Below are 49,202 nucleotides of genomic sequence, written 5' to 3' on the forward strand. Positions count from 1 at the left end.
GGTTTTCGGCCGAGGTAAGACCCCGTCGGGCTGTCGGCCGCGTCAAGTGATTGAGGGTCACTCGAAAACCAGCATCAAGTGAAAGAGCGTCACCCGAAAACCCGCATCAGGTGATAGAGCGTTACTCGAAAAGGCGCATCAAGTGAGAGAGCGTCCGGGGGAGGGCTGCGGGAAGTGCGCCATGGCCGCCCGCGGCAGCATAGAGGGCTCCAAATCCCCAAGAATCGGGTGATTAACCTCAAAAAGTCGCGGAAACACGCGGAATTTGCGGACCTGAAGGGCCCAAGCTGGTAAGTTTTCGAACAGTGGCTTGTGCGCATGCCGCGTGCAGGCTCCAGAATCATGACCGTCCAGGAGGACATAAATGGCTAAGAACCGTAGTGAACTTGTTGCAGAGGTAGCGGGCAAGGCCGGCACCAGCCAGGCAGCCGTCAACTCCGTCCTCGACGCACTGTTCGAGGTTTTCGAGACTTCTGTCGCCGCGGGCGAGAAGATCACCATCCCGGGCTGGCTCGCCGTCGAGCGCACTGACCGTGCAGCACGCACGGGCCGCAACCCCCAGACGGGCGAGACCATCCAGATCGCCGCCGGCCACAGCGTCAAGCTGACCGCAGGCTCCAAGCTCAAGGCTGCTGTCTCCAGCAAGAAGTAAGCTTCTTCCTCCCGGCATCAAAACCCGGCTGGACAAGGGGCGGCAACCATGTGGTTGCCGCCCCTTTTGCTTTTAAGGCCGATTCGCGGCCCGGGCAGTGGTGACGGACAATGGATAGGTGCCTTCTGCCGCAAACCCCCCATCCACAACAACCCCGCCAGTTCCCGGTAAGGGAGCACCGGGGCAGGGCAGCGGTGCGCTCGGCGTCTCCAAGGGATGGCAGCTGGCCGGCCTGGGAGCGCTCCTCCTGGCCCTTGTGGCGGCTCTACTTTTTTCCGGCGCGGCGGCCGCCCGTGAGGTCTCGGATCCCGGTGCCCTGGTGCGCTGGGGCCTGCCCGTCACCAAAGCCATCCACAACGTCTCAGTGGCCGCGGTCATCGGCGGCCTCATCTTCGCCATTGGCATCCTCCCCAGGAGCCTGACCCGGCGCAACCGGGGCCAGGAGAACGGCGCCGAGGGCGCTGAACATCCAGCCTTCACCCGAGCCCTGGCCATCGCTGCTGCCGCGGGTGCAGCGTGGACGCTGTCCGCCATTGCCGTCCTGGTGCTCACCTACGCTGACGTGGCAGGACAGGCAGTCTCCGGCGACGCCGAGTTCACGCAGGCCCTGGTCTACTTCATGACGGACATCGAGACGGGCCGGGCCTGGCTCGCCGTCACCATCATCGCCGCCGTGGTGACAACAGCCCTGTTCGGCGTCAGATCCCAGGGCGGGCTGGCACTGACCCTGGTCCTGGCCCTCATCGGCCTGGTCCCGACGGCCCTGATCGGACACTCCTCCAGTTCGTCGGACCACGAGGGTGCCATCAACTCCCTCGGCCTGCACCTGGTAGGCGTGAGCACCTGGGTGGGCGGCATCATTATGCTGGCGCTGCTGTCCGGTATCCTCACCGGCTCCAAGGCCGGCGCTTCCACGGACACCACAGAAGCCACACTCCGCAGATTCTCCTCGTTGGCCGGGTTCGCCTTCGTGCTCGTCTTCGCCTCTGGCATCATCAACGCCAGCATCCGCATCACCAACTGGGGTGACCTCGTTGGTTCCCCGTACGGCCAGCTGATCCTCGCCAAGTCCGCCGCGACCGTGGTGCTGGGCGGGATCGGGTTTATGCACCGGCAGTGGGTCATCCCGCAGCTGGGTGCCAAGGGTTCCACCATGTCCTCGCGCCGGGTCCTATGGCAGCTGGTCCTGGCCGAGTTCCTGGTGATGGGCGCAACGTCCGGCATCGCCGTGGCCCTGGGCCGCTCCGCACCGCCGCAGCCCACCACCTTTGCCCCCGACGCTTCACCGGCGTTCATCCTCAGCGGCTACGAGCTTCCCCCCGAACTGACGCCCGTGCGCTGGCTGACAGAGTGGCGGCTGGACTGGCTGTGGATCGCCGTGGCGCTGTTCGGGCTGGTGTCCTACTTCCTCGGTGTCGCGAAAATCTACCGCCGCGGTGACAAGTGGCAGTGGTTCCGCTCCGTGAACTGGGTGATTGGCCTCCTGGTGCTCACCTACATCACGTCCGGGCCGCCGTCGGTCTATGGCCGCGTCCTGTTCTCTGCGCACATGGTGGACCACATGGCGCTGACCATGGTGGCGCCCATCTTCCTGGTCCTCGGAGCACCCGTGACCCTGGCACTAAGGGCACTGCCTCCGCGCGGAGACGGTTCACGAGGCCCGCGCGAGTGGCTGCTGGTGTTTGTCCACTCCAGGTTCTCGCAGGTAGTCACGCACCCGATCTTCGCCGCCGCCAACTTCGCCGGCTCGATCGTGCTGTTCTATTACTCGGACCTGTTTGGGTACGCCATGCGCGAGCACGTGGGGCACGAGCTGATGATCCTGCACTTCCTGCTCACCGGATACATCTTCATCCTGAGCATGATCGGCACGGACCCGCTGCCCCGCCGTGCGCCGTACCCCATGCGGCTGCTGCTGCTCCTGGCCACCATGGGCTTCCACGCCTTCTTCGGCGTGGCCATCATGGGCGGGACCAACCTCCTGGCCGCGGACTACTTCGGCAACCTGGGCCGGGCCTGGGGCCAGTCCGCGCTGCTGGACCAGCAGACCGGCGGCGCTGTGGCTTGGGGGATCGGCGAGGTACCCACGCTCCTGGTGGCCATCGGCGTGGCCATTATGTGGTCGCGCTCGGACCAGCGGGAGACCAAACGCGTGGACCGGGCGGCGGACAGGAATAACGACGCCGATCTCACCGCTTACAACGATATGTTTGCCAAATTGGCCGAACGCGACGCCAGGCTGGCCGAACGAAACAAGACGGAAGGACGCTGATGAGCGAAACCGTACGCACCCACCTCCGGGTCCGAGCCTCCGAACTGGTGGGCCGTAACTGGTTGAACACCGGCGGCAAATCTTTGGACCTCGAAGCCCTCCGCGGCAAGATTGTGCTGCTGGACTTCTGGACGTTCTGCTGCATCAACTGCCTGCACGTCCTGGACGAACTGCGGCCCCTCGAGGAGCAGTACTCCGACGTCCTGGTCACCGTGGGCGTCCACTCGCCCAAGTTCGAACACGAAGCGGACCCTGTAGCGCTGGCTGCCGCCGTGGAGCGCTACGAGATCCACCACCCCGTCCTGGATGACCCGGAGTTGGACACGTGGAAGGCCTACACCGCCCGCGCCTGGCCCACTCTCGTGGTCATCGACCCCGAGGGCTACATCGTGGCGCACCTGTCCGGTGAAGGCCATGCGGACGGGCTCGCGGTACTGATCCCCGAGCTCATCGCGGAGCACGAGGCCAAGGGCACGCTGCACCGCGGCTCCGGCCCGTACGTGGCGCCGGAGCCCACCGCCGGCACCCTGCGCTTCCCCGGCAAGGCGCTGTTCCTTCCCGCCGGCCGCGGTTCAGTATCAGAGGGAACGTCCGACGACGGCAGCGCGGCAGGTGCCGCAGTTTCCAACGGTGCCGCAAAGGGATCGTGGCTGGTCACCGACACCGGCCACCACCGCCTGGTGGAACTGGACACCGACTTCCAAACCGTCCTGGGAACCTACGGCGCCGGCACCAAAGGGCACGTTGACGGCCCCGCCGCCGGCGACGACGCCACCGCCCGCTTCAACGAGCCGCAGGGCCTGGTCCTCCTGCCGGAAGACGTGGCTGCCAGGGCGGGCTACGACGTCGTGATTGCAGACTCCGTCAACCACCGGCTCCGGGGCCTGTCACTCACTGACGGCAAGGCCTCCACGGTGGCCGGCAACGGCGTGCAGCGCCTGCTGGAAACCGGGCCGGCGCGGGTTGACGAGGACGCTGCCGGATTCACCGGGCGCCTCAGTGAACACCCGCTGGAGGTCTCACTCAGCTCGCCATGGGACCTCGTCTGGTCCAGGAAGCTCAACGCCGTGGTGATCGCCATGGCCGGCACACACCAGATCTTCAGCTTCGACCCGCTGACCGGTACGGTGGCGATCGTTGCAGGCAACGGCCTGGAGGGGCTGCTGGACGGTCCCGCCCACGAGGCCTGGTTCGCGCAGCCCTCCGGCCTGGCCGAGGACGCCGAGGGCAACATCTGGGTGGCAGATTCCGAGACGTCCGCGCTGCGCAAGCTGGTAGTTGGCGACGACGGGGCCATCACCGTGGAGTCCGCGGTAGGCAAGGGCCTGTTCGACTTTGGCTTCCGGGACGGCCCCGCCGACGAAGCCCGGCTCCAGCACCCACTGGGCGTGACCGTCCTGCCCGATGGTTCCGTGGCCATCGCGGACACCTACAACGGTGCTGTCCGGCGCTATGACCCGTCCAGCGGTACGGTCTCCACCCTTGCCCGCGGGCTGCTTGAGCCGTCCGACGTGATCGTGGACCACACGCAGTCGGCCGGCTCGGAGCCGCTGCTGGTGGTGGTGGAAGCCAACCAGCACCAGCTCGTGTACGTGCCGATCCCCAAGGAAGCACAGCAGGTGGACGAGGGCGCGTCGCAGACCCACCGGCCCAAGAGCCCGGTTGCGCCCGGCCCGCTGGAGCTGACGGTCCGGTTCACGGCCCCCACCGGGCAGAAGCTGGATGACCGCTGGGGTGATCCCACCCAGCTGAAGATCTCCTCCACACCGCCCGAGCTGCTGGTGTCCGGCGGCGGCACCTCAGTGGGACTGCTCCGTACCCTCGAGCTGTCCTCGGACGTGCCCGAGGGTATCCTGCACATCACGGCCCGCGCGGCAGCGTGCGACAGCCCGGAAACCGAGGACGGCGAGATCCCGGACCACGCGGCCTGCCACCTCTACCAGCAGGACTGGGGCATCCCGGTGCTGCTCCAGGCCGACGGCGATACCGAGCTGGTGCTGGACCTGCGCGGCATGGACTGACCCGCCGTACTTTGTGTGCCCAAAGTGGCCCGGTTTCCCAGCCCTACAGGCGGAAACCGGGCCACTTTTCTTGCTGCCAGCCTCAAAAAGCGGGCCAGCGTGGGCGCCATCTTGTCCACATAGCGCCGCTCTGGGCTGCCGCCAGGCTGGCAGGGCAGACATCGTGGCCTGATGGACCTAATGGAGATCCTCACATCAGCTGGGGGAGTATTGCTGCGGCGCGATGTCCTGGCCGCAGGTGCCACGGATACTGAACTTCGCCGGGCGGTCCGCAGCGGCCAGATCCTACGACTGGAGCGAGGACTCCTGGCCGTGGCGGATGCAGATCCGGAACTGGTGGCTGCAGGACGAGCCCACGGTCTGGTTACGTGTGCTTCCGCCGCCCGGGCTTATGGCCTCTGGCAGCTCAGCCCCCCTGTCACGCCCCACTACTGGCAAAGCAACGGCCGGAGCGCGATGCGATGTGTCAGCCACCGTACTGACCTGACGCAGCCACCCCGGCATCGCACTCTCGTAGCCCTCCCCGATGTCCTGCTTCATGCCTTGTTGTGCCTGCCGGAACTCGAGTCTCTGGTGATGGTGGAGTGCGCCTACAACCGCGGAGACATCGAACTGTCGTATCTGCTCCGCCACCTTGACGGCCGCCGCTGCGGGAAGGCGCGGAACGTGGTGTCCAAAGTTGACCGTGGTGCAGACTCCCTCCTCGAAACCTTGGCCCGAGTTCTGTTTCGGGATGCCGGCATCCTGACGAAGACACAGGTGTGGATCGACGGCATCGGCCGCGTGGACTTCCTGTTGGAGGGTTTCCTCATAGTGGAGATTGACGGGCTTGCCTTCCACCTTGAGGTGCGCCAGTTCAAGAAGGACCGGCGCAGGGACAACTCGGCGACGTTGCAGGGCCTGCCCGTTCTCAGGTTCTTCTACGATGACGTCGTTCACGCGCCCGAATCCGTCCTGGTCCAGGTCCGGGAGGTGCTGGCCAGGGGTTCCTCGCGGTGGCCGCAGCCAAACCGGCCCGGTTATTCGCGCAATTGGCAAGAAAATGGCTGGTAATCCTGCCTGCAGACCGCAATAACCGGGCCAGTGTGGCGCGAAAAGCCTAGAAGCTGAGGAGCGGCGTGACCTTGATGGCGTCCCCGGAGACGTCCAGCCGGGTGGTGAAGCTGAAGTCCACCTCTTCGTCCAGGGGGTACCAGGCGCCGGTGAACAGGTTCTGCTGGAGGGCCTCCACCTTGGCCTTGCCATCCAGCGGCGCCACCACCCACCGCCCGTCGAACGGTTCGATGGACACATTGGGGTACTCCGTCACAGACCACTTGATGGTGCCGTCCTGCACCCGGTTGTTGCTGGCGTAGTAGAACGGGCAGTCCGGCTGGAGCTTCTGCTCCTTGACCGCCTGGGCAGCGCAGCCGTCCAGGAATTCCTTGACCTTCGCCGTCACATCCTTCTTCAGGTTGTCCGTGGCCTGGGTCAGCAGGTTGAGCGGGGCCACAGGTGCGTCGCGGCCGGTGACAGTGGCGCGGGTGGCAGGAGCCGAGAAGTACTCACCATTGACAGTGGCCTCGTACTCGCCTGGATAGAAGACCGCGAAAGAGTTCCGGCCATTGGGCATATTGACGTCCACACCGTTGACCGTTGCCTCGGGGGAATTGACCACCGACACGTCAACAGTCGGCAGCCGGGACGGCACAAACGCCCAGGTGTTGAAGAAGATCCACTCGGTTCCGGTCTTCTGCAGCAGGAACTCGGTGCGGAGGCGGCTGCCGTCAATGGTGTACTCCATGGGCACCATCACCTGGCCGCCCGGCCGTTCCTCGGCCTCGCCAATGTTGACGTTAGCGAGCCGGGACACGGCCGTTTGCAGGGCGGTGCCGTCCAACATTGCGGCGTTGCTGGGCGGGACCGTAGCTCTCAAGAGTCCCAGCGCCTTGCCGCCATCCCCGCCCTGCAGCGCGTCCAGATACTCGCGCACCGGCTGCTGCGGACTGGCCACGGTATTGTTCACCACATTAACCGCAACCACGGCAGCGGCCACGGCAAGCATGAGGCCCAGCAGCCATCCGGCCGCTATCCTCACCAACGCTTGACTCATCTGCACTTTCAATACGTTACCTGCCAAGCGCACGACGACGGCAGTTGAGTCAGCTGCGCGCGGTACCTCTCAGCGGCGCCGGCGCCGGGACGATGTGCCGAAAACACCCCGCAGCAGCTCGCGTCCCAGCTGCGTTCCGATGGACCTGGCCATGCTCTTCAGCCCGCCTCCCAGTGCTCCGCCGAGGACACCGCCCAGGTCGCCCATCATCCCGCCGCCCGCGTCCTGGGGCGGTGACGGCGGCCGTGGGGCGCGCGGTGCCTCGTCTCGGATGCGGGGTGCACTGGTCCTGGCGGAAGGCGCCGGCCTGCTGCTGGGACGGCCGAGGATCTCCTCCTCAATGCGCCGGGCCTCGGCATCAACGTCCGGACTGCCGCCGGCACCGGAATCAGGAACACCGCCGCCGGGAGCACCCGAACCGGGAACCGGCGGCTGGCCGGGAGCGGCAGGCCCGGTGGGAGCCGCGGCCTTTCCGGTGAGCTTCTCGTAGGCCGAGGGGTTATCCACGGACGTACCGTATTTGCCCAGCAGGGCCGAACCCGCCACGGTGCTCCGGACCAGGTCCTCCGCGCTGGGCCCCATCAGGGATTCGGGGGCCCGCAGCCTGGTGAGGGCCACCGGGGTGGGAGCGCCCTTCTCGTTCATGACCGTAATAACGGCTTCACCAATGCCTGCAGAAGTGAGCGTCTCTTCGAGGTCGTAGTCGCTGACCGGGAACGTGGAGACGGTTGCCTTGAGTGCTTTGGCGTCCTCCGGGGTGAAGGCACGCAGGGCGTGCTGCACCCGGTTGGCCAGCTGGCCGAGGACATCAGCGGGGACGTCCTTGGGCGTCTGGGTGACAAAGAAGATCCCCACGCCCTTGGACCGGATGAGCCGGACAGTGGTGGTGATCGCCTCGAGGAATGCCTTGGACGCGCCGTTGAACAGCAGGTGGGCTTCATCGAGGAAGAACACCAGCTTGGGTTTGTCCAGGTCGCCCGCCTCGGGCAGGTCCTCAAACAAGTCGGCGAGCAGCCACATCAGGAAGGTGGAGAACAGCATGGGTTTGGTCTGCAGGGTGGGCAGCTCCAGGCACGTGACCACGCCGCGGCCGTCCGGGGCGGTGCGCAGCAGCTCGGCCGTATCGAACTCCGGTTCGCCGAAGAACTTTTCCAGCCCCTGGGCCTCGAGGTTCACCAGTTCACGCAGGATCACACCGGCGGTGGCCTTCGACAGGCCGCCGAGCTCTTCCAGCTGGTCCTTGCCCTCATCTGAGGTGAGGAACTGGATGACCGCGCGGAGGTCCTTCAGGTCGATCAGTTCCAGGCCGTTTTTGTCCGCAAAGTAGAACACCAGCTGCAGGCTTGATTCCTGGGTGTCGTTGAGCTCCATGATGCGGGAGAGCAGGATGGGTCCGAAGGAGGACACCGTGGCCCGGACCGGAATGCCATTGCCGTCCCCGCCCAGCGCCAGGAATTCCACCGGGTAGGTCCTGCCCTGCCACGCCTGCCCGATGCTTTCCGTGCGGGCCTTGAGTTTGTCGCTGCCGACGGCGGCCGTCGCCAGCCCGGACAGGTCGCCTTTGATATCCGCGAGGAAGACCGGAACCCCGGCCATGGACAACTGTTCGGCCATCATGTGCAGTGTGACGGTCTTGCCGGTGCCGGTTGCACCGGCCACCAGGCCGTGCCGGTTCATCATGGACAGCGGCAGGCGGACCTGCGCCTCCTTGTGGAGTTCGCCGTCCACGATGGCGGCGCCCAGTTCGATCGCGGCCCCCTCCAGCGTGTAGCCCTTCTGGATGGTGGCGAGCTTCTCTGCTGTGCTTTTGTTGGCCATGCGGTTAGCTTAGCCGCGGCTCCACGCAACGTGTGGGCGGGACCACGGTCAGTTCTGCGGGTGTCCGGAAAGTTCCTTTGTGAAGGCGAGAAACTTGATGGTCTCCGGGTCGGCGTCCAGGTCGAACTGCGGCTGGTAGCCGGTGGCCAGATACAGGTACTTGGCCTCAGGCTGGCGCGGTCCGGTGGTGAGGTAGAGCCGGCTGTACCCCCGGCGGGCCGCCAAAGCTTCCAACTCGGCCAGTACCACCCGGGCGAGGCCGCGGCGGCGGTGGGCGGAGTGGGTCCAGATCCGCTTCAGCTCGGCGGTGACGCCGTCGTGCCGGCGGAAGGCCCCGCCGGCGATGGATTCGCCGTTCTCCTGGATCACCAGCAATGCCCCGTCCGGCCCCGCGAACTCTTCGGCGGGGTACCGGTTCAGTTCCTCTGCTGCTCCCTCCCGTCCGAACAGGTCGCCATAGCGCGTGTCGTATTCGACGGCGAGTTCGTCCAGCAGCGGCCGGACCCGGGGATCATGCATGGGGAGGCTAAGGACCGTCAGCGCGGCCGGGTCCACCGGCCGGGGCGACGCATCCAGCGGTCCGGTGCCGAGCGGCGGCCGGACAGCTTCAAAGGGCTGGTGCCCGGTATCCAGGGGCTGGGGCCTGAGATGAGGTTCTGGGGTCACGGTTCAATTCTTTCCGACGGCGGCTGGTCCTGTGGACAGTGTTGCGGAGGATTCTGCGGCGACGCCGCGTGCAACGGCAAGGATGCTGCGGGCCAGGGCATCATTCTCCCGGAACGGCGCGGCGTTGGTGCCGGGCCGGGCAAAGGCCCCCGCGCCCCAGCCTGACGTGCCCGGACCGACGCCTAACAGTCCGGGCTGCGGCACCCCTTCGGCGTTCACGAGCTGGTGCCCGGCCGAGATCAGCAGCTTGCCGGTGGAATGGATCCCGTCCGCCGTCAGCAGCTGCTGCTCGGCGCAAAAGCCCGTCTTGTGCAGGGACTCCAGCAGCGGATTACGGGACCGCGTCACGGTGGGCGAGGGCAGGCGGGCTTCGATCAGGGCCTTCGCTGCCACCAAGGTCCCGGAGTGGGGCGAGCCCGCATGGAACAGGCCCGTGGACTCATCCGCGGCCACCTCGAGGTCCGGGCCGAGGAAGTGCAGCAGCCCCGCACGGTGCAGCGCCAGCATCTGGCGCAGGCGGTGCGGCGGTGGGCCGGAGTCCACAAAGCTGAAGAATCCGTGCCACCAGCCGTGGACGGTCTGCTGGGACCTGGCGTTAAGGCGCTCCGGCGGGACCACCCGGCCCACCTCCATGTAGACCTGGAGCAAAGCCAGGAACAGGGCCAGGGTTTCGGGGTGGTCCGGGCTGTCCCGGAGGGCAAGATCGTGCTCGATGTACCCCACCACTGCATCCTGCACCTCCTGGTGGTTGGCGAAGCGGCGGCCGCTGAAGGGCCGGTCGAGCCGCTCAAGGTCAAGGTGAAGGGCAGCGTCCGGAACGGCAGCGGCCACGAGTTCCTCCCGCGCGGGGCTGTACCACTCGAGCTCCGAGTACCGGGCGGCGAATTCGTCCCAGCCCATGGCGGCCCGTGCGGGACTGCCGGTCAGCAGCTCGCGGTAGTAGCCGTACCCGGCCTCCTTGGCGATCAGCGGCCACAGGTCCCGGTGGAAATCCAGTTCCCCGTGCCGCGCCAGCAGGGCATCGACGGCGGCCACGGTGAAGAACCGCAGCGGCTCCGGCGCCTCGCCCCGCAGCGTTGCCGAAATCTTAGAGTGGTACGGCACTCCCCGGCGCGACCCGGCCCACAGCCTTGGTTCCCGGCCTGAGGGATGGTAGCGAAGCCCGCCGTCGTCGGTTTCAACGAACCGCCCTCCGCGTCCCTCCATCAGGAGGACAAGGAGGTCGACGAAGGCCAGGCCCATGCCGGCAACAATGACGTCCTGGCCGGGAGCGATGGGGGAGTAGTCGACGTCGGTGGTGTAGCTGGGTGCCGCGTGGTACCCGCCGTGCCGCGCGGCGAAGCCGGCCCAGGCGGCAGAGGCGGCGTCCGGGCGGGAGTCAGTATGCCCCAGGGCAGTGACCACGACGTCGGCCCGCAGGGTCCGACCGTTGGCCAGCTCCACGAGGTAGCCGGCGGAGCTGCGGAGGGCATGTGCGGGGCTGCCGGCTGCGGGTGTAACTGCCACGGCCGTGGTCCGGTGGACCGTGACGTTGCGGCCCAGCGACCGGGCTGCCCGCCGGAAGAACCACTCCAGGTACTGGCTTTGCAGCTGGCGGGTGGGGAAGGTGGCGCCGGTGAGGGAGCGGAGCTGTTCGCGCAGGCTGCGCGGGAAGTCCGGAACGTCCGTGATGGACCCGTCCAGTACGCCCGCAGCCCATTCGGCCAGGTTCGGTCCTTCGCCGGCCGGGCCATCGCAGGCCACGGAGGCATCGGTGAACATGGTGATGTCCGCCGCCATGGAATTGAGCAGGAGGCCAGGGTGCTGGTCGTAGCGCCAGATGCGGCCGGAGCCCGGTACGTGCGGCTCAACAACGTGGATTTCCAGTGGTCCGCTGAACAGTTCCGGGCGGTTGGCAGCGAGCCGCTCCAGCACTCCGGCCGTGCGGGGTCCGCCGCCGACGAAGACGACGGCCGGGATGTTCGCTGGCATGGGGGGGCTCCTGGTAGCGGCGGTAGGGGGCGGCTTGGAGTGCCCATGCTAGGCAGCGGTTCCGACGGCGGTCGAGCGGCCGGTCATGGCCGTTAACTCCGCGTCATATCCCGTCAACAGACGCAAAAAACGGACTCATGACGCTGTGCGAACTCCGGTGAAGTTATGCAACCTGCCGCCTTGCTGCCCCATTCCGGCCGGTCCTAGATTTGCAGCCAGCAACCGGGTCAAACAGTCCCGGCCCAAACCACAGAAGCGAGGTGGCGCATGAGTTCAGCAGCAACTACCGCGGCGCAGTCAACAACGTCAGCACAGTCGGCTGCCGGCGCGGCGCCGGACGCCGACGCTGGCGGGCACGCGACTTTAGGCGGCCCTACTCCACAGGCTGCCACTGCGGAAACAGCCCCTTCCGGCTCCGGCGGTAACCCGCCGAAAGGCGGAAGCGCCCGTGTAGCCACGGATTACTCGGCCTTCCGCGTGGTGGCCGCAAAGCATCCGTGGCGCTGGGTGGGCACGGCATTTGTGGCCCTGGGCGTCCTGGCCGTCGCCTGGTCCCTTGCCACGAATCCCCGCTGGGAATGGGGTGTTGTGGCGCAGTGGTTCACGGCCCAGTCCGTCATCGCCGGGTTGCTGGAGACCCTGAAACTGACCGCGATCTCAGGCATCCTCGGCTTTGTGCTGGGGTTCATCCTGGCGCTGATGCGGCTGTCCGCGTCGCCGCTGCTGGTCTCCGTTTCCTGGACGTTCTCCTGGATCTTCCGGTCCACGCCGCTGCTGGTCCAGATGCTCCTTTGGTACAACCTGGGCTACCTGTACGAGAAGATCAGCCTGGGAATCCCGTTCACCGATGTCCGGTTCTTCGAGGTGCAGACCACCACACTGATCAGCCAGTTTGCGGCAGCAGTGCTGGGACTGACCCTGAACCAGGCCGCCTACTCGGCCGAGATCATCCGCGGCGGCATCCTTTCCGTGGACCAGGGCCAGCTGGAGGCCGCGGCCGCGCTGGGCATCCCGGCCTGGCGCCGGTCAACGCGGATCGTCCTGCCTCAGGCCATGCGGGCCATCCTGCCCACCGCGTTCAACGAGATCATCGGCCTGGTCAAGGGCACGTCCATCGTCTATGTCCTGGCTTACTCCGAGCTGTTCTACACCGTGCAGGTCATCTACAACCGCACCCAGCAAGTCCTGCCGCTGCTGCTAGTGGCCACGCTCTGGTACGTGGTGATCACGTCCGTGCTGAGCGTGTTCCAGTACTACATCGAACGGCACTACTCCAAGGGCGCGGTGCGGAACCTGCCGTTGACGCCCCTGCAGAAGGCCCGCAAATTCTTCGCCACCCACGCCGTGGCCAACAACGCAAGGAATGCACGATGAGCACCGCAACCGCAACTGCCGAAGCGCCGGCAAGCACTGCTGCCACCCGCGGCCTGGTGGAAATCACCAAGGTCCACAAATCCTTCGGCGCCACAGAAGTCCTCAAGGGCGTCAGCCTCACCGTGGAGCCGGGCGGCGTGGCCGTCATTGTGGGTCCGTCCGGATCCGGCAAGTCCACCCTGCTGCGCACCATCAACCACCTGGAAAAGGTGGACGGCGGCTACATCTCCATTGACGGGAAACTGGTGGGCTACGAAGTCCGGGGCCAGAAGCTGCACGAGCTGCGGGAGAAGGAGATTCTGAAGCAGCGCACCGAAATCGGCATGGTGTTCCAGAACTTCAACCTGTTCCCGCACCTGACCGCGCTGGAAAACGTGGCCGAAGCCCCTGTCGTCGCACAGGGTCGCTCTAAGGAGGAGGCCCGGCGCCGCGGCCTGGAACTCCTGGACCGGGTGGGCCTCAAGGACCGGGCGGGCGCGTACCCCCGCCAGCTTTCCGGCGGCCAGCAGCAGCGCGTGGCCATCGCCCGCGCGCTCGCCCTTGACCCCAAGATCCTGCTGTTCGACGAGCCCACCTCGGCCCTGGACCCGGAGCTGGTCAACGAGGTGCTGGACGTCATCCGCGAACTCGCAAAATCCGGCACCACCCTGATCATCGTCACCCACGAGATGGGCTTCGCCCGCGATGTGGCGGACACCGTGGTGTTTATGGACCAGGGGCAGATCGTGGAACAGGGCACCCCGGAGCAGATTTTCACCAACCCGCAGGAACCGCGCACCCGGAGCTTCTTCTCCAAAGTGCTCGAGCCGGCTTTCAACATCTAAAGGATTCCTCCCATGGCATTTCCCACCGGCCCTTCCCGCCGCCACCTCAGCGTGCGCTCGCTGGCGCTGCCCGCCGTCGTCCTTCTGTCCGCTGCTGCGCTCGCGGCCTGCGCTGATCCCGGCGCAACAGCTGCCGGTTCCGCCAGCGGAGGAGCGCAGACGACGGCGGCACGCAACGGCGTGGTTTACAACACGTCGCCCGACCAGCAGCGCCTCCGTGCCGAGAAGGATGCGGCGCTCGCCGCCAAGGTCCCCGGACTGATCGGCAAGGACGGCAAGCTCACCGTTGCCACCACCGCCGGCTCCATCCCGCTGTCCTTCCACGCCACCGATGACAAGACGCCGATCGGTTCCGAGTTGGACATTGCGCAGCTGGTGGCGGACAAGCTGGGCCTGGAGCTGGATGTCCAGGTGACGTCCTGGGAGAACTGGCCGCTGAAGACCCAGTCGGGCGACTTCGAGGCGGTGTTCTCCAACGTGGGCGTGAACAAGGACCGGGTGAAGCTGTTCGACTTCGCCAGCTATCGGGCGGCGTTTATGGGTTTTGAAGCGAAAAAGTCCTCTACCTATGACATCAAGGGCGCCGACGACATCTCCGGGCTGAAGGTGTCCGTGGGGTCGGGGACCAACCAGGAGAAGATCCTGCTGGCCTGGAACAAGGAGCTGGAAAGCAAGGGCAAGGCACCGGCCACCCTGCAGTACTACTCCTCCGACGCCGACACCATACTGGCGCTGTCCTCCGGCCGCACCGACCTGAACATCGCGCCCTACCCGTCCACCGTGTACAGGGAAAACACCCGCGACGACCTGAAAGTGGTGGGCAAGGTCAACGCGGGCTGGCCGTCCGAAACCCTGGTGGCCGCCACCACCCTGCGCGGCAACGGCCTGGCACCGGTCATCACCGAGGCCCTCAACTCCGCGATCAAGGACGGTTCCTATGCCAAGGTGCTGGAGCGCTGGGGCCTGTCCGAGGAGGCGCTGCCGGAGTCGAAGACCATCACCGAGGAAAGCTTCGCGGCCGCCCAGGCCACGGCCACCGCGGCCCCTTCAGGAAAGGCATCATGAACGCACTACATACTGAAACCGCCCTCGAATCCTTCGACGCCGACTGGCAGGAATGGCATGCTGCCCACGAACGCCAGCGCGCCCATCCGCACGGCTTCCTGGCGGTGACCCACCTGCACTGGCTGGGCAGCGAAGCCGCCCGGCTGGAAGGTGCCCCCGGCACCTGGAGTGTGGAGGCCGACGTCGTCCGCGTAGTCCTCGAACCGGGTGAAACTCTGCAGCGGGACGGCAAGGAGCTGAACACCGCCGCCGGGGCAGCGCTCGAATTCGGGCCCATTGACGAGCGCGGCGGGATCAATCTGGTCGCCGGCGATACCGTCATCGAGGTGGCCAAGCGCGGCGGCGAGTACATTGTGCGGCCGCGGAACCCGGAGCACGGGCTGCTGCGGGACTACCAGGGCACGCCCGCCTACTCACCCGATGCTGCCTATGCTGTCCGTGGAACCTACGTGCCGTTCGAGGCGCCGCGTTCCACCACGGTGGGTGCCGCCGTCGAAGGCATCCAGCATGTCTATGAGGCGCCGGGTGAGATCCGCTTCAAGCTGGCCGGCCAGGAGCTGGCGCTGACCGCATTCAACGGGCACGCGCCGGGCTCGTTGTCGGTGCTGTTCACGGACCAGACCTCCGGCAAAACCACCTATGCGGCCAACCGTTCGCTGTCCGTGGTGCCTGCTGCGGACGGGTCCGTGGTGCTCGACTTCAACCGAGCCGTCAACCTGCCCTGCGCCTACACAGACTTGGCTACGTGCCCGCTGCCGCCTGCGGAAAACAGGCTGCCGGTGGCCGTTGAAGCCGGCGAGAAGATTCCCTACGAACGTCAGGACCAGCAGTGAGCACTTCATCGATCAAGCCGGGGTTTCTTGCCATCGAACTCGATGGCGCCGGGTGGGACGGCGGGGACTTCGCGAGCCTTGGCGAAGCCGTCCTCGCAGCTGAATCGGCCGGGTTCCACGCAGCCACCTTCACCGATGCGCCGGTTCCGGGCCGGGCCAACGCGCTGCAGCGGGCGGCCTTCGCCGGGCCCGTGACCCGCAGCATCGCCCTGGTCCCGGAAGTGGATACCGTCTACACCGAACCGTTCCACGTCTCCACCCAGCTTGCGAGCCTCGACTATGTGTCGGGCGGCCGTGCGGGGTGGATCGCCACCGCAGCGGAATCACCTGAGGCTGCTGCCGCCGTCGGACGCTCTTTTGCTGCCGGGGCCGCGCTGGGGCAGGAAGCCGCGGCATCGATTGAGGTGTCCCGCCGGCTGTGGGATTCCTGGGAGGACGACGCCGTGATCCGCGACGTCGCCACGGGCCGGTACATCGATGTGGACAAGCTGCACTATGCGGACTTTGAAACTCCGGCGGACTTTGCCGGGCCCGCGTACTCGGTCAAGGGCCCGTCCATCATCCCGAGGCCGCTGCAGGGACAGCTGCCGGTGATTGCCGGGGCCTCGCTGGTGGGCCCGGGGCAGGTTCCGGCCGACGCGGTTGACGCTGTGCTCGCCACCGCGCCGACGCCTGAACTGCTCGCCGCCGAGGTGCGGGATGTCCGGGAGCGGCTGGGGGAGTCCGTGGCAGTCATCGCCGAGCTCGACGTCGTCCTGGACACGCGCGGACAGGCCGCGGCTGAGCGGCTGGTCGGTTCGAACCAAGCAGGGTTCGACGGCGGCCGAGCACGGTACGCCGGCAGCGCTGCAGGCCTCGTGGACTTCCTTGCGGAGCTGCTGAGGGAGGCCGACGGCGTCCGTCTCCATCCGGCGTCGCTCGCGCTGGAACTGGACGAACTTTCCCGGCTGGTGCTGCCGGAGCTTCGGCGCCGGGGCGCCCTTCGGCCGCCTGTGCAGGACGGCACCTTCCGTGACCTGCTGGGCCTGGTGCGCCCGGCCAGCAGCTACGCATCCGCCGCCGCTGGCGCCGGAAAATAAGGGGAATAACCATGACACCGCACAACCGTGCTAAATCCGGGGTCTTCACGCCGTCGGGCAAGATCCAGTTCGGCATCTTCTTCCAGGGCGTGAACTCCGGGACCATCTGGAAGGCGGCCGAATCCGGCTCGCAGACGGATTTTGAGTCGTTCCGCCGCATCGCGCAGACCGCCGAGCGCGGGTTGTTCGCCGCCTTCTTCCTGGGCGAGGGGCTCCGGCTGCGTGAACACCTTGGCCGCCCGCACGCTCTGGATGTGGCGGGTCGGCCTGATGCGCAGACCATGCTCGCCGCCTTGGCGTCGGTGACCAAAAACATCGGGCTGGTGGCCACCCAGAACACCACGTACAACGATCCCGCCGACCTGGCGCACCGGCTCGCGTCCCTTGACCTGATCTCCGGCGGCCGGGCGGCGTGGAACATCGTAACCACGGACAACGCCTGGACCGGCGCGAACTTCCGCCGCGGGGGATACCTGGACCACGCTGACCGCTACAAGCACGCCGAGGCGTTTGTGGAGACGGCCAAGCGGATCTGGGATTCCTGGGAAACCGCGGACGGGCCCGCGCGCCGGGTGCTCCATGAGGGGCAGCACTACACGGTGGACGTGACGCCGCGCCTGCCGCGGAGCGCGCAGTACCGGCCGGTGCTCTTCCAGGCCGGCGACTCCCCGGAAGGCCGCAACTTTGCCGCCCGCCAGGCGGACGTCATCTTCTCCGCCCACCCCAAGTTCGACGACGCCGTGAAGTTCCGCAAGGACCTGGTGGAGCGCTCGCTGGCTGCGGGCCGGGGCGCCAACGCCGTGCAGATCATGCCGGCCAGTGAATTCATCCTCGCGCCCACGGCTGAGGAGGCTTTGGCGAAGAAGCAGTGGGTTCGGAGCCTGCAGATCGGGCCGCAGCAGGCCGTCGCATACCTGGAGCAGTTCTGGGGCCGCGAACTGTCCGAATACGATCCGGACGGGCCGCTGCCGGAGATAGACCCCGTGGTGGAGGAGACCTCCGAGACGCGCGGCAGCGGCTTCCACGGTGCGAAGGCGCGGCAACTGGCGGACCAGTGGCGGGCCGAGGCCAAGGACAAGGGGCTCTCCATCCGCCAGTTCGTTTCCTCGAAGACAGCCCGCATCGATGCCACCTTCACGGGCTCGTATACAGCCGTTGCGGACCAGTTGGCGGAATACGCCCGGGTGGGTGCGGTGGACGGATTCAACATTTCACCGTGGCTCATTCCTACGGGCCTGGACGACATCGTGAACCACCTGGTCCCGGAACTGCAGGAACGCGGCGTCTACCCCACCGAGTACGCCGGGAAGACTCTCCGCGAGAATCTTGGGCTGGAGACGCCGGTGCGTTCGGCCGATGAAGCAGCTGAGGCGGTCCGGGCGTCATGAGCGCGGGCCGCCTCCGCGGATGGTTGCGGCGCTGGGTTCTTACCTCACGCCGCTACCTTGGAACGCTCGACGGCGGCACCGGGGTGGGTGCCGCCGTCGGACCTTTGCGTGGGACTGTCAGGCTGCGGCTGACGGTGGGGGAGCAGCGGCTGTAAGTTCCGCACTTGGCGGCATCGTTCCAGCTCCGGATGTCCCGCTCTTCCGCTTGCGGAGCTGTGAGTCCGTTGGACGCCTGAGACGATGGCTGCCATTCTTGCGCGAAGGCCTGAAACGGACTAACTATGCTTGGTGGTCCCACATAAGAGCGGTCCCCGGCCAACAACCCTTCTGCGCGGTTTCCTCGTCAAGGCCGGCTGGTCCTCGGAAGGATTCGATCATCGGCGGGCCTACATATAGCCGCATTTCTTCCAGGGAGGGCACGGGTGCGCCCACTGCCGCCAACGCCTTGGCGGCGCTGGCTATCACCCCTGCTGCCGAATCCAGGAGGGTTCCGTCCATGCCGAACAGAACGCAGTTGAACGGGATCGCTGCGGTCTGGTTCTGCTGTTGCGGAAGTATCATCAGTCTTTGGGCCCTTAGGTCTGTGAGCCGTTTCTGGTTCATGGGTGTTGGCGGAATTTCTGGCTTTGAAGGGTGAACATGGATCGAGCAAGCCTTGACCAGATCGATCAGAGAATCCTTTCGGAACTCATGAAGAACGCCCGTGTCAGCCATGCGGAGTTGGCCTCGAAGGTCCTGCTTTCCCGGAACGCCGTGCGGCAGCGGATTGATCGGATGGAACGGCAGGGGTACATCCAGGGTTACACCATCGTTTCGGGTACGCCGGGCCAGGGTGCCGTCTCCGCATTTTTTATGATCTACCGGAAGGACCGGGTCCGCGGTTCAGACGTAATCGCTGTACTGCAGTCCATCCCGGAGGTTGTTCTTTGCGACGTGGTAAGCGGGGATTTTGATCTGTTGGTGCGCGTCGAGGCGCGGTCGCTGGAGCGGATTCAGGATATTTGGGAGCAGATAGCTGCGCTTCCCGGGGTAACGGACACCGTCACTGCGATGACTCTGTCCAGCTATGTCCGGCGGAGTCCTGGCGGGGCCAGGCCGGCGCTTTAGCTCCCGGGGCATGTCAATCTCCGGCGTCCGCCCGACCGCGGAGCCCAGGAATGTTCGGGCTGCTTGCCGGTCCATCAGTCTTTGGAGGGACGGGAAGTCCCGTCCCTCCAAAACCCTGTTAGCGCCTGATGCAGATGACCTTTGGCTGAGTCATCTCCTCGTAGGCGAAGCGGACGCCTTCGCGGCCCATGTTGCCGTACTTGGAACCACCAAAAGGCATACCGTCAAAACGGTAGTCCGAGGAGTCGTTGATCATGACTCCTCCTGCGTCAAGACGCCTCGCGGCGTCCATGGCTGTGTCCAGCGAGTTCGTGAATATCCCCGCGTGAAGACTGAACTCGATGGCATTTGCGACCTCTACTGCTTCGTCAAAGGTGTCAAACGGCTGGAGCATGACCACCGGACCGAATACTTCTTCCTGCCAGATCCTGCTGGCGGCTGGAACGTTCTCCAGAACCGTGGGCTGAAGCACGTTGCCCTCGTAGGTGTTACCGGCGAGGCAGGCAGCACCGCCGTGAATGGCCTCATCCAGCTTTGCTTTGAGCTGGCTCAGGGCACGGCCGTTGATCATTGGACCAACATCGGTGTGCTCCTCACGTGGGTCTCCGGCGACCAGGCGGGCAGTTTCCTGCAGGAAACGGTGGCGGAACCTGGCATACAAGGGATGGGCGATGAGGATGCGCTGCACTCCAACGCAGTTTTGCCCTGCAGCCCAGAAGGCACCAGAGACGCAGGATTGCACTGCGGAGTCGAGGTCAGCATCTGCCATCACGATCACCGGCGCATTTCCGCCCAGGTCCATGGAAAGCTTTTTCAGCCCTGCGGTGTGTGCGATGCTCTCGCCGGTCGAGAAGCCCCCGGTGAAGGACACCATCCTGACGTCACGGGCCTTGATCATGGCTTCAGTCACCTCCCGGCCCCCGTGGACCACACTGAGGATGCCTTCGGGAAGGCCGGCCTTGGCAAGTGTGTCCGCGAGCAGTTGCGCTGACAAAGGAGTCAGCGCGGAAGGTTTGAGAATGACCGCGTTGCCGCCGGCGATGGCCGGGCCGATCTTGTGCACCACCAGGTTCAACGGGTCATTAAAGGGGGTGATCGCGGCTATGATCCCCAGCGGTTCACGTGAATACCAGCCCGTCCTGTCCTCTGAGCCCTCGTAGGAATCAAAGGGGATCATTTCCCCGGCGTTTCTGCGGGCTTCGGCTGCCGACAGACGAAGTGTATTAACTGCCCGCCGGACTTCCTTGCGGGCCTGTCGGATGGTTTTGCCGCTTTCGGAGGTAATAGTCCGCGCGAACTCCTCGCACCGCTCCTCAATGTCCGCCGCAGCAGTGTCCAGGATCTTTCCGCGGGCATGGCGGGACAGTGTCCGGGCCCTTCGGGCACCTTCGCGGGCGACGTTGAGGACTTCTTCCACGGCAGACAGGGATGTGAGCGGGACTGCGCCCACAATCGTCCCGTCGTAGGGGCTTTCTACCTCGTGGAACGAAGGCAATGCCTCCTCCATGGCTTCCACGCTCGTCTTATACATGCGCGGCCACCCGGTTCTGCTTGGCATGCATGGCAATGATGTCCGAGAGCAGTGCGTATGCTGTCTCCATCCGCCCGGCTCCAGGTCCGGAGACCGTTACCGGACCGAGGAGATCAGTGCTGAAGGATACTGCGTTGGTAGCGCCGGAGATACCTGCCAGGCCGTGATCCAGGGGCAGGGCAACCGGTCCGACGGCGGCCGTTACCGTTCCGTCAGGCTTGCGTTCTGCTGACCCCACCAGTTTCCAGCGCAGGCCTTCGCGTGCTGCCTCGCGGATATTCTCGGGTGTCAGGCCGGAAATACCCTGCCGCTGCACGTCGGCCAGCTGGATGCGCGCTCCGAGGAGTTCATTGGCGAGAATCAGAACCTTGAGCTGCACGTCATAGCCCTCGATGTCTGCAGCCGGGTTCGCCTCTGCATAACCGAGGTGCTGAGCTTCGCTGACGGCCTCGTCGAAGGCCAGTCCGGCTTCCATTCTGCCCAGCACATAATTGCTGGTGCCGTTCAGGATGCCTTCGAAGCCGTTCAGCTTCAGGCCGGCAAACATCTTTTTCGCCAGCCGGATGACTGGGGTGCCGCTCATGACAGCACCCTCGAACTCAAAGTGCACGCCGTTCCGCTCCGCGAGTTCGGTCAGCTCGGTTCCCCTCAGTGCTACCGGGCCCTTGTTGGTGGTGCACACACTCTTGCCGGACTCCAAAGCCCACTGCACGTGGGAGACTGCCGGTTCGCCGTCGTCCGGGTTTGTGAAGGTCGCTTCGCAGATGATGCCAGCGGTGCAGCTGCGGATCACGCGCTCATTGTCCGGCTCAGCTGATCCGCCATGCTCAGCGAACGTCTCGCTGCCTGTGCCCAGACCCAGGGCCATGGCCAGGTCTATTCCTTCGTCCTGCACCAGCGAACCGAGGCGCAGATCCGTTATGGCCACCACCCGGAGCCCGAAGCCCAGCTGTTGTCGGAGGTCTTCTCCACGGGTGGCGATCAACTCGGCCAAGGTCCGGTTTACGCCGCCGAATCCGATCAGGGCAATGTCGTAGGTGGTCATCATGCTCCTTCAGTTTGTTACGTCAGTGCTCCCATCCTGTGTCCTGTTGGCGTCAGGGCAGCCATGTGCATCTGCCCGAAATCGATGTCGAACCGACCAGGATGAGTACGAAGTGACAGTCCACGGGAAAGTAACATCTGCGCAACATAGACATAATTTTATGTTTTTGATGACTAAACGCCCCATTTGGTGTTACCTTCATCACCATCGGTGCACAGTCCTTCCCGAGCCAATCCGGTCACCAGGAGCGATGCGCCATACATGCCCCACCCCTTTCAACACCGGAGGCACTCTTGCAACCCCCAACTCCCCTTGTTCTTGACCAACAACCCGACTCGCCGCCCGCTGCAGAGCCCGGACTTCGACGCTCCATGGGCCCGCGCCACCTGGTGATGATTGCCATGGGCGGCGTGATCGGCTCCGGGCTGTTCCTCAGCTCCGGCTACACCATCTCCCAGGCGGGCCCGCTCGGCGCGGTGATCGCCTACCTGGTAGGTGCGTTCGTTGTGTACTTGGTGATGGCCTGCCTCGGTGAACTCGCCATCGCGTACCCGGTTTCCGGCGCCTTCCACATCTACGCCGCACGCTCCATCGGCCCTGCCACCGGATTCGCCACCGCCTGGCTGTACTGGCTCTGCTGGGCCGTGGCCATCGGTTCCGAATTCACCGCCTCCGGCCTGCTTATGCAGCGCTGGTTTCCGGACGTCGACGTCTGGGTCTGGTGCCTGGTCTTCGCCGCGGTCCTCTTCGGCTTCAACGCTGTCTCTGCCAAGTTCTTCGGTGAGTCCGAGTTCTGGTTCGCCATCGTCAAGGTCGCCGCAATTATCGGGCTCATCGTCCTGGGCGGCGCCGCCCTGTTCGGGTTCCACCCGCTCAGCGGCGGGGGAGAACACCCCTTCCTCTTTGAGAACTTCGCCACCGAGGCCGGCCTGTTTCCCAACGGCTTCACCGGCGTCCTGGTCACCGCACTTGCGGTCTTTTACGCTTTCTCCGGTTCGGAACTGATCGGCGTTGCAGCAGGCGAAACCAGGGACCCCGCCACCAGTATCCCCAAGGCCATGCGCACCACCGTGATCCGCCTGCTCATCTTCTTCGTTGGTGCCATCGCCGTCATAGCGGCCACCATCCCCTACAGCGAGGTAGGCCTGGCCGAGAGCCCGTTCGTCACCGTTTTCTCCTCCATCGGCCTTCCGTTCGCTGCCGACGTCATGAACTTCGTCATCATCACCGCCCTCCTGTCAGCAGGCAACAGCGGCCTCTTCTCCTGCGCCCGCATGCTCTACTCCCTCGCCGACGAAGGCCACGCACCCCGCGCCTTCAAAAAACTGACAGGCCGCGGTATCCCGCTGATCGCGCTCTCGGTGAGCATGGTGGGCGGTGTCGCCTCCTTGATCAGCAGCGTGGTTGCCCCAGAGACGGTCTACCTGGTCCTGGTCTCCGTGGCAGGATTCGCCGTGGTGGGTGTCTGGATGTCCATCACCGCCTCACACTTCTTCCACCGCCGCGCTTTCGTCCGCAACGGCGGCGACGTTTCCGCCCTCGCCTACAGGGCGCCGCTGTTCCCGCTCGTGCCCATCCTGGCATTCACCCTGTGCGTAGTTTCCCTGGTTGGCATCGCATTTGATCCCACGCAGGTCGCCGCGCTTTACTTCGGCATTCCCTTCGTGGCTGCCTGCTATGGATTCTTCTACCTCAGGTACGGGCGCAAAGTCAGCCTTGAGAGAGTGTCCTGACCGTTAGCACCTATAGGGCGGTATTGGGGGCCGGCAGCTTCGGCTGCGCCCCTATACCGCCTGTTCTTGTCCAGGTGAGACCGCTATCCAATCCTTCCTGGCCAGCCGGGATAGTGCCTGCCCCGGGATAGGCTGGATTGGCGGAAGGAGCAATAACGGTGGATACCTCCCCGGAAGCATCATCGATGGCACAGGGACTTCGGATAGTGCGGCTGGTTGCCGACCGGGAGAAATCCGGCAGGCAACTTTCCGGGGTCTCGCAGCTGGCCGCCGAACTGCAAATGGAGCAGAGCAGGGTTTCCCGCCTGACACGGGAACTATGCGATCTGGGGCTGCTGGAGCGCCAGGACCGCGGCCCCTTCCGCGTCGGGCCGCGGTTTTTCAGCCTTGGTGCCTCCCTTAATACAGGCTGGGTGCGGGCGGCCGCGACAGAGTTGGAGCAGCTCGGCGCTGTGGTGGGGCATCGAGCCCGCATTTCCGTCCTTGATGGATATCGCGTCATCCTGCTGCGGGCCTCCAGCACCGATGCTGTGGCAGGCGGCTTCGTGAAGCCCGGCATGGTGACACCTGTCTGGTGCACTGGGGCAGGGCGTGCCCTGTTATGGGATTACAAGGAACGAGAAGTTCAGGCGCTGCTCAAAGACGTGAATTTCATTGGTGTTGGAGGCCCCGAGGCTGCACACTCCACAACCGAAGTGTGGGAACTGATGGTTCGCGACCGCGGCATCGGATATGTTGCCGCAGTGGAGGAATTCGAGCATGGCATTGCTGAACTGGCGGTCCCCATCCGCGAGGCAGGCGGAGGCATCGTGGCCTCGCTCAGTGTCCTTGGCGGCCGCGCCGCTGTGGCATCGAACGCTACACATATCGCTGCGGTCCTGGCTGACGCTGCCGGACGGCTTGGTTCGGTGCCTTTAGATCAGCGCGATCCTCTGCAAGTGACCGCGCTGTCGAGCTGACAAAGTTCGCCCCATCGCCTGACCCGTCCCTGGGCAAAGGCTACGCGCCAAGCTTCTCGGCAACGTAGCCCAGGGCCTCCTCCAGTTGCTTTCCCTGCACCATCAGAACTTCCGCGCAATCTTTTTGCCGGGGTTCCAGTCGCACTTTGGGGCCGACAATCTGCAGGGCGGCCACGACGTCTGCCTTGAAGTCCCGAATAGGCACGGCAAGCGAGTAGAGGCCCGGTTCCGCCTCCTCGTCAACGATGGAGTACCCGCGCGACCGCGCCTGGTTCAACCGGGCCAGGAAGTCCTCCACGCTGGTCGGCGTATTTGGTCCATGGCGGACAAACTCGACACCGGAAAAGACGGTATGCACTTCCTCGTCCGACGCTTCCCACAACAGCGCCTGGCCGGCATCGCTGCAGTAGGCGGGGTAGGGCCTGCCCAGCCAGGACCCCACCATGTTGCTGCTCTCCGGGACACTTTCACCGATGGTGACCGTGCTGTTTCCGCTGAGCACGCCAAGGAAGCAGCCCTCGTCGGTCTGCCGGGCAAGGCTGTTGAGGGCAGCGGCACCGTCAATCTCCAGGCGCCGCCCGGACAGCAATTGCGCGTCCGTGTACAGCGACCAGTCCAAGGCGAAGCCGCGCTGCGATGTGCGGCGCAGGAAGCCTTCAAGCTCGGCAGTGCGCAGGCTGCGCGACACCTGGCTCCGATCCTTACCCAGATCTGCGGCAATGTCAGCTACCGTTCCCCCGGGAAACCCCTGTGCATGCCGCGATCCCGCTGCCAGAACGGCCATGATTCCCCGGCCCATGCTGGACATCTTTGACATACGTCCGATTCTAGACGAGCCACTGTTTCAGGAGATGGCGAACACCCTTGCCGGGAAGCCACTGCCACCCAGAGGCTTAGCCCAGGTTGCGACGACTACAGCACCGGCTTCCGGAAGTCCGTCCAGGTTGGCCAGAAGTTCGATCTGCCAGCGGTCCTGCGCCAGAACGTAGGTCTCGAGGCTGAAGTCCTGCATGGACGTGGCAAGACCGGGATCTGTGTCGGTTTGCTCGTGGCCCACGGCGGCAACGGACCGCTGTCCAATCAGAAAGGCAAGCACCTCCTGGGACCAGCCGGGCGTGTGGCTCAAGCCCCCGGCATCCCGGTTAGCCATTGCTTCCGGGTCCGGCCAACGCCTGCTCCAACCGGTGCGCAAGGCCACGAAGGCACCCTCCGGGATGGCGCCGTTCCGGCCCTCCCAATCCTGAACATCCTTCAGGACGGGGGTGGCATCGGGGTTGCCGCTCACGCGGTCAGTAATATCCAGAATTACAAGTGGAAGGATCATCTCCTCCACCGGAATCTGATCCAGTGTCCTGCCTCCACGGATAAAGTGGGACGGCGGATCAACGTGAGTTCCCCACTGCCCAACGATCGAGTAGCGATGGGCAGTAAAGCCATCGCCTTTCTCCACATCGAAAAGTGCTTCCCGCACTTCATTCGGGAAGGCCGGGAAATGTGGCTGGCCCGGGTGGAACGAATGAGTCAGATCAGTAAAAGACGCGCCCTGGAGCAGGGACTGCAGGCCAGCCCAAATGCCAACGGCAGTGGTTCCTGTCAAGATGCCACCGCTCCTTCACAGTCTTCAACCTGGGCGCCGGCCGCAACACTCACCGGCCCTGTCAGTTCAATAACGGGCAGCTCCCATGGATGGATATCCACGATCTGCCGAACGAACTGTTCCACCACAGCGTCATCAAGGGCGGCACTGAAGTAAGTGGTGTAAACGAAAGTCGGCGAGAAGGTTTGTTCTCCCACTTCTCCCAGCGTGGGGGTAGCTCCAGCGGCGCACGTGAAACCCTCAAAGCCAACCCCGGATTCGAAGACATGCTTGTAGTTGCCGAAATCCCCCAGATCCTGGAACTGCTCCACAACCTGAAGCAACGTGGCAAGCCCTTTGTCCTTCGTCAAGGCCGCCACCTCGCCGGCCGTTATCTGCCCGAACGTCTCGGCGCTGATGGGCCAGTGGACCCTAAGTTTGCGGACTGAGTTCATGTGGACCTTCACTGGCGTTTCTCTTCTCTTTTGAGGTGATGTGACCATCGTTACATAGCTCGACGTTCATTACAAGCATAAATAAATGCTTATTACGAGTATGGAGTAGTGCGGGAAAAGGGCCGACGGCGGCACTCGGGTGAGTGCCGCCGTCGACCCTTCTGAGGTGACTGGTGGATGTTGCCGCTCTAAGCCACTGTGGCGTCCACTGCCTGGGACTCAGCGGAAGCTTCGCGCCGCTCAGGCCCCGAAGACGGGTGGGCGGCCACGGCCGCCGCATGCTCGGCCAGCACCCCCGTCTTATGGCGGATCTTCAGCCGGTACAACAGGGCCCCGCCGCCGGTGACGGCTGCCACGAAGATCACCCCGCCCCACTGCAGGTACCACTCGAACGGGGGCACGGAGTTGTAGATTTCCGGCCGGGGCCACACCAGGTTCAGGGTCATCGCGCCGCCCCACAGGACAGCGATGATGTTCACCGGCAGCCCCCATTTGCCCAGGCTGAAGCCGGGCTCGGAGCCGTCGTCCGCCAGGGGCCATTTCTTCTGCAGCCTCTTGCGGAGCAGCGGGACGGTGACCAGCAAATAGGACAGGTAGATCAGGACGATGCTGATGCTGGACAGGATGGTGAAGATGGCCGGCTGCATCACGTTGACCAGCAGCGGGATGACGGCGATCACGCCGATCACGATGGCGGCGATGGTGGGGGTCCTGCGGACCGGGTCCACCTTGCTGAGCTGCCGGCTGAACGGGAGGTTGTTGTCCCGGGCCATGGCGAACATCATGCGGATCGCTGCGGCGTGGACAGCGAGGGTGCAGACCACCACGGCCACAACAATGCACGCCAGGAAGGCCTTGCCGAAAGGCCCACCCAGGACGGAGAGCACAATATGCTGCAGGCCGCCGTCGGCAGCTCCCACCTTGGGATCGGCAAGGTCCGGTGCCGCAAGGATGCCGAAGAGCAGGATCAGGCCACCGAGCACAAAGGACGCCGTGACGGCACGGATGATGGCCTTGGGGGCCGTGCGCTTGGGATCCTTGGTCTCTTCGCCCAGGGAGCTTGCGGTGTCAAAGCCGTACATCACATAACCCGACGCCATGGCGCCGATCAGGAAGACACCGAAGAAGCCAAGATCGTGGCCTTCCCCGAATCCGGCGGTCTCGAAAAAGACCTCGGGTCCCCGCACCACGTGCCAGGCCAGTGCGAGGATCAGCAGCACCGCGGCCACCAGCTCCACGAAGACGCCAATGCTGTTGATCCTGGTCATAAGCTTCACGCCGAACGCGTTGATGAGGGTTGAGATGGTGATCATTATTGTCGCCAGCACCACCCCGTTCATCGCGAAGTCGTACGGGCCCGTGCCATCACCTACAAACTGGAAGCCGGACCAAAGCTGCGGCAGCGTGATCTGCAGGGCCAGCGCCACGGATCCCAACGCCATGATGGAGGACAGAAGCAGCAGCCAGCCTGCCAGCCAGGACGAGGTCCCGGAGGCAAGCCGCTTGGCCCAGTTGTACACCGATCCGGCCACGGGGTAGCGGCCTGCCAGTTCGGCAAAACACAACGCCACCATCAGCTGGCCGGCGAAGACGAGGGGCCAGGACCACGCATATGCGGGGCCGGCCATGGAAAAACCAAAGTAGAACAGTTGAAAAACACCAGTGAGGATGGAGATGTAGCTGACCCCTGCCGCGAAGCTGGCAAACTTGCCGATGCTCCGGTCCAGGGTCTGCGTATAACCAAACTCGTCCATGCCGCTTGAATCAATACTCTTGCTGGGTTCCGCCATGTGGACTCCTAGATCAGAAAAGCACGATGGTGATGACCGGCCGGCCGTGGCATGAGAGGGGAAGCCCTGCCGCCGGACCCCGCCGCTCAGGCGAGGGACGCGGTGAGCTCCATTTCTTCGATGGCCATGGTTTCGCCGGACTGGCCGGTGCGGCGGAGGTCTGCGCGGACCAAATCAGCACAGCGCTCGCCGATCATCATGACGGTGATGTTGGGGTTGACGGTGACGTGTTCAGGCATAACGGAGGCGTCGGCAACACGCAGCCCCGTGACGCCCTTGACCCGCAGTTCGGGATCCAGTGGCGACATTTCGTCGTCCACCGGCCCCATGCGGACCGTGCCCACCGGGTGGTACACCGTGTTGTGGGTCTTGCGGATGTAGTCCCGCAGTTCCTCGTCGGTCTGGGCCTCGACGCCGGGAGACAGCTCGCGCCCGGCCCATTCGGCCATTGCCGGCTGGGCGGCGATTTCCCTGGCTTTGCGGATGCCGGCCACCATCACCCGCATGTCGTGCCCTTCGGGATCGGTGAAGTAGCGCGGGTCCACCATCGGCTTGTCGCGGAAGTCGCGGCTGCGCAGCCGGACGGTGCCGCGGGAGCGGGCATGCGTGACGTTCGGGGTGAGGCTGAAGCCGTTCTCCGTGGTGGGGTAGCCGTGCCGCAGGGTGTTCATGTCGAACGGGACCGAGCCGTAGTGCATCATCAGGTCGGGGCGGTCGAGGCCGTCCTCGGTGGGGGTGAAGATGCCGATCTCCCACCACTGGGTGGAGGTCTGCACCATGGGCTGTTTGGCCTCGAACTGCACCACGCCTTCCGGATGGTCCTGCAGGTGCTCGCCCACGCCGGGGGAGTCCACCAGGACCTCGATGCCATGCTGCGCCAGGTGGGCCGCCGGGCCGATCCCGGAGAGCATCAGCAGCTTGGGTGAGTCGATGGCGCCGGTGGACAGGATGACCTCCCGGTGCGCCGTGAGCCGGTGGGTCCGGCCGAACGCCGAGTCCACCACGTCCACGCCGGTGCAGCGCTTGTCCGCATCGAACACCAGCTGGCGGGCGCGGAGGCCGGTCAGCAGGGTGAAGTTTTCCCGGTCAATAATCGGGTGGATGTAGGACACCGAGCTGGAGGCGCGGGTGCCGTCCGCCTGGCGGTTGATCTGGAAGAAGTTGGCACCATTGACCACCGTGGTTCCGGTGTTGAACCTCGCGCGGGGGATCCCGGCCTGCTCGCAGGCATCCAAAAGCGCGACGCCGGCAGGATCGGCCGGGGGCACGTTCATCAGGTGCACGGGGCCTGAGTCCCCGTGGTGGGGTGCGTCCGGGCCGGCATCCTCATTGGTTTCCAGCCGCTTGTAGAGCGGCCAGGCGGCGTCGGCATTCCAACCGGCTGCGCCGTACTTGGATTCCCATTCGTCCAGGTCTTCCCGCGGAGCCCAGAAGGCGATGCAGGAGTTGTGGCTCGAGCAGCCGCCCATGACTTTGGCCCGGGCGTGGCGCATAAAGGAGTTGCCGTTCTCCTGCGGTTCCACGGGGTAGTCCCAGTCATACCCGGATTCCAGCAGCTCCATCCAGCGGTCCAGCTGCAGGATTTCCGGGATGTTGCGGTCATCCGGGCCCGCCTCCACCAGGGCAACGGTCACCTCCGGATCCTCGCTCAGCCGTGCTGCCACAGCCGCTCCGGCGGATCCGCCGCCAATCACAAGGTAGTCGAACCCGCGCTCGCCGAGGTCCTCGATGTTGTCGAAGTGCATCTAGTTCTCCTTGCCGTGGTCAGCGAACCAGCCGGTCACCTGCGGGCTGGTGTTCTGGTAGATGTGCTTGGCCTCCTGGTATTCCGCGAAGCCGGTGGGGCCGAGTTCGCGGCCGACGCCGGACTGGCCGAAGCCGCCCCACTCGGCCTGCGGGAGGTAGGGGTGGTAGTCGTTGATCCAGATGGTGCCGTGCCGGAGCCGGCCTGCCACGCGCTGTGCCTTGCCGGCGTCCTGGGTCCAGACCGCACCCGCCAGTCCGTAGATGGTGTCGTTGGCGGTGGCTACAGCCTCGTCCTCCGTGCGGAAGGTTTCGACGGTAACAACGGGGCCGAACGCCTCATCGATGACCACGGACATACCCTTTTGGACGCGGTCCAGGACTGTGGGCTGGTAGTAGAAGCCGCCGTCGTACTTCTCGCCGGCCGGTGCCGCACCGCCGCACCGCAACCTCGCCCCCTCCTCGATGCCGCGCTGGACGTAGGCGTGGACCTTGTCGCGGTGGGCGGCGGAGATCAGCGGGCCGGTCTCGGCCGCTTCATCGAACGGGCCGCCAAGCCGGATTCCCTGTGCCCGGCGGACCAGCTCGTCAACGAAGCGTTCGGCGATCGATTCCTCCACCACCAGCCGCGCCCCCGCCGAACAGACCTGGCCGGAGTGGACGAAGGCGCCGTTCAAAGCGTTGTCGACGGCGGCGTCAAAGTCCGCGTCCGCGAACACCACGTTGGGGTTCTTGCCGCCCAGTTCCAGCGCCACCTTCTTCACCGTGCCGGCGGCGGCAGCGGCAATGCGCTTGCCGGTCTCCAGGCCGCCGGTGAAGGAGACGAGGTCGACGTCGGGGTGTTCGGAGAGCGGTGCGCCCGCTTCAGCGCCGGGTCCGGTCACCAGGTTGGCTACGCCGTCCGGCAGGCCGAGGTCCTGCAGCAGCTGCATGGCCAGGATGGCGGTGGAGGGGGTCAGTTCGGAGGGCTTGAGGACAAAGGTGCAGCCTGCGGCCAGCGCGGGGGCGATCTTCCACGCGGCCTGAAGCAGGGGGTAGTTCCATGGAGTGATCAGGCCGCAGACGCCTACCGGTTCGTAGACGATCTTGCTGGCCACGGTGGGGTTCCCGGCGTCAACCACGCGGCCCGACTGCTGCCCCGCCAGCCGGCCGAAGTACTCGAAGCAGGCGGCGATGTCGTCCATGTCGATGCGGCTTTCGATGATCCGCTTTCCGGTATCGAGTGACTCGGCGCGGGCGAACTTTTCCCGGCGCTCGCGCAGCTCGGCGGCGACCTTGAGCAGGAAGGTGCCACGCTCGGGAGCCGGGACACTGGACCAGATGCCTGAGTCGAAGGCAGCACGCGCGGCGGCGATGGCCCGCTCGGCATCTTCACGGCCGGCCTCGGAGACAGTGGCGGCCAGTTCGCCGTCGGCCGGGTTGTGGATGTGGCGGACGGCGCCCGACGCTGCCGGCTCCCACGAACCGTTGATGAAAAGGGTGGATGCTGTCACGTCCGGAGACGGTGTGGCGTAAGTCATACGGAGGACAGTAGCCGATGTTGAACGCCTGTTCAATAGTTTTCTTGAACAGGCGTTCAATGTGACTGAGGCGGAGGCAGCGCCGGGAAGCGCGTGGTTTTAGTTCTCCTGAAGCGGACTTGAGCTCTTGCTGTCGGCTTGATCCTGCGCCTGCAGCGGGGCGAAAGCGATTTCTTCCGTACGGCTGATGCTTCGCTTGATGGATTCCTTATCCACGCCAAGAAGCGAGGTCAGCCACATCCCGTTTTGTATCACCACAATGTCCGCTGCCCTTGCCCTGCATTCCTCCCACGACAGTCCGGGCTGGGCGTTGGAGACCAGTGCCGCGAGTCCGTCGATGTAGCGGTCAAAGGCGGCAGCGTTGATCTGCGCGTAGTCCTCGTCCGCCTGCGCGAGGGCCCACAGGTGCAGGCGCAGGGACAGGTATCGGGTGGTCAGGAGATCAGCGGCGGCAACCCGCCGCAGGGCCTTGCGCAACTGTTCGTCGGCGGGCAGGGAGGGGTCTTGTGCCACCAGCAGGAGGTCGTGCTCGTCCACCCGGCGAAGGGCTGCGCGGATCAGGCTTGTCTTATCGTCGTAGTAGTAGTTCACCAGGCCCAGGGCGACGCCGGCTTCCCGCGCTACGGCACGCATGCTCACGCCGGAAATACCGTGGCGGGAGAGCAGATCGAGCGCCGCTTCGAGAATGCGTGTCTGTCTGTCGATCTGTTCGCCATTGACGGTGTTTGTCCCCACCCCGCCACACTATTGCCAAACCCGCCACGAATGCACTTCCGGACCGGGCTGGTGCACGCCCCGGTCCGCTGCCTACTGCCGGCCCTCGGCCGGTGTCCACCCCAGGGCGGGGCCCAGGCTGCCGGCAATGTCGGTCAGGATCTGGACGTAATCTTCATGGTCAAAGCTGAAAGGCAGGGCGAACGCCACCTCGTCGATTTCCTGGAATCCCGCGTGGGCGTACAGCTGTTCCGCGATTTCGTCACTGGTGCCGATGAGGTCCGGGGCGAAGAGCATGCCCTTGGGCCCCTGCGGCGCCCGGGTGCGCGGAGTGCGTTCATCGACGTAGCGCTGGTATTTCTCCCGCTGTGCCGGCGAGGCCGAATCCGTGGGGATCACCACCAGGCCCTGCGACACGCGGGCCGGCCCATGTCCTTGTGCCGCCTCCCGGAAGGCACGGATCTGCGATTGCTGGACGAGGGCGAAGTCCGGCTCCTGGTCCGCTTCGGGGAAGACCACGCTGCTGGAGAGCAGGTTGAACCCGTGCTCCCCGGCCCAGACTGCCGACTTCGTGCTGCCTGCTCCATACCAAAGACGGTCCCTCAGCCCGGGAGAATGCGGCTCCACCCGGTTGGAAAATTCCTCGACCACACCTTGCTTGCCGGAAAAATCCCGCACCGGTTCCCCTGCAACCAAACGGGCCAGCCGATCCATGCGGGCGTAGCTGAAGTCCTCAGCTTCGGAGGAATCCGGGTACAACTCGTGCTTCACCGTGTCGTAGTTCATCGGTTCCCCGACGCTCAGCCCGGGATTGATCCGTCCCCCGGCGAGCAGGTCCACGGTGGCCAGGTCCTCGGCCAGGCGCAACGGGTTTTCCCACCCGAGCGGTGTCACTGCAGTGCCGAGTTCGATCCTGGTGGTGCGCTGGCTGGCTGCGGCCATCACCGCTATGGGCGAGGAGATGCCGAACTGCAGGTGGCGGTGGCGCAGCCAGGCACTGTCGAATCCGAGCCGCTCGCCAAGTTCGATGATCTCCAAGGTGGATTGGTGGCCCGGGCCGGGATCCGCCGGATCGAAGAGGCCGATCGTGAGGAATCCAAGCTTGCGCAAGGGGCGGGCGGGGTGGGGCATGGGCTTCCTCCATGATCGGGGTGGGCTGCTCCCAGAATATGCGTCAGGCACTGGGGGCGTTGGCAACGCAGAAGAATCCCCGCCTCGCCGTCAGGGCAAGGCGGGGATCCATTCGTCGGCAGGTCCGCTTACTTCTTGGGCAGGCCTGCCGGGTTCAGCTCGGACTTCTGGATAGCCTCGGATGACAGGCCCCAGCGGTCCAGGATCTTGGCGTACGTGCCGTTTTCAATCAGTTCGTTCAGCGCTGCCTGGGCGGCGACGGCCAGGCCGTTGTCCTTCTTGGTGGTGAAGGCGATTTGCGCGGTCAGCGGCCAGCCGCCGTTGAGGGTGCCCACCTGCTTGCTCTTGCCATCCAGGGCGGCCTTGTAGGCAGAACCGGCATTGGGTGCGAACGTCAGGTCCGCACGGCCGGACTGCAGGGCCAGCGTGGAGGCGGAGTCGTCGTCGTAATACTGGAACTCAACCGGCTTCAGGCCGTTCTTCTTGTTCTCCTCGTCCCAGCGGACCAGGATGGCTTCCTGGTTGGTGCCGGAGCCAACAATGACGCGCTTGCCCGCAACATCCTTGGCCTCCTTGATCTCGCCGATGTCCGAATCGCTCTTTGCGTAGAAGCCCAGCAGGTCGTTCCGGTAGGTGGCGAAGTCGAACTTCTCCTTCCGGGCTTCGGTGACGGTCACGTTGGACAGCACGGCCTCGTACTTGGCGGATTCAATGCCCAGCGGCCAGTCAGCCCAGGCCACGGGAAGGACCTCCACCTCCAGCCCCAGTGTCTCGCCCACCGCGTAGGCGATGTCCACCTCGCTGCCGATCAGGGTCTTGTTGTCCGTGGCAAAGGTGCTGAGCGGGGCGGTGCCGCCGGTGCTCACCACGGTGAGTTTGCCGTCGGCCTTGATGGCTTCGGGGACCAGCGCTGCCGCCTCGGAGTCCACGGAGACCTTGAAGCGGTCCTGCTGCGGGGACAGGTTGAAAGTCTTGCCTGCCGCCGTGGTGGAGGATCCCGACGTCGGTGCTGTCGCCGCCGTCGCGCCCGGATCGGCGCATGCTGCCAGTCCCAGCAGCGCGGTGATGGTGAGGGCCACGGCAGCAGCCGGTTTCGCCTTGAGAATGGGCATTATTCCTCCTTGGAGGGTGGTAGCGGATGCAACGGAATGTGCTCGTTGCAGCAACTATCCGGCAGCGCGAGCAACCGAATCAAAGGCGCTGAAACCCGGAGATACGCGGAGTAACCGCAGGTCACCGGAGGACCGCGGCGGTCACATTACGGAGCGAGTACCAACAGCTAAACCAAGTAGTGCCCTTCGAGTACCGGTTGAGAAAACGAGTACTCAAGGAGCAAAGACAGGTGGGGGATTACGCGTGTGCTGCACCCTCGCCAGCCCATACGTTGAAGTACGTTGCGCCCACGGTGGGGCACTTGGTCTTGAGGAGAAGCACATGATGAATTCGCCAGGTGGGAAAGCTTTAGCTGAGGGGAAGGGCCTGGTGAGGCGAACCGGTACCAGGGCGGCAGCGGCAGTTGCGGCGGGAACACTGGTGCTGGCAGGCGGCGGGGTGGCCTTTGCTGACGACATCTTCAACAATCTGGACGCCACTATCGACGCCACGGCAGAGGTCTTGCCGCTCAACGTCGGAGGTGCCAACGGCAGTACCACTCTCGCCGTGTCGCCCACGGGAGGGGACGGCAAGAGCGGCTGTAACCTGACGGGCTCAACCACCCTCACGCTGAACCTCACCTCCAGTAACGCCGCCGTGGCCACGGTTTCCCCGTCAAGCGTCACCTTCACGTCCTGCGGTGACACCAAGGTGCTGACCATCAGGCCTGTGGGCGCAGGATCTGCAAATGTGACCGCCAGCCAGGCGGGCAACAACACCGGCGGCACTTTCAACCTCACATCCGCAGCCTTCACGGTGAACGTGGCCGCACCAGCGCCTTCCAACACTGCGCCCATCCTCAACATCTCTGGAGCAATGAACGGTAAGTCCTACACCAAGGGTGACGTCCCCGCTGCGGTCTGCAACGTCACGGATACGGAGGACGGCAACAAATCCTTCCCGGCAACCTTGAGTGCCATCTCGGGCCAGGACGCCGCCACCGGGATCGGTGTCCAGGAAGCCAGTTGCAGCTACACCGACAAGGGCGGCCTCACCGCGGCCAGCTCCATCACCTACGGAATCACCGATGGCTCGGCGCCGGTCATCTCATACACCTTGTCACCCACCACCCCTGACGGCTCCGATGGCTGGTACAAGAGCGCTGTCGCGCTGGACTGGACGGTAACAGAAGGCGATTCTTCGAGCACCTTGGAGATGACGGGCTGCAAGGACCAGAACATCACTGAAGACCAGATGGCAGCCGACTTCACCTGCTCCGCCACCAGTGCCGGCGGAACCGCAACAACCCAAACGGTCAACCTCAAGAAGGACGGCACCGCGCCAACCGTTGGTTACACGGACGCCACGGGAACTGCCGGGACGAACGGCTGGTACACCTCCGACATCCTTGCCACCTTCACCGGAACTGACACCACTTCGGGACTGCTTACCTCAACCCAGCAAGTGGCCTCTTCCGGTGAGGGTGCCGCAGTGCAAGTGAGCAGCCCCGCGTTCGCCGACATCGCCGGCAACACCACCCCTGCAGGTGCTGCTTCGGAAACCTTCAAGATCGATAAAGACGCACCCGACGTCAGCTACACCAATGAAACGGGGACCTTGGGCACCAATGGCTGGTACACCTCAGACGTCCAGGCCAACTTCACGGCAACGGACCTCATTTCCGGACCCCTCAGCGCATCGCAGGCAGTGACCTCCTCCGGTGAAGGCGAATCGGTGACCATCCAGAGCCCTGCCTTCACGGACATCGCGGGCAACACCCGGGCCGCTGGCGCGGTGTCCCGGTCCTACAAAATCGACAAGACAGCACCGGACGTAAGCTACGACGAGGTCGCAAGCGGTACCCTGGGGACGAACGACTGGTACGTGTCCGACGTCGAGGCCCGCTTCACCGCAACGGATGCCACTTCCGGACTGCCTGTTTCGTCGCAGACAGTGTTCTCCACCGGCGAGGGGCCGGAGGTGAAGGTAGCGAGCCCGGCATTCGTCGACAACGCCGGAAACACCACGGCCGCCGGTGCTACTGCCAAGTCGTTCAAGATCGACAAGACGGCGCCGAAGGTCTCCTACAGCGGCGCCACAACGTCGCCGAACAGCAACGGTTGGTACAAGACCGACGTGGTCGCGACCTTTACGGGAACCGACGACCTCTCCGGCCCCACCTCCGCCATGCAGACCAGGACCACCACGGGCGAGGGCGCTGCGGTGTCAGTAGACAGCCCGGCGTTCACGGACGGCGCAGGTAACACCACTCCTGAAGGGGCAACGTCGGCCACCTTCAGCATCGATAAGACGGCACCTTCGGTCTCCTTCACCTCCAATCTCGGTGACAGCTACTTCGGCGCCACCCCCGCAGCCCCCGGCTGCAAGGCATCGGACGACGGGGGCTCAGGACTTGATGGAAGCTGCACCGTCTCGGGCTACGGCCCGGAAGTTGGCAAGCACTTCCTGACCGCAACAGCCGTTGACCGCGCCGGCAACAGCACTACCGTGTCCCAGTCCTACGAGGTCAAGGCATGGACGCTCAAGGGCTTCTATCAGCCGATCGATATGAACGGAGTCCTGAACACCGTCAAGTCCGGCAGCACGGTTCCGGCCAAGTTCGAGGTCTTCGCAGGCACCACCGAACTCACTGACCCCAGCCTGGTGCAGTTCAGTGCAGCAAAAATCCAGTGCTTGTCTGGCGCTGCTGAGGACGCCGTCGAGGTTGTTGCCACCGGAAACACCGTCCTCCGCTACGACTCCATCGCCGGCCAGTTCGTCTACAACTGGAAGACGCCCACGGGTGCCGGCAACTGCTACAAGCTGACGATGACGGGGAAGGACGGTTCATCCATCAGCGCTAACTTCAAGCTGAAGTAGCGGTAGCTTCTGCAGCGCCCAACGACGTGCGCAGCATGGAAGTGGCCCGGTCACCAGACCGGGCCACTTCTTTGGTCACATCCTCGCCGGGACGGGCTTTGGCTGGACCCTCCCGCTACTCGCCGGCGGCCTCGAGCTCGGCGTACGTATCGTCGTCGAGCGTGACGCCAGCAGCGGCCATGTTCTCCTCGAGGTGCTTCACCGAACCGGTGCCCGGGATGGGCATCATCACGGGGGAGCGGCGCAGCAGCCATGCCAGCGCAACCTGGGAAGTGGTGGCGCCGAGGCGCTTGGCCGCCTCGTCCAGCGGCCCGCCCGGCTGCGCCAGCTCGCCGGCCGAAATGGGCGCCCACGGGATGAAGCCAATCCCGTTCTCCTCTGAATACCGCAGCACGTCCTCCGAGCTCCGGTCTGTCAGGTTGTAGCGGTTCTGGACAGTGGAAACGGTGAAGTGCTTGCCGGCCGCTTCCAGTTCCGCCACGCTCACCTGCGACAGTCCCAGCGCCCGGACCTTGCCCTCGTCCTGCAGCTCGCGGAGCACGCCAAACTGCTCGTCGGCGTCCACTTTGGGATCAATCCGGTGCAGCTGCAGCAGGTCCAGGCTGTCCACCTTCAGCTTCCGCAGGCTCAGTTCGGTCTGCTGGCGGAGGTATTCCGGACGGCCCACGGGGATCCACTTGCCGGGACCGGTCCGAGTGAAGCCCACCTTTGTGGCAATCTTCAGCCCGTCCTTGTACGGGTACAGCGCTTCGGCAAGGATCTCCTCGCTGATGTTCGGGCCGTAGGAATCTGCGGTATCAATGAAATCAACGCCGAGCTCGACGGCGCGGCGCACCACGTCCACGGCGGCCTGGCGGTCGGCGGGCTCACCCCAGACGCCGTCGCCCACGATGCGCATGGCACCAAAACCGAGCCGGTGCACGGTTCCGAGGTCCTTCAGGTCAATCGTTGCGGACAATTCCAGCTGGTTCGTTGTCTCAAGGCTCATAGGGGCGGCAACCTCCTCAGCCTGCTGAGTATTCCGCAAGTCACAGAAATAAGCCGGCAGCCGCCGTCGTTATACAAACCGTGCCCGCCGCAACCCGGCCGGCACCTTCCCGCGAAACGTTCTGAAAGGCCGGCACTTACCGTGACTCTTCCCCTCTCCATCCTTGACCTGGCAACCATCGGCAAGGGCCAGACGGCGGCGGAGAGCTTCGCGGGCAGCGTGGCCATGGCGCAGAGCGCCGAGAAACTGGGCTACCGCCGGGTCTGGTACGCCGAGCACCACAACATGTCCTCGATTGCCTCCTCCGCGACGAGCGTGCTGATCGCCCATGTTGCCGCGCACACCGAAAGCATCCGGCTCGGCGCCGGCGGCGTGATGCTGCCCAACCACTCCCCGCTGACCATCGCCGAGCAGTTCGGCACGCTGGAAACCCTGCACCCGGGCCGGATCGACCTTGGCCTGGGCCGCGCACCGGGCAGTGACCAGAACACCATGTGCGCGCTCCGGCGGGACCCCATGTCTGCGGACAGCTTCCCGCAGGACGTCCTGGAACTGCAGGGCTACCTCACCGGCCCCACCCGGATCCAGGGCGTCGAAGCCACCCCGGGCAAGGGCACGAACGTTCCGCTGTACATCCTGGGATCGTCCCTGTTCGGCGCGCGGCTCGCCGCCCAGCTGGGCTTGCCGTACGCGTTTGCCTCCCACTTCGCCCCGAATGCGCTTCAGGATGCCGTGGCCCTCTACCGCCGCGAGTTCAAGCCCTCGGCGCAGCTGGACGCGCCGCACGTCATCGCCGGCGTGAACGTGATCGCCGCGGATTCCGCCTCCGAAGCGCAGGCCATGATGCAGGCCACCAAGCGTGCCCGGGTATCCCTGTTCTTCGGCGGCGGCCGGGAATTCACGGACGATGAAGCGGACATGATCCTCGACTCCCCGCAGGGCCAGCACGTCTCGCAGATGATGACGTACTCCGCCGTGGGCACGCCCGACGTCGTCCTGGATTACCTGGAAGGATTCGGCCGGCACGCCGACGCCGACGAACTCATCGTGGCGCACCAGAGTACCGGCACCGAGGCCCGGCTCCGGTCGGTGGAACTCCTGGCCGAGGCCGCCGGGCTGGTGCGGGTCTGATTCTTAGGCCCGCCGCAGCGTCACGCGCGGCACTTTTTCAGGAGGGCACGACGGCGGGGTGCCCGGTTCCGCGCGCCGGGCGCCGCCGTCGTGGTCCAAAAGGCTGCCGTGCGTGACAGCAGCGGGGCCCCGCAGACTTTTACACATACGCAATGAAGGGGACTTCCGGGGGAAACTGCCGGGGCTGAGTATTGGACTTGCCCCCTTGGGAATCGCTGGGATTCCCAGGCGGGGCACCAACCGGTAGTCCGCAGGCAATCCAGCGGCTGAGTTACCGGCCTGGTCCTGCCTCTAAGGGGTACACGGATGCCGACGCCCTTGAACCAAAGCGTGGCGGATTCCGCTCTGCTCACCCGTTCCCTCCCGCTGGAGATGCTCCGCGCATTCGTCCAGTCCGATGCGGCGGACAACGGGCTGACGCCCGCCCTCCTCGCCGAACTCAAAGTACTGGCCCGCGTCCCCGCGCTGCTGGTGGCCTGCAACTACGGCGGCACCCTGTGCGACGCCGAAGGCATCTCCACCGAAATCCTTCCCTTGGGCAGCGCTGCCATAGCCCTGCGCGCCCTGGCAGCCCTGCCCAACACCCATGCCGCCATCATCTCGGGGCGCTCCCTCCGTGACCTCGCGGCGGTCTCACGCCTTCCGGTGGAGGTGCATCTCATCGGCTCGCACGGCGCGGAATCGGACATGGGCTTCGCGCACGGCCAGACCCTCGCCACAGAATCCGCCCTGCAGAAGGTCAACGCCGCGCTAAACGAGGCAGTGGGTTTCCAAAAAGGCATCTGGATTGAACGCAAACCAGTGGCCGTATCTGTCCACACCCGGCCGGCGCCGCCGGACGTTGTGGAGTCCGTCACGGAAACCGCCAGGGAAATCGCCCGGGTCCACGGCCTCTTCTTCATCGTGGACGGTTCGGTGCTGGACCTGTCCGTTGTGGAACCGTCCAAAGCGGAGGCGCTGGAAACACTCCGGTCCCGGCTGGGAGCCAGCGCGGCCATGTTCGCCGGAGATGCCTACAGCGACGAACTCGCCATCGCCACCCTGCGGGGGCCGGACCTGGGACTACACGTAGGCCCGGGGGAGACCGCCGCCGCCCACCGGGTCCGCGACCCCGAATCCTTCGCGCGGGTCCTCGCCCTCCTCTTCGAACTGCGGCGGGCCTGGCTGTTCGGCGAGGACGCCGTGGGCCTGGAACGGCACTCCATGATCGGCAACGGCTCCTCCACCGCCCTGCTGACACCGGACGCCAAGATCTGCTGGATGAGCCACCCGCTTCCCGACTCAGGGTCACTGTTTGCGCACATCCTGGGCGGAGAAGCGGCCGGCCACTTCTCGGTGGAACCGGTCAAGGCCTCCCAGGTGCTGGGGCAGCGGTACGTGGACAGCACCATGATTGTCGAAACCCGGTGGGCGGACGTCACGGTCACGGACTACCTGGAGCCTGCCCCGGACGGCATCACCAGCCTGGTCCGGGTGCTTTCCGGGCACGGAGCCGCCAGGATTGTCTTTGCTCCCCGGCCGGACTACGCCAACGCGCCGTTCAGCATGGAAGCACGCGGCGGCGAGGTACACGTGGTGGGCACATCGGAACCGATCATCCTCTTTGCCCCCGGTGTCACGTTCAGTATTACCTCGGACGGCCGGCACGCCACGGCCACGGCGTCCGTGAACCTGCAAGATGGACCGGTGGTGCTCAACCTGCGCTGTGGCGACACTGAACCGCAGCCCGCGGACCCCCAAGGGGAGACGGAGCGGCGGGCCGGGGTGGCCCTGCAGGCCCGGCAGTGGGTGCAGCGGCTTGCCCTGCCCTCCGTTAAGCCTTCCCTGGTGCGGCGCTCGGCCCTGGTGCTCCGCGCCCTGGTTCATGAGCCCACCGGCGCCGTCCTCGCGGCCCCCACCACCTCCCTGCCTGAGGGAATCGGCGGAACCAGGAACTGGGACTACCGGTACTGCTGGCTGCGGGACGGTTCCATGACCGTCAACGCGCTGGTGGACCTCGGTTCCACGGCGGAGGCTGCCGGATTCCTGGCCTGGCTGGGCCGGATCCTCGAACACGCGCCCGGCCCCGAATGGCTGCACCCGCTCTACTCGGTGACGGGTGCGCCGCTCTCCACCGAAGCCGTCGTCGACAGCCTTCCGGGGTATGCGGGCTCGCGCCCGGTGAGGATCGGCAATGCCGCAGACCACCAGGTCCAGCTGGACGTATTTGGGCCGGTTGCTGAACTGATCCATACCCTCAGTGAGCGGGAGGGCGCCCTCGCGGACGGCCACTGGGAGCTGATGGTCCAGATGGCCTCGGCCGTAATGGCTCGCTGGCATGAACCGGACCACGGTATCTGGGAGGCCCGGCGGGCGGCCCGGCACCACGTCTATTCCAAGGTGATGTGCTGGGTGACCCTGGACCGGGCGCTGCGGACAGCCGCGCGCCACGGCCGCGAGCCGGACCCGGCCTGGGCGGTGATGGCGGGCACCATCCGTGAGGAGGTGCTGCACGAGGGCTGGGACGAGTCGGCAAAGTCCTACACCGTGGCCTATGACAGCCCGGACCTTGATGCCGCTGTCCTGCACATCGGCCTCTCCGGCATGCTGGACGTCACGGACCAGCGCTTCCTGGACACCGTCACTGCTGTGGAGCGTGAGCTGCGGGTGGGACCCACCGTTTTCCGGTACAGGTACGACGACGGCCTGCCGGGCCTGGAGGGCGGGTTCCACATCTGCACCACCTGGCTGATCGAAGCGTACGTGGCGGTGGGGCGCATCGATGAGGCATGGGACCTGTTCGACCAGCTGGTGAACCTTTTCGGCCCCACCGGGCTGCTGCCGGAGGAATACGATCCCGGTACGGAGACGCACCTGGGCAACCACCCGCAGGCGTACTCGCACCTCGGCTTCATCCGCTGCGCCCGGCTCCTGGACGGACACCAGGGCAGGAGATAGTCCGCGTCGGTCATGGGTACCTAGAGTGGAGGTAACAGGGACCCAAAAGACTGAAACGAGACTGATGATGACCGCCCGCACCCAGGGAGTGGGGTTCCGTTCTGAACGCGGCCCCATTCTTATTGCCCTGATGCTGTCCACCGGGCTGGTGGCCATTGATTCCACCATCGTGGCCACTGCCGTGCCGTCGATCGTCCGGGATGTGGGCGGATTCGAGTCGTTCCCGTGGCTTTTTTCGGCGTACCTGCTGGCCCAGGCTGTCTCGGTGCCTATCTACGGCAAATTGTCAGACATGGTGGGCCGCAAGCCGATCATCCTGGCAGGGATCGGGCTCTTCCTGCTGGGGTCCGTCCTCTGCGGGATTGCCTGGAGCATGCCCTCCCTGATCGCCTTCCGCGCCCTGCAGGGACTCGGCGCGGGAGCCGTCCTGCCGGTGTCCATCACTATCGCCGGGGACATCTACTCGCTGGAGGAGCGCGCCAAGGTCCAGGGCTACCTGGCCAGCGTGTGGGCAGTCTCCTCGGTAGTGGGCCCCAGCCTTGGCGGCATTTTCTCTTCGCTGGGAATCTGGCGCGGCATCTTCCTGGTCAACGTCCCGCTGTGCCTGCTGGCCGGGTGGATGCTGTTCCGGACCCTGCACGAAAACGTTGAGCGTGCCAGGCACCAGGTGGATTACGCCGGTGCGGCCCTGCTGGCGGGTTCACTCGGCCTGCTGATCCTTGGGGCCCTCCAGGGCGGCCAGGGGTGGGAGTGGGATTCGCCCATCAGCATTGGCATCTTTGCGTTGGGTTCGGTCCTGCTGGCCGTGTTCCTGGTAGTGGAGCGGCGGGCGGCGGAGCCGGTCCTGCCGTCCTGGGTGGTGTCGCGGCGGCTTCTCGGAACTACCGCGCTGGTCTCCTTTGGCGTCGGGGCTGTGATGATCGGGCTGACCTCCTACGTGCCCACGTTCCTGGAAGGGGCGCTGCACACCTCGCCCCTTGTTGCCGGGCTCGCGCTCGCGGCACTGACCCTTGGCTGGCCCATCAGTGCCTCGCAGGCGGGGCGGTTCTACCTGCGGATCGGGTTCAAGGCCACCGCGTTGATCGGGATCAGCATCACCGTGACGGGCCTCTTGGCCCTGACGCTCACGTCCGCCACTCCCAACGTGATACTGGTGGCAGCCAGCTGCTTTGTGGTGGGGCTCGGGCTCGGGTTGGTGGCCACTCCCACGCTGATCTCCGCCCAGTCCAGCGTTTCCTGGAATGAGCGCGGCGTGGTCACGAGCACCAACATGTTCGCCCGGTCCATCGGAAGCGCCCTTGGTGTGGCCGTGTTTGGTGCGGTGGGGAACGCGGTTTATGCGAACACAGCCGGCGAAGGCGACGCCCCCGCCGTGGTGGCCGCTTCCGGGGCGGTCTTCCTGGCGGCGCTGGTGGGCGGCATCCTTACCGTGGCGGCGGTGCTGGCGATGCCTGCTGTGAAGGCCGGTGCCACTGACGAGCCAGCCCAGGCCGCTTCCCAGGACAACGGGCAGCCGGACCCTGACGCGGAAGGCAGCCGTAGCAGCGCTGACACGTAACGGGAAGCAGCCAGGACCTAGCGTGAAGCGCGGAAGATGTCCGGCGCCGGCCGGGTGCCGGTGGCGAGGTCCGCAAGGATCCGGCCCACCACGGGTGTGAACTTGAAGCCGTGCCCTGAGAACCCGGCGCCGATCACCACGGGGCCGATCCGGTCCAGGATGAAGTCCTCGTCCGGGGTGGTGGTGTAGGTGCAGCTGATGGCCTCGAACGAATCCGGGTCCACCCCCGGCAGCCACGTCCGCGCATAATCCTGCAGGGCCGCGAGCTGCACGGGCTCTGGCTGAAAGGAACGCCCGTCCGGATCCACCAGCGGGCCCACACCATGCCAGCCTGCCTTGATCCCCTCACCCGCGGTCTGCATCCCGTACACGGGGGAGTACCAGTTTTTGTATTCCGGACTGGTGCCCGGCATGTGGTTGAACCCGGGCCAGACGGCGCCGGCATCAACAACCCGGAAATGCGCCGGCTGCTCCTGGGTCACCCGCAGCTTCGGGATCCGGAGCCCGGCGCCGGCGGTGCCGAGGAGTTTCTCCGTCCAGCCGCCGGCGGTGACCACCACCTGGGCGGCGGTGACCACCTCGGTACCGGCCTCGGACTCGAAAGCCAGCCGGACGCCGTCGTCCATCACCTGGAACTCCACCACTTTGGTGTGGTGCCGGATCTCGGCACCGCGGGCCGCGGCGAGACGCTGGAAGGCGGGAAGCGCCGCCTCGGGGTTGAGCTGGCCGCCGTCGGGCATGTACAGGGCCCGCTGGTCGAAGTGGATGCCCCGCCACCGCGCGCCTGCCTCGGCGGGGGACAGGAACTCGGCCCGGATGCCTGCCTCATTCAGCGCCGCGGCCACGTCGGGAAGCCGCGGGTCCGGTCCATGGTTCACGATCCCTGTTCGGGCCAGCAGCATCTCGCCGCTGTCCTGCTCCAGCTCGTCCCACAGAGCCAGCCCCTCGGCCAGCATCGCCACGTATTCAGGACGGTAGTAGCCCGGGTTCAGGTTGCGGGTGCTGCCGTGCGAGGCGCCGATCTTGTGCCCGGGCCCGAACTGCTCCACGAGCGTGACCTGGCGGCCGCGGCGGGACAGCGCCCACGCGGCGGCCGATCCCATGGCCCCGCCGCCGATCACCACGGTGTCCAGCATCTTGTCCATCAAACTCCCATCACGTCAGCAGCAGCGCTACGCCAATCATCGCCGGAACAGCCACCACGGTAGTAATCAGCACAGTGTCCTTGGCCACGGTGAGGCCGGTCTTGTAGCGGCTGGCGGCCACAAAGACGTTCTGCGCGGTGGGCAGCGCGGACGTGACCACCACGGCGAACAGGGCGTGCCCTTCCATGCCCAGCGCAAAACGGGCGAAGAGATATGCAAGTCCAGGCTGGACGGCCAGTTTGAAACCGCTCGCCAGCAGGGTGTCCAGGCGCCGACCGGCGGCGGCTTGCAGAGGCCGCGTTCCGTTCAGGCTCATGCCGAAGGCGATCAGCATGGCCGGAATGGCTGCACCGCCGATCAGGTGGATGGGCTCCAATACCAGGGGCGGGACCTTCCAGCCGGTGCCGGCCACCACCAGGCCCAGCGCGGAGCCCACAATCATGGGGTTGCGCAGGATCATCACCACAAAACTCAGGGGCGTGGTGCGGTGCGCGCTGGTGCTGGAGTCCAGGATCATCAGGAACAGCGGCGTGAAGAAGGCCAGCTGGAAGATCAGCAGCGGCGCCACATAGCTGGCATCGCCCAGAACATATACCGCGATGGGAATACCCAGGTTGGCGGAGTTGGCGAGTGAGGCAGCCATGGAACTCATCAGGGACTCAGGCAAGGAGCGCTTAAGCCAGAACTTGGCAATGCTGAAGAAGACGGCGGCTGTGGCCATGGCGGCAACCGCTGTTACTAACAGAGGTGCGGCGAAGACTTCCCCGAGGCGGGCCTTGCTCAGCGTTTCAAAGAGCAGCGCGGGGCTGGCCACAAAGAAGGTGAGGGAGCTGAGGACCTGGCGGGCGTTCTCTCCCAGGATCTTCTGCCGGCCCACGAACCATCCCACCAGGATGATGCACCAGACAACAAAGAAGCCGGCCAGTACACCTAGCAAGGGATCACGGGTTGCTTATCCCCCAGGGCGCGGAGGACGTGGGTACCGGAACACACGCTCCGGTTAGGCGGTGGCGTTGTTAAGCGCGAAAGGGGGGCGCATCATCCCGGGAGTGAGGCCCTCGGCCGGGTCATTGCCCAGCTGGATGATCCGGTTGTTTTCGTCCACGTGGACCACCCGCGGTTCGTAGGCCTTGGCCTCTTCGGTGGTCATCTGGGCGTAGGTGATCAGGATGACGAGGTCGTTCTCGTGCATGAGGTGCGCCGCTGCACCATTGATGCCAATGACACCGGAACCGCGCTCGCCAGCAATCGTGTAGGTCTCGAGCCGTGAGCCGTTGGTGATGTCCACAATGGACACGAGCTCGCCGGGCAGGATGTCGGCGGCCTCGAGCAGGTCCAGGTCCACGGTGACGGAACCGACGTAGTGCAGGTCGGCGTGCGTGACGGTGGCCCGGTGGATTTTGGACTTGAACATTGTTCGATTCATAACGGCATCAGTCTAGCGCCGGGCGCTCAACGGCGCAGTGACGCAGGGAACAGTGACGCTTAGCCGCTTGGAAGGACGCGTACGACGGCGGCCGGTCACCCGGCGTCGGTCCTTGCCAGCGCCGCGGCTGCTGCAGCGAGCGTCTCTCGCGCGGCCAGGATGGCCGGCCTCTGGGCGCTGGAGCGGCGGACGGAGGTAAAGACAGTGCGGTGCGGCGTGCCCGGAAGCTCCAGCAGCTGGGCTGTGGTGCCACGGCCGGTCCATACCAGGTCCGGCATCAGGGCCACCGCGTTGCCGGACTCGATCAGGCGGGCCTGGGCCTGCAGGTCAGCGGTTTCGAAGCGTACATCAGGCTCAAAGCCGGCGCTGCGGCAGGCCTGCTCGGCCCAATGGCGGGACGCGGCACCCCTCGGTTCCATGACCCAGGCAAGCTCCGCGGTGTCCTCCAGCGAACGGATGGAGGGCCCGCCGTCGGACGCCGGAGGAACGGCGAGCCGGATGGCATCGGTGGTCAGCTTGACGCGGTCCAATTGCGGATAGCGCGGGGCGGCATGGCCCGGATACTGTTCGGCAATCACCAGATCGAAGTCGCGCGCCCAGGTTTCGTGCAGCGCCGTTTCGGGCTCGCGCTGGATCATTTCGATCCTGACCTCGGGATAGGCCTTGGCCATCCTCGTCAGGGTGTCCGGCATCAGGGCCAGGGCCGCAGACTGGAAAACGGCGATCCGGACTGTCCCCGTGACGGTGGTCAGGGAAGCGGCGAGGTCCGCCTCGGCCTGCTCCATGGTTTCGAGCAAGTTCGCGGTATGCGCCACCAACACCTCGGCCTGCGGCGTGAGCTGGACCCGGCGCCCCGTTTTCCGGAGCAGTTCCACGCCCACTTCCTTCTCGAGCAGGGCCAGCTGCTGCGATACCGACGACGGGCTGTACTGCAGTGCCTCGGCCACCTCCGCCAGCGTCCCCCGGATGCTTAATTCCCGGAGCAGACGGAGCCGGCGGACGTCAAGCATGAGGAAATCCTTACCGGAACTAATGAATATAGGTTAGAAGTAGTCACTTTATCTAACGCAAGCACCCTTGCATACTGTTGGGACCGAGTTACCCCCGTCACAAGCGATTCTTCGCGCGCCGTGACGGGGAAGCACCCAAGCAGGAGTTCCTGATGAGCAGTAGAGACATGACCCAATCGATCATGCGGCGCAAACCGATCGATGACATCGAGGAAGAAAACAAACACAGTGGCCTCTTCAAGTCACTCGGGCTGTGGCAGCTGACGGCAATCGGCGTCGGCGGCATCATCGGCGTCGGCATCTTCTCCCTTGCCGGACTGGTGGCAGCAGGCAGCGAAGGAACACCCGGGGTGGGGCCCGCGGTGCTGATTTCCTTCCTGATCGCAGGCCTCGCCTCTGCCGCGGCTGCGCTTTCCTACGCAGAGTTCGCCGGGATGATTCCCCGCGCCGGCTCTGCTTACACGTACGGATACGTTGCGCTGGGCGAGGTGATCGGCTGGTTCATCGGCTGGGACCTGCTGCTCGAATACATTGCCATCGTGGCCGTGGTGGCCATCGGCATCTCCGGCTACTTTGATGCGTTCTTGTCCGGCATCGGTATCCACATGCCGGTTTGGATGACGTCCACTCCCGATGAAGGCAAGGGCGGCATCGTCAACATCCCGGCCATCGCCGTCTGCTTGATCGTCACCTGGATCCTGTCCCGCGGCACCAAGGCCTTCGGCCGGTTTGAACTGGTGGCCGTGGCCATCAAGGTGGTCCTGATCCTCTTCATCATCGGCCTGGGCATCTTCTACATCGACACCAACAACTACAACCCGTTTATGCCCAGCGGGTTTGGCCCCGTGCTGGCCGGCTCGGCAACGGTGTTCTTCGCGGTGTTCGGCTACGACGCCATGAGTACCGCGGCAGAGGAAGCGACCGACGGCAAGAAGCACATGCCCAAGGCCATCATCCTCTCCCTGATCATCGCGATGCTCCTCTATGTGGCCGCCACCCTGGTCCTCACCGGCATGCAGAACTACAAGGACATCGACCCGAAGGCCGGCTTTGCCTCAGCCTTCACCGGTGTTGGCCTGCCGATCATCGCCACGATCATCTCCGTGTTCGCCGTGCTGTCCATCCTGACCGTGATGCTGACCTTCCTCCTGGGTGTCACCCGCGTCTGGTTCTCCATGAGCCGGGACGGTCTCCTGCCGGGCTGGTTCGCCAAGACGGACCGCCACGGCACCCCGCAGCGGGTCACCTGGATTGCCGGCATTGCCTCTGCCCTGTTGGCCGGCGTTTTCCCGATCAAGGCGGTGGCCGACCTGACCAACATCGGCATCCTGGCCGCATTCGTCGTCGTCTGCCTTTCCGTGATCATCTTCCGCTACAAGCGCCCGGACGCCCCCCGCTCCTTCCGCCTGCCGCTGATGCCCCTGGTTCCGGCCTTCGGGGTCCTGGCCTCCGCGTTCCTGATGTTCCAGTTGCACTGGGAAACCTGGCTGCGGTTCATCGTTTGGCTGGTCATAGGCCTGGCCATCTACTTCTTCTACGGCAAGCGGAACTCCCTGATGAACCCCAACAGCCCGCGGCACCAGGAGATCGTGGAGATGCACCGCCCCCTCGCCTGACCCCCGGACGCTCGTTACCTTTTTCGTAGCCCTTTCCTGTTGCAGGATGTGGGTGTGCTG

Annotated in this window: 40 protein-coding genes; 19 read left to right on the top strand and 21 right to left on the bottom strand. The window is 65.3% G+C overall.

Translation table 11 applies throughout. The features are described from left to right. Window positions 1-364 precede the first annotated feature (364 nt). The 4 genes from QRN11_RS19245 to QRN11_RS19260 all read left to right on the top strand — a co-directional run bounded on the left by QRN11_RS19245 (window position 365) and on the right by QRN11_RS19260 (window position 5,998). Window positions 365-652, top strand: a complete 288-nt coding sequence (locus tag QRN11_RS19245) for an HU family DNA-binding protein (protein ID WP_091421683.1) — start codon at window positions 365-367, stop codon at window positions 650-652. Between the two features lie 118 nt (window positions 653-770). Beyond that, window positions 771-2,924: a bifunctional copper resistance protein CopD/cytochrome c oxidase assembly protein gene (locus tag QRN11_RS19250; protein ID WP_502935056.1), complete on the top strand. Its 2,154-nt coding sequence runs from the start codon at window positions 771-773 to the stop codon at window positions 2,922-2,924. Next, complete coding sequence (locus QRN11_RS19255) at window positions 2,924-4,945, top strand: NHL domain-containing thioredoxin family protein (RefSeq protein WP_285314093.1); 2,022 nt, start codon at window positions 2,924-2,926, stop codon at window positions 4,943-4,945. The genes QRN11_RS19250 and QRN11_RS19255 overlap by 1 nt, the downstream gene beginning before the upstream one ends. Window positions 4,946-5,116: 171 nt before the next feature. Next, on the top strand, window positions 5,117-5,998 hold the full coding sequence (locus QRN11_RS19260; protein WP_285314094.1) for a type IV toxin-antitoxin system AbiEi family antitoxin domain-containing protein: 882 nt from the start codon (window positions 5,117-5,119) through the stop codon (window positions 5,996-5,998). A gap of 46 nt (window positions 5,999-6,044) precedes the next feature. Here QRN11_RS19260 and QRN11_RS19265 read toward each other — a convergent pair whose 3' ends face one another. The 4 genes from QRN11_RS19265 to QRN11_RS19280 form a co-directional block, all read right to left on the bottom strand. Continuing rightward, window positions 6,045-7,037, bottom strand: a complete 993-nt coding sequence (locus QRN11_RS19265) for a hypothetical protein (RefSeq protein WP_170850849.1) — start codon at window positions 7,035-7,037, stop codon at window positions 6,045-6,047. A 69-nt stretch (window positions 7,038-7,106) separates the two neighbouring features. Further along, on the bottom strand, window positions 7,107-8,855 hold the full coding sequence (locus tag QRN11_RS19270; protein ID WP_285314095.1) for a helicase HerA-like domain-containing protein: 1,749 nt from the start codon (window positions 8,853-8,855) through the stop codon (window positions 7,107-7,109). Window positions 8,856-8,903: 48 nt separating this feature from the next. Further along, the gene (locus QRN11_RS19275; protein ID WP_285314125.1) at window positions 8,904-9,374 is read right to left on the bottom strand and encodes a GNAT family N-acetyltransferase; all 471 of its coding nucleotides are present in this window, start codon (window positions 9,372-9,374) and stop codon (window positions 8,904-8,906) included. A 150-nt stretch (window positions 9,375-9,524) separates the two neighbouring features. Further along, window positions 9,525-11,492, bottom strand: a complete 1,968-nt coding sequence (locus tag QRN11_RS19280; protein ID WP_285314096.1) for an FAD/NAD(P)-binding protein — start codon at window positions 11,490-11,492, stop codon at window positions 9,525-9,527. A 267-nt stretch (window positions 11,493-11,759) separates the two neighbouring features. Here QRN11_RS19280 and QRN11_RS19285 point away from each other — a divergent pair, with 267 nt between their 5' ends. Genes QRN11_RS19285 through QRN11_RS19315 form a run of 7 tightly spaced genes read left to right on the top strand, consistent with a single transcriptional unit; the run spans window position 11,760 to window position 18,210 of the window. Beyond that, the gene (locus tag QRN11_RS19285; RefSeq protein WP_285314097.1) at window positions 11,760-12,866 is read left to right on the top strand and encodes an amino acid ABC transporter permease; all 1,107 of its coding nucleotides are present in this window, start codon (window positions 11,760-11,762) and stop codon (window positions 12,864-12,866) included. After that, entirely contained in the window at window positions 12,863-13,690 is an 828-nt protein-coding gene (locus QRN11_RS19290) for an amino acid ABC transporter ATP-binding protein (protein WP_285314098.1), read from the top strand. Before QRN11_RS19285 ends, QRN11_RS19290 begins: the two co-directional genes overlap by 4 nt. Before the next feature lie 12 nt (window positions 13,691-13,702). Then, entirely contained in the window at window positions 13,703-14,755 is a 1,053-nt protein-coding gene (locus QRN11_RS19295; protein ID WP_285314099.1) for an ABC transporter substrate-binding protein, read from the top strand. Further along, a complete protein-coding gene (locus QRN11_RS19300) occupies window positions 14,752-15,588 on the top strand; it encodes a DUF1684 domain-containing protein (RefSeq protein WP_285314100.1) in 837 nt (278 codons plus the stop codon). Before QRN11_RS19295 ends, QRN11_RS19300 begins: the two co-directional genes overlap by 4 nt. Next, window positions 15,585-16,667 (top strand): LLM class flavin-dependent oxidoreductase, encoded by a 1,083-nt coding sequence (locus QRN11_RS19305; RefSeq protein ID WP_285314101.1) that lies wholly within the window; start codon window positions 15,585-15,587, stop codon window positions 16,665-16,667. Before QRN11_RS19300 ends, QRN11_RS19305 begins: the two co-directional genes overlap by 4 nt. An 11-nt stretch (window positions 16,668-16,678) precedes the next feature. Next, on the top strand, window positions 16,679-18,055 hold the full coding sequence (locus tag QRN11_RS19310; RefSeq protein ID WP_285314102.1) for an NtaA/DmoA family FMN-dependent monooxygenase: 1,377 nt from the start codon (window positions 16,679-16,681) through the stop codon (window positions 18,053-18,055). Then, a complete protein-coding gene (locus tag QRN11_RS19315; RefSeq protein WP_285314103.1) occupies window positions 18,052-18,210 on the top strand; it encodes a hypothetical protein in 159 nt (52 codons plus the stop codon). Before QRN11_RS19310 ends, QRN11_RS19315 begins: the two co-directional genes overlap by 4 nt. 124 nt (window positions 18,211-18,334) lie before the next feature. Here the strand turns inward: QRN11_RS19315 and QRN11_RS19320 are convergent, their stop codons facing one another. Then, the gene (locus QRN11_RS19320) at window positions 18,335-18,616 is read right to left on the bottom strand and encodes an HAD hydrolase-like protein (RefSeq protein WP_285314104.1); all 282 of its coding nucleotides are present in this window, start codon (window positions 18,614-18,616) and stop codon (window positions 18,335-18,337) included. Window positions 18,617-18,694: 78 nt separating this feature from the next. Between QRN11_RS19320 and QRN11_RS19325 the strand changes: the two genes are divergently transcribed. Then, window positions 18,695-19,162, top strand: a complete 468-nt coding sequence (locus QRN11_RS19325) for an Lrp/AsnC family transcriptional regulator (RefSeq protein ID WP_142058335.1) — start codon at window positions 18,695-18,697, stop codon at window positions 19,160-19,162. 118 nt (window positions 19,163-19,280) lie between these two features. Here QRN11_RS19325 and QRN11_RS19330 read toward each other — a convergent pair whose 3' ends face one another. Beyond that, window positions 19,281-20,693, bottom strand: coding sequence for an aldehyde dehydrogenase family protein (locus tag QRN11_RS19330; RefSeq protein ID WP_285314105.1), 1,413 nt, complete (start codon window positions 20,691-20,693; stop codon window positions 19,281-19,283). After that, window positions 20,686-21,738, bottom strand: coding sequence for a homoserine dehydrogenase (locus QRN11_RS19335; protein ID WP_350224010.1), 1,053 nt, complete (start codon window positions 21,736-21,738; stop codon window positions 20,686-20,688). The genes QRN11_RS19330 and QRN11_RS19335 overlap by 8 nt, the downstream gene beginning before the upstream one ends. A gap of 293 nt (window positions 21,739-22,031) precedes the next feature. On the opposite strand from QRN11_RS19335, the gene QRN11_RS19340 reads away from it, so the two are divergent. Both QRN11_RS19340 and QRN11_RS19345 read left to right on the top strand, forming a co-directional pair. After that, complete coding sequence (locus QRN11_RS19340) at window positions 22,032-23,471, top strand: amino acid permease (RefSeq protein WP_285314107.1); 1,440 nt, start codon at window positions 22,032-22,034, stop codon at window positions 23,469-23,471. Between the two features lie 158 nt (window positions 23,472-23,629). Next, a complete protein-coding gene (locus tag QRN11_RS19345) occupies window positions 23,630-24,430 on the top strand; it encodes an IclR family transcriptional regulator (protein ID WP_285314108.1) in 801 nt (266 codons plus the stop codon). A 40-nt stretch (window positions 24,431-24,470) separates the two neighbouring features. Here QRN11_RS19345 and QRN11_RS19350 read toward each other — a convergent pair whose 3' ends face one another. The 9 genes from QRN11_RS19350 to QRN11_RS19390 all read right to left on the bottom strand — a co-directional run bounded on the left by QRN11_RS19350 (window position 24,471) and on the right by QRN11_RS19390 (window position 34,471). Continuing rightward, the gene (locus tag QRN11_RS19350; RefSeq protein WP_091421751.1) at window positions 24,471-25,247 is read right to left on the bottom strand and encodes an IclR family transcriptional regulator; all 777 of its coding nucleotides are present in this window, start codon (window positions 25,245-25,247) and stop codon (window positions 24,471-24,473) included. Window positions 25,248-25,274: 27 nt separating this feature from the next. Next, window positions 25,275-26,027 carry a cyclase family protein gene (locus tag QRN11_RS19355; RefSeq protein WP_502935057.1) on the bottom strand — a complete coding sequence of 251 codons (753 nt, stop codon included), beginning with the start codon at window positions 26,025-26,027 and terminating at the stop codon, window positions 25,275-25,277. Beyond that, window positions 26,024-26,377 (bottom strand): hypothetical protein, encoded by a 354-nt coding sequence (locus QRN11_RS19360; protein ID WP_502935058.1) that lies wholly within the window; start codon window positions 26,375-26,377, stop codon window positions 26,024-26,026. Before QRN11_RS19360 ends, QRN11_RS19355 begins: the two co-directional genes overlap by 4 nt. A gap of 272 nt (window positions 26,378-26,649) precedes the next feature. Continuing rightward, on the bottom strand, window positions 26,650-28,251 hold the full coding sequence (locus QRN11_RS19365; protein ID WP_285314110.1) for an APC family permease: 1,602 nt from the start codon (window positions 28,249-28,251) through the stop codon (window positions 26,650-26,652). A gap of 86 nt (window positions 28,252-28,337) precedes the next feature. Then, window positions 28,338-29,996 (bottom strand): GMC family oxidoreductase, encoded by a 1,659-nt coding sequence (locus QRN11_RS19370; RefSeq protein ID WP_285314111.1) that lies wholly within the window; start codon window positions 29,994-29,996, stop codon window positions 28,338-28,340. Further along, the gene (locus tag QRN11_RS19375; protein WP_285314112.1) at window positions 29,997-31,514 is read right to left on the bottom strand and encodes an aldehyde dehydrogenase family protein; all 1,518 of its coding nucleotides are present in this window, start codon (window positions 31,512-31,514) and stop codon (window positions 29,997-29,999) included. 99 nt (window positions 31,515-31,613) lie between these two features. Further along, window positions 31,614-32,249 (bottom strand): TetR/AcrR family transcriptional regulator, encoded by a 636-nt coding sequence (locus QRN11_RS19380; RefSeq protein ID WP_285314113.1) that lies wholly within the window; start codon window positions 32,247-32,249, stop codon window positions 31,614-31,616. Window positions 32,250-32,321: 72 nt separating this feature from the next. Further along, window positions 32,322-33,359, bottom strand: a complete 1,038-nt coding sequence (locus QRN11_RS19385) for an LLM class flavin-dependent oxidoreductase (RefSeq protein ID WP_285314114.1) — start codon at window positions 33,357-33,359, stop codon at window positions 32,322-32,324. 128 nt (window positions 33,360-33,487) lie between these two features. Further along, on the bottom strand, window positions 33,488-34,471 hold the full coding sequence (locus QRN11_RS19390) for an ABC transporter substrate-binding protein (protein ID WP_142063779.1): 984 nt from the start codon (window positions 34,469-34,471) through the stop codon (window positions 33,488-33,490). Window positions 34,472-34,841: 370 nt separating this feature from the next. On the opposite strand from QRN11_RS19390, the gene QRN11_RS19395 reads away from it, so the two are divergent. Beyond that, window positions 34,842-37,331: a PxKF domain-containing protein gene (locus QRN11_RS19395; RefSeq protein WP_285314115.1), complete on the top strand. Its 2,490-nt coding sequence runs from the start codon at window positions 34,842-34,844 to the stop codon at window positions 37,329-37,331. A gap of 115 nt (window positions 37,332-37,446) precedes the next feature. Here the strand turns inward: QRN11_RS19395 and QRN11_RS19400 are convergent, their stop codons facing one another. Further along, a complete protein-coding gene (locus QRN11_RS19400; RefSeq protein WP_285314116.1) occupies window positions 37,447-38,319 on the bottom strand; it encodes an aldo/keto reductase in 873 nt (290 codons plus the stop codon). A 141-nt stretch (window positions 38,320-38,460) separates the two neighbouring features. On the opposite strand from QRN11_RS19400, the gene QRN11_RS19405 reads away from it, so the two are divergent. The 3 genes from QRN11_RS19405 to QRN11_RS19415 all read left to right on the top strand — a co-directional run bounded on the left by QRN11_RS19405 (window position 38,461) and on the right by QRN11_RS19415 (window position 43,945). Then, window positions 38,461-39,450 (top strand): LLM class flavin-dependent oxidoreductase, encoded by a 990-nt coding sequence (locus QRN11_RS19405; protein WP_285314117.1) that lies wholly within the window; start codon window positions 38,461-38,463, stop codon window positions 39,448-39,450. Window positions 39,451-39,756: 306 nt separating this feature from the next. Further along, complete coding sequence (locus QRN11_RS19410; RefSeq protein WP_285314118.1) at window positions 39,757-42,387, top strand: trehalase-like domain-containing protein; 2,631 nt, start codon at window positions 39,757-39,759, stop codon at window positions 42,385-42,387. Between the two features lie 64 nt (window positions 42,388-42,451). Continuing rightward, window positions 42,452-43,945: an MFS transporter gene (locus tag QRN11_RS19415; protein WP_285314119.1), complete on the top strand. Its 1,494-nt coding sequence runs from the start codon at window positions 42,452-42,454 to the stop codon at window positions 43,943-43,945. A 17-nt stretch (window positions 43,946-43,962) separates the two neighbouring features. Here the strand turns inward: QRN11_RS19415 and QRN11_RS19420 are convergent, their stop codons facing one another. The 4 genes from QRN11_RS19420 to QRN11_RS19435 form a co-directional block, all read right to left on the bottom strand. Next, on the bottom strand, window positions 43,963-45,090 hold the full coding sequence (locus tag QRN11_RS19420; protein WP_285314120.1) for an FAD-dependent oxidoreductase: 1,128 nt from the start codon (window positions 45,088-45,090) through the stop codon (window positions 43,963-43,965). Between the two features lie 10 nt (window positions 45,091-45,100). Then, window positions 45,101-46,027, bottom strand: a complete 927-nt coding sequence (locus tag QRN11_RS19425) for an AEC family transporter (RefSeq protein ID WP_285314121.1) — start codon at window positions 46,025-46,027, stop codon at window positions 45,101-45,103. A 63-nt stretch (window positions 46,028-46,090) separates the two neighbouring features. Then, window positions 46,091-46,516, bottom strand: a complete 426-nt coding sequence (gene panD / locus QRN11_RS19430; RefSeq protein WP_285314122.1) for an aspartate 1-decarboxylase — start codon at window positions 46,514-46,516, stop codon at window positions 46,091-46,093. A gap of 95 nt (window positions 46,517-46,611) precedes the next feature. Beyond that, window positions 46,612-47,526: a LysR family transcriptional regulator gene (locus QRN11_RS19435; protein ID WP_285314123.1), complete on the bottom strand. Its 915-nt coding sequence runs from the start codon at window positions 47,524-47,526 to the stop codon at window positions 46,612-46,614. 152 nt (window positions 47,527-47,678) lie between these two features. Here QRN11_RS19435 and QRN11_RS19440 point away from each other — a divergent pair, with 152 nt between their 5' ends. Continuing rightward, entirely contained in the window at window positions 47,679-49,142 is a 1,464-nt protein-coding gene (locus tag QRN11_RS19440; protein WP_091421794.1) for an amino acid permease, read from the top strand. Window positions 49,143-49,202: the final 60 nt, after the last annotated feature.

The organism is Pseudarthrobacter sp. fls2-241-R2A-168, assembly GCF_030209335.1.
Taxonomy (GTDB): Bacteria; Actinomycetota; Actinomycetes; order Actinomycetales; family Micrococcaceae; genus Arthrobacter.

What these genes read in the sequence shown, in the direction of transcription:
- QRN11_RS19245 (WP_091421683.1), top strand. Translation starts at nt 365, where the DNA reads ATGGCTAAGAACCGTAGTGAACTTGTTGCAGAGGTAGCGGGCAAGGCC.
- QRN11_RS19255 (WP_285314093.1), top strand. Translation starts at nt 2,924, where the DNA reads ATGAGCGAAACCGTACGCACCCACCTCCGGGTCCGAGCCTCCGAACTG.
- QRN11_RS19260 (WP_285314094.1), top strand. Translation starts at nt 5,117, where the DNA reads ATGGACCTAATGGAGATCCTCACATCAGCTGGGGGAGTATTGCTGCGG.
- QRN11_RS19265 (WP_170850849.1), bottom strand. Translation starts at nt 7,037, where the DNA reads ATGAGTCAAGCGTTGGTGAGGATAGCGGCCGGATGGCTGCTGGGCCTC.
- QRN11_RS19270 (WP_285314095.1), bottom strand. Translation starts at nt 8,855, where the DNA reads ATGGCCAACAAAAGCACAGCAGAGAAGCTCGCCACCATCCAGAAGGGC.
- QRN11_RS19275 (WP_285314125.1), bottom strand. Translation starts at nt 9,374, where the DNA reads ATGCATGATCCCCGGGTCCGGCCGCTGCTGGACGAACTCGCCGTCGAA.
- QRN11_RS19280 (WP_285314096.1), bottom strand. Translation starts at nt 11,492, where the DNA reads ATGCCAGCGAACATCCCGGCCGTCGTCTTCGTCGGCGGCGGACCCCGC.
- QRN11_RS19285 (WP_285314097.1), top strand. Translation starts at nt 11,760, where the DNA reads ATGAGTTCAGCAGCAACTACCGCGGCGCAGTCAACAACGTCAGCACAG.
- QRN11_RS19290 (WP_285314098.1), top strand. Translation starts at nt 12,863, where the DNA reads ATGAGCACCGCAACCGCAACTGCCGAAGCGCCGGCAAGCACTGCTGCC.
- QRN11_RS19295 (WP_285314099.1), top strand. Translation starts at nt 13,703, where the DNA reads ATGGCATTTCCCACCGGCCCTTCCCGCCGCCACCTCAGCGTGCGCTCG.
- QRN11_RS19300 (WP_285314100.1), top strand. Translation starts at nt 14,752, where the DNA reads ATGAACGCACTACATACTGAAACCGCCCTCGAATCCTTCGACGCCGAC.
- QRN11_RS19310 (WP_285314102.1), top strand. Translation starts at nt 16,679, where the DNA reads ATGACACCGCACAACCGTGCTAAATCCGGGGTCTTCACGCCGTCGGGC.
- QRN11_RS19315 (WP_285314103.1), top strand. Translation starts at nt 18,052, where the DNA reads ATGAGCGCGGGCCGCCTCCGCGGATGGTTGCGGCGCTGGGTTCTTACC.
- QRN11_RS19320 (WP_285314104.1), bottom strand. Translation starts at nt 18,616, where the DNA reads ATGATACTTCCGCAACAGCAGAACCAGACCGCAGCGATCCCGTTCAAC.
- QRN11_RS19325 (WP_142058335.1), top strand. Translation starts at nt 18,695, where the DNA reads ATGGATCGAGCAAGCCTTGACCAGATCGATCAGAGAATCCTTTCGGAA.
- QRN11_RS19330 (WP_285314105.1), bottom strand. Translation starts at nt 20,693, where the DNA reads ATGTATAAGACGAGCGTGGAAGCCATGGAGGAGGCATTGCCTTCGTTC.
- QRN11_RS19335 (WP_350224010.1), bottom strand. Translation starts at nt 21,738, where the DNA reads ATGACCACCTACGACATTGCCCTGATCGGATTCGGCGGCGTAAACCGG.
- QRN11_RS19350 (WP_091421751.1), bottom strand. Translation starts at nt 25,247, where the DNA reads ATGTCAAAGATGTCCAGCATGGGCCGGGGAATCATGGCCGTTCTGGCA.
- QRN11_RS19365 (WP_285314110.1), bottom strand. Translation starts at nt 28,251, where the DNA reads ATGGCGGAACCCAGCAAGAGTATTGATTCAAGCGGCATGGACGAGTTT.
- QRN11_RS19370 (WP_285314111.1), bottom strand. Translation starts at nt 29,996, where the DNA reads ATGCACTTCGACAACATCGAGGACCTCGGCGAGCGCGGGTTCGACTAC.
- QRN11_RS19375 (WP_285314112.1), bottom strand. Translation starts at nt 31,514, where the DNA reads ATGACTTACGCCACACCGTCTCCGGACGTGACAGCATCCACCCTTTTC.
- QRN11_RS19385 (WP_285314114.1), bottom strand. Translation starts at nt 33,359, where the DNA reads ATGCCCCACCCCGCCCGCCCCTTGCGCAAGCTTGGATTCCTCACGATC.
- QRN11_RS19390 (WP_142063779.1), bottom strand. Translation starts at nt 34,471, where the DNA reads ATGCCCATTCTCAAGGCGAAACCGGCTGCTGCCGTGGCCCTCACCATC.
- QRN11_RS19400 (WP_285314116.1), bottom strand. Translation starts at nt 38,319, where the DNA reads ATGAGCCTTGAGACAACGAACCAGCTGGAATTGTCCGCAACGATTGAC.
- QRN11_RS19410 (WP_285314118.1), top strand. Translation starts at nt 39,757, where the DNA reads ATGCCGACGCCCTTGAACCAAAGCGTGGCGGATTCCGCTCTGCTCACC.
- QRN11_RS19415 (WP_285314119.1), top strand. Translation starts at nt 42,452, where the DNA reads ATGATGACCGCCCGCACCCAGGGAGTGGGGTTCCGTTCTGAACGCGGC.
- QRN11_RS19420 (WP_285314120.1), bottom strand. Translation starts at nt 45,090, where the DNA reads ATGGACAAGATGCTGGACACCGTGGTGATCGGCGGCGGGGCCATGGGA.
- panD (WP_285314122.1), bottom strand. Translation starts at nt 46,516, where the DNA reads ATGAATCGAACAATGTTCAAGTCCAAAATCCACCGGGCCACCGTCACG.
- QRN11_RS19435 (WP_285314123.1), bottom strand. Translation starts at nt 47,526, where the DNA reads ATGCTTGACGTCCGCCGGCTCCGTCTGCTCCGGGAATTAAGCATCCGG.
- QRN11_RS19440 (WP_091421794.1), top strand. Translation starts at nt 47,679, where the DNA reads ATGAGCAGTAGAGACATGACCCAATCGATCATGCGGCGCAAACCGATC.